The 55,227-nt window shown below is 59.9% G+C and carries 58 protein-coding genes and 2 tRNA genes (1 of these 60 cut by a window edge); 26 read left to right on the forward strand and 34 right to left on the reverse strand.

The window, feature by feature from the left end:
- Positions 1-18: 18 nt before the first annotated feature.
- The 4 genes from NOM67_RS02630 to NOM67_RS02645 all read right to left on the reverse strand — a co-directional run bounded on the left by NOM67_RS02630 (position 19) and on the right by NOM67_RS02645 (position 2,057).
- A tRNA-Val gene (locus NOM67_RS02630) sits at positions 19-95 on the reverse strand.
- Between the two features lie 12 nt (positions 96-107).
- A tRNA-Val gene (locus tag NOM67_RS02635) sits at positions 108-184 on the reverse strand.
- A 138-nt stretch (positions 185-322) separates the two neighbouring features.
- On the reverse strand, positions 323-1,702 hold the full coding sequence (locus NOM67_RS02640) for an MATE family efflux transporter (RefSeq protein WP_255933618.1): 1,380 nt from the start codon (positions 1,700-1,702) through the stop codon (positions 323-325).
- Positions 1,703-1,850: 148 nt separating this feature from the next.
- A complete protein-coding gene (locus NOM67_RS02645) occupies positions 1,851-2,057 on the reverse strand; it encodes a YaeP family protein (RefSeq protein WP_005352334.1) in 207 nt (68 codons plus the stop codon).
- A 130-nt stretch (positions 2,058-2,187) separates the two neighbouring features.
- Between NOM67_RS02645 and NOM67_RS02650 the strand changes: the two genes are divergently transcribed.
- The 3 genes from NOM67_RS02650 to NOM67_RS02660 all read left to right on the forward strand — a co-directional run bounded on the left by NOM67_RS02650 (position 2,188) and on the right by NOM67_RS02660 (position 4,210).
- Positions 2,188-3,090 carry a DMT family transporter gene (locus NOM67_RS02650; RefSeq protein WP_255933620.1) on the forward strand — a complete coding sequence of 301 codons (903 nt, stop codon included), beginning with the start codon at positions 2,188-2,190 and terminating at the stop codon, positions 3,088-3,090.
- A 103-nt stretch (positions 3,091-3,193) separates the two neighbouring features.
- Complete coding sequence (locus tag NOM67_RS02655; protein ID WP_041207881.1) at positions 3,194-3,808, forward strand: riboflavin synthase; 615 nt, start codon at positions 3,194-3,196, stop codon at positions 3,806-3,808.
- Positions 3,809-3,826: 18 nt separating this feature from the next.
- The gene (locus NOM67_RS02660; RefSeq protein WP_124929378.1) at positions 3,827-4,210 is read left to right on the forward strand and encodes a VOC family protein; all 384 of its coding nucleotides are present in this window, start codon (positions 3,827-3,829) and stop codon (positions 4,208-4,210) included.
- 61 nt (positions 4,211-4,271) lie between these two features.
- Here the strand turns inward: NOM67_RS02660 and NOM67_RS02665 are convergent, their stop codons facing one another.
- From NOM67_RS02665 to NOM67_RS02680, 4 genes are all read right to left on the reverse strand, one after another.
- Positions 4,272-4,475, reverse strand: a complete 204-nt coding sequence (locus tag NOM67_RS02665) for a CPXCG motif-containing cysteine-rich protein (protein ID WP_033112514.1) — start codon at positions 4,473-4,475, stop codon at positions 4,272-4,274.
- A 551-nt stretch (positions 4,476-5,026) separates the two neighbouring features.
- Positions 5,027-5,686, reverse strand: coding sequence for a hexitol phosphatase HxpB (hxpB, locus tag NOM67_RS02670; protein WP_041207878.1), 660 nt, complete (start codon positions 5,684-5,686; stop codon positions 5,027-5,029).
- A gap of 129 nt (positions 5,687-5,815) precedes the next feature.
- On the reverse strand, positions 5,816-6,994 hold the full coding sequence (purT, locus tag NOM67_RS02675; protein ID WP_255933621.1) for a formate-dependent phosphoribosylglycinamide formyltransferase: 1,179 nt from the start codon (positions 6,992-6,994) through the stop codon (positions 5,816-5,818).
- An 85-nt stretch (positions 6,995-7,079) separates the two neighbouring features.
- Positions 7,080-7,970 (reverse strand): DMT family transporter, encoded by an 891-nt coding sequence (locus NOM67_RS02680; protein WP_255935109.1) that lies wholly within the window; start codon positions 7,968-7,970, stop codon positions 7,080-7,082.
- 213 nt (positions 7,971-8,183) lie between these two features.
- Between NOM67_RS02680 and NOM67_RS02685 the strand changes: the two genes are divergently transcribed.
- Entirely contained in the window at positions 8,184-8,771 is a 588-nt protein-coding gene (locus NOM67_RS02685) for an FMN-dependent NADH-azoreductase (RefSeq protein ID WP_041207875.1), read from the forward strand.
- Between the two features lie 111 nt (positions 8,772-8,882).
- Here NOM67_RS02685 and NOM67_RS02690 read toward each other — a convergent pair whose 3' ends face one another.
- The 4 genes from NOM67_RS02690 to NOM67_RS02705 all read right to left on the reverse strand — a co-directional run bounded on the left by NOM67_RS02690 (position 8,883) and on the right by NOM67_RS02705 (position 11,251).
- The gene (locus NOM67_RS02690; RefSeq protein WP_164536729.1) at positions 8,883-9,059 is read right to left on the reverse strand and encodes a hypothetical protein; all 177 of its coding nucleotides are present in this window, start codon (positions 9,057-9,059) and stop codon (positions 8,883-8,885) included.
- 152 nt (positions 9,060-9,211) lie between these two features.
- On the reverse strand, positions 9,212-9,400 hold the full coding sequence (locus NOM67_RS02695; protein WP_041207874.1) for a DUF4250 domain-containing protein: 189 nt from the start codon (positions 9,398-9,400) through the stop codon (positions 9,212-9,214).
- Between the two features lies 1 nt (position 9,401).
- Complete coding sequence (locus NOM67_RS02700; protein ID WP_033112507.1) at positions 9,402-9,866, reverse strand: MarR family winged helix-turn-helix transcriptional regulator; 465 nt, start codon at positions 9,864-9,866, stop codon at positions 9,402-9,404.
- Between the two features lie 170 nt (positions 9,867-10,036).
- Complete coding sequence (locus NOM67_RS02705) at positions 10,037-11,251, reverse strand: UPF0149 family protein (RefSeq protein WP_255933623.1); 1,215 nt, start codon at positions 11,249-11,251, stop codon at positions 10,037-10,039.
- Positions 11,252-11,444: 193 nt separating this feature from the next.
- On the opposite strand from NOM67_RS02705, the gene NOM67_RS02710 reads away from it, so the two are divergent.
- Together NOM67_RS02710 and NOM67_RS02715 are read left to right on the forward strand one after the other, a co-directional pair.
- Entirely contained in the window at positions 11,445-12,326 is an 882-nt protein-coding gene (locus NOM67_RS02710) for a S1 RNA-binding domain-containing protein (protein WP_033112505.1), read from the forward strand.
- Positions 12,327-12,638, forward strand: coding sequence for a DUF1289 domain-containing protein (locus NOM67_RS02715; protein ID WP_182927893.1), 312 nt, complete (start codon positions 12,327-12,329; stop codon positions 12,636-12,638).
- A gap of 43 nt (positions 12,639-12,681) precedes the next feature.
- On the opposite strand, the gene NOM67_RS02720 is transcribed toward NOM67_RS02715, so the two are convergent.
- A complete protein-coding gene (locus NOM67_RS02720) occupies positions 12,682-13,005 on the reverse strand; it encodes an HI1450 family dsDNA-mimic protein (protein WP_041207870.1) in 324 nt (107 codons plus the stop codon).
- 146 nt (positions 13,006-13,151) lie between these two features.
- Between NOM67_RS02720 and NOM67_RS02725 the strand changes: the two genes are divergently transcribed.
- Positions 13,152-13,280, forward strand: a complete 129-nt coding sequence (locus NOM67_RS02725; RefSeq protein ID WP_255933624.1) for a hypothetical protein — start codon at positions 13,152-13,154, stop codon at positions 13,278-13,280.
- Between the two features lie 3 nt (positions 13,281-13,283).
- Here the strand turns inward: NOM67_RS02725 and mtgA are convergent, their stop codons facing one another.
- From mtgA to minC, 5 genes are all read right to left on the reverse strand, one after another.
- Positions 13,284-14,081 (reverse strand): monofunctional biosynthetic peptidoglycan transglycosylase, encoded by a 798-nt coding sequence (gene mtgA / locus NOM67_RS02730; protein WP_041207869.1) that lies wholly within the window; start codon positions 14,079-14,081, stop codon positions 13,284-13,286.
- A complete protein-coding gene (locus NOM67_RS02735) occupies positions 14,066-14,392 on the reverse strand; it encodes an HI1450 family dsDNA-mimic protein (protein ID WP_033112501.1) in 327 nt (108 codons plus the stop codon). The genes mtgA and NOM67_RS02735 overlap by 16 nt, the downstream gene beginning before the upstream one ends.
- 191 nt (positions 14,393-14,583) lie before the next feature.
- Positions 14,584-14,853: a cell division topological specificity factor MinE gene (minE, locus tag NOM67_RS02740; RefSeq protein ID WP_033112500.1), complete on the reverse strand. Its 270-nt coding sequence runs from the start codon at positions 14,851-14,853 to the stop codon at positions 14,584-14,586.
- Between the two features lie 2 nt (positions 14,854-14,855).
- The gene (minD, locus tag NOM67_RS02745; protein ID WP_033112499.1) at positions 14,856-15,668 is read right to left on the reverse strand and encodes a septum site-determining protein MinD; all 813 of its coding nucleotides are present in this window, start codon (positions 15,666-15,668) and stop codon (positions 14,856-14,858) included.
- Between the two features lie 18 nt (positions 15,669-15,686).
- Positions 15,687-16,412: a septum site-determining protein MinC gene (minC, locus tag NOM67_RS02750; protein ID WP_033112498.1), complete on the reverse strand. Its 726-nt coding sequence runs from the start codon at positions 16,410-16,412 to the stop codon at positions 15,687-15,689.
- 107 nt (positions 16,413-16,519) lie between these two features.
- Between minC and NOM67_RS02755 the strand changes: the two genes are divergently transcribed.
- Positions 16,520-16,798 carry a YcgL domain-containing protein gene (locus NOM67_RS02755; RefSeq protein WP_041207867.1) on the forward strand — a complete coding sequence of 93 codons (279 nt, stop codon included), beginning with the start codon at positions 16,520-16,522 and terminating at the stop codon, positions 16,796-16,798.
- A gap of 498 nt (positions 16,799-17,296) precedes the next feature.
- On the forward strand, positions 17,297-17,659 hold the full coding sequence (locus tag NOM67_RS02760) for a hypothetical protein (protein ID WP_255933626.1): 363 nt from the start codon (positions 17,297-17,299) through the stop codon (positions 17,657-17,659).
- Between the two features lie 20 nt (positions 17,660-17,679).
- Here NOM67_RS02760 and NOM67_RS02765 read toward each other — a convergent pair whose 3' ends face one another.
- Positions 17,680-18,258, reverse strand: coding sequence for an alkylphosphonate utilization protein (locus NOM67_RS02765; RefSeq protein ID WP_041207866.1), 579 nt, complete (start codon positions 18,256-18,258; stop codon positions 17,680-17,682).
- A 216-nt stretch (positions 18,259-18,474) separates the two neighbouring features.
- Between NOM67_RS02765 and NOM67_RS02770 the strand changes: the two genes are divergently transcribed.
- A complete protein-coding gene (locus NOM67_RS02770) occupies positions 18,475-19,665 on the forward strand; it encodes a methyltransferase (protein ID WP_255933627.1) in 1,191 nt (396 codons plus the stop codon).
- 304 nt (positions 19,666-19,969) lie between these two features.
- A complete protein-coding gene (locus NOM67_RS02775; protein WP_201966528.1) occupies positions 19,970-21,433 on the forward strand; it encodes a chitinase in 1,464 nt (487 codons plus the stop codon).
- Between the two features lie 876 nt (positions 21,434-22,309).
- Here NOM67_RS02775 and NOM67_RS02780 read toward each other — a convergent pair.
- Together NOM67_RS02780 and smrB are read right to left on the reverse strand one after the other, a co-directional pair.
- Entirely contained in the window at positions 22,310-23,605 is a 1,296-nt protein-coding gene (locus tag NOM67_RS02780) for a diguanylate cyclase (protein WP_041207862.1), read from the reverse strand.
- Positions 23,606-23,662: 57 nt separating this feature from the next.
- Positions 23,663-24,187, reverse strand: coding sequence for an endonuclease SmrB (gene smrB / locus NOM67_RS02785; RefSeq protein ID WP_041207861.1), 525 nt, complete (start codon positions 24,185-24,187; stop codon positions 23,663-23,665).
- 65 nt (positions 24,188-24,252) lie between these two features.
- Between smrB and prmB the strand changes: the two genes are divergently transcribed.
- Together prmB and aroC are read left to right on the forward strand one after the other, a co-directional pair.
- Positions 24,253-25,188: a 50S ribosomal protein L3 N(5)-glutamine methyltransferase gene (gene prmB, locus NOM67_RS02790; protein WP_104015044.1), complete on the forward strand. Its 936-nt coding sequence runs from the start codon at positions 24,253-24,255 to the stop codon at positions 25,186-25,188.
- 12 nt (positions 25,189-25,200) lie between these two features.
- Positions 25,201-26,289, forward strand: a complete 1,089-nt coding sequence (gene aroC, locus NOM67_RS02795) for a chorismate synthase (protein WP_041207860.1) — start codon at positions 25,201-25,203, stop codon at positions 26,287-26,289.
- Between the two features lie 90 nt (positions 26,290-26,379).
- Here aroC and NOM67_RS02800 read toward each other — a convergent pair whose 3' ends face one another.
- The gene (locus tag NOM67_RS02800; protein WP_370689123.1) at positions 26,380-27,195 is read right to left on the reverse strand and encodes a substrate-binding periplasmic protein; all 816 of its coding nucleotides are present in this window, start codon (positions 27,193-27,195) and stop codon (positions 26,380-26,382) included.
- Between the two features lie 340 nt (positions 27,196-27,535).
- Between NOM67_RS02800 and NOM67_RS02805 the strand changes: the two genes are divergently transcribed.
- Complete coding sequence (locus NOM67_RS02805) at positions 27,536-28,939, forward strand: DEAD/DEAH box helicase (RefSeq protein ID WP_071910007.1); 1,404 nt, start codon at positions 27,536-27,538, stop codon at positions 28,937-28,939.
- Between the two features lie 113 nt (positions 28,940-29,052).
- Here NOM67_RS02805 and NOM67_RS02810 read toward each other — a convergent pair whose 3' ends face one another.
- The 5 genes from NOM67_RS02810 to cra form a co-directional block, all read right to left on the reverse strand.
- The gene (locus NOM67_RS02810) at positions 29,053-29,439 is read right to left on the reverse strand and encodes an MAPEG family protein (RefSeq protein WP_255933629.1); all 387 of its coding nucleotides are present in this window, start codon (positions 29,437-29,439) and stop codon (positions 29,053-29,055) included.
- A 192-nt stretch (positions 29,440-29,631) separates the two neighbouring features.
- Positions 29,632-30,189, reverse strand: a complete 558-nt coding sequence (locus tag NOM67_RS02815; RefSeq protein ID WP_255933631.1) for a hypothetical protein — start codon at positions 30,187-30,189, stop codon at positions 29,632-29,634.
- 144 nt (positions 30,190-30,333) lie between these two features.
- Positions 30,334-30,999: a hypothetical protein gene (locus NOM67_RS02820; RefSeq protein ID WP_255933633.1), complete on the reverse strand. Its 666-nt coding sequence runs from the start codon at positions 30,997-30,999 to the stop codon at positions 30,334-30,336.
- A 184-nt stretch (positions 31,000-31,183) separates the two neighbouring features.
- Positions 31,184-32,377 carry an aromatic amino acid transport family protein gene (locus tag NOM67_RS02825; protein WP_041207855.1) on the reverse strand — a complete coding sequence of 398 codons (1,194 nt, stop codon included), beginning with the start codon at positions 32,375-32,377 and terminating at the stop codon, positions 31,184-31,186.
- 638 nt (positions 32,378-33,015) lie between these two features.
- Positions 33,016-34,002, reverse strand: a complete 987-nt coding sequence (gene cra, locus NOM67_RS02830) for a catabolite repressor/activator (protein WP_255933637.1) — start codon at positions 34,000-34,002, stop codon at positions 33,016-33,018.
- Between the two features lie 307 nt (positions 34,003-34,309).
- Here cra and fruB point away from each other — a divergent pair, with 307 nt between their 5' ends.
- From fruB to NOM67_RS02850, 4 genes are all read left to right on the forward strand, one after another.
- Positions 34,310-35,425 carry a fused PTS fructose transporter subunit IIA/HPr protein gene (fruB, locus tag NOM67_RS02835; protein WP_255933639.1) on the forward strand — a complete coding sequence of 372 codons (1,116 nt, stop codon included), beginning with the start codon at positions 34,310-34,312 and terminating at the stop codon, positions 35,423-35,425.
- Positions 35,425-36,414 carry a 1-phosphofructokinase gene (gene pfkB, locus NOM67_RS02840; RefSeq protein ID WP_255933642.1) on the forward strand — a complete coding sequence of 330 codons (990 nt, stop codon included), beginning with the start codon at positions 35,425-35,427 and terminating at the stop codon, positions 36,412-36,414. Before fruB ends, pfkB begins: the two co-directional genes overlap by 1 nt.
- Positions 36,411-38,147: a PTS fructose transporter subunit IIBC gene (gene fruA / locus NOM67_RS02845; RefSeq protein WP_255933644.1), complete on the forward strand. Its 1,737-nt coding sequence runs from the start codon at positions 36,411-36,413 to the stop codon at positions 38,145-38,147. The genes pfkB and fruA overlap by 4 nt, the downstream gene beginning before the upstream one ends.
- 176 nt (positions 38,148-38,323) lie before the next feature.
- Positions 38,324-38,893, forward strand: coding sequence for a glucose-6-phosphate isomerase family protein (locus NOM67_RS02850; protein WP_255933646.1), 570 nt, complete (start codon positions 38,324-38,326; stop codon positions 38,891-38,893).
- A 21-nt stretch (positions 38,894-38,914) separates the two neighbouring features.
- On the opposite strand, the gene NOM67_RS02855 is transcribed toward NOM67_RS02850, so the two are convergent.
- On the reverse strand, positions 38,915-39,922 hold the full coding sequence (locus tag NOM67_RS02855; RefSeq protein WP_255933647.1) for a LacI family DNA-binding transcriptional regulator: 1,008 nt from the start codon (positions 39,920-39,922) through the stop codon (positions 38,915-38,917).
- Between the two features lie 211 nt (positions 39,923-40,133).
- Here NOM67_RS02855 and NOM67_RS02860 point away from each other — a divergent pair, with 211 nt between their 5' ends.
- From NOM67_RS02860 to NOM67_RS02885, 6 genes are all read left to right on the forward strand, one after another.
- On the forward strand, positions 40,134-41,900 hold the full coding sequence (locus tag NOM67_RS02860; RefSeq protein ID WP_255933649.1) for a class I mannose-6-phosphate isomerase: 1,767 nt from the start codon (positions 40,134-40,136) through the stop codon (positions 41,898-41,900).
- Positions 41,901-41,905: 5 nt separating this feature from the next.
- Positions 41,906-42,334, forward strand: a complete 429-nt coding sequence (locus NOM67_RS02865; protein ID WP_255933651.1) for a PTS sugar transporter subunit IIA — start codon at positions 41,906-41,908, stop codon at positions 42,332-42,334.
- Positions 42,335-42,343: 9 nt separating this feature from the next.
- Positions 42,344-42,838, forward strand: a complete 495-nt coding sequence (locus tag NOM67_RS02870) for a PTS sugar transporter subunit IIB (RefSeq protein WP_041207847.1) — start codon at positions 42,344-42,346, stop codon at positions 42,836-42,838.
- Between the two features lie 12 nt (positions 42,839-42,850).
- Complete coding sequence (locus NOM67_RS02875) at positions 42,851-43,654, forward strand: PTS sugar transporter subunit IIC (protein ID WP_071910034.1); 804 nt, start codon at positions 42,851-42,853, stop codon at positions 43,652-43,654.
- Positions 43,654-44,502: a PTS system mannose/fructose/sorbose family transporter subunit IID gene (locus NOM67_RS02880; protein WP_255933654.1), complete on the forward strand. Its 849-nt coding sequence runs from the start codon at positions 43,654-43,656 to the stop codon at positions 44,500-44,502. The genes NOM67_RS02875 and NOM67_RS02880 overlap by 1 nt, the downstream gene beginning before the upstream one ends.
- 94 nt (positions 44,503-44,596) lie before the next feature.
- On the forward strand, positions 44,597-45,754 hold the full coding sequence (locus NOM67_RS02885) for an AGE family epimerase/isomerase (protein WP_255933656.1): 1,158 nt from the start codon (positions 44,597-44,599) through the stop codon (positions 45,752-45,754).
- A 24-nt stretch (positions 45,755-45,778) separates the two neighbouring features.
- Here the strand turns inward: NOM67_RS02885 and NOM67_RS02890 are convergent, their stop codons facing one another.
- A complete protein-coding gene (locus NOM67_RS02890) occupies positions 45,779-46,030 on the reverse strand; it encodes a DUF1289 domain-containing protein (protein ID WP_182925441.1) in 252 nt (83 codons plus the stop codon).
- Positions 46,031-46,179: 149 nt separating this feature from the next.
- On the opposite strand from NOM67_RS02890, the gene mltA reads away from it, so the two are divergent.
- Entirely contained in the window at positions 46,180-47,331 is a 1,152-nt protein-coding gene (mltA, locus tag NOM67_RS02895; RefSeq protein ID WP_033112478.1) for a murein transglycosylase A, read from the forward strand.
- 144 nt (positions 47,332-47,475) lie between these two features.
- Here the strand turns inward: mltA and yfaE are convergent, their stop codons facing one another.
- From yfaE to ubiG, 5 genes are all read right to left on the reverse strand, one after another.
- Complete coding sequence (gene yfaE / locus NOM67_RS02900) at positions 47,476-47,796, reverse strand: class I ribonucleotide reductase maintenance protein YfaE (RefSeq protein ID WP_201966507.1); 321 nt, start codon at positions 47,794-47,796, stop codon at positions 47,476-47,478.
- On the reverse strand, positions 47,793-48,926 hold the full coding sequence (nrdB, locus tag NOM67_RS02905) for a class Ia ribonucleoside-diphosphate reductase subunit beta (RefSeq protein ID WP_042031036.1): 1,134 nt from the start codon (positions 48,924-48,926) through the stop codon (positions 47,793-47,795). The genes yfaE and nrdB overlap by 4 nt, the downstream gene beginning before the upstream one ends.
- A gap of 80 nt (positions 48,927-49,006) precedes the next feature.
- Entirely contained in the window at positions 49,007-51,274 is a 2,268-nt protein-coding gene (nrdA, locus tag NOM67_RS02910; protein ID WP_041207840.1) for a class 1a ribonucleoside-diphosphate reductase subunit alpha, read from the reverse strand.
- A gap of 623 nt (positions 51,275-51,897) precedes the next feature.
- Complete coding sequence (locus NOM67_RS02915) at positions 51,898-52,584, reverse strand: HAD family hydrolase (RefSeq protein ID WP_255933662.1); 687 nt, start codon at positions 52,582-52,584, stop codon at positions 51,898-51,900.
- On the reverse strand, positions 52,584-53,300 hold the full coding sequence (gene ubiG / locus NOM67_RS02920) for a bifunctional 2-polyprenyl-6-hydroxyphenol methylase/3-demethylubiquinol 3-O-methyltransferase UbiG (protein WP_041207838.1): 717 nt from the start codon (positions 53,298-53,300) through the stop codon (positions 52,584-52,586). Before ubiG ends, NOM67_RS02915 begins: the two co-directional genes overlap by 1 nt.
- Positions 53,301-53,488: 188 nt before the next feature.
- Between ubiG and gyrA the strand changes: the two genes are divergently transcribed.
- Positions 53,489-55,227, forward strand: the 5' portion of a protein-coding gene (gene gyrA, locus NOM67_RS02925; protein WP_201966501.1) for a DNA topoisomerase (ATP-hydrolyzing) subunit A. The gene runs 1,009 nt beyond the window's last position; the window shows 1,739 of its 2,748 coding nt (coding positions 1-1,739); its start codon is at positions 53,489-53,491; its stop codon lies off the right edge, out of view.

The raw sequence follows: 55,227 nt of genomic DNA on the forward strand, positions 1-55,227 counted from the left end.
CATAACAGCAATCTGTGATGGTGCGTCCTAGTGGATTCGAACCACCGACCCCCACCATGTCAAGGTGGTGCTCTAACCATCTGAGCTAAGGACGCATCACAGAAAAGTGGTGGGTTTAATTGGATTCGAACCAACGACCCCTACCATGTCAAGGTAGTGCTCTAACCAACTGAGCTATAAACCCACTTCACTACGCCAGCATTGCTGGCGTGGTCGGCATACTACCCATGCCCCCCAAGGCTGTCAACAGGCCATATGCACAAAGGAGACTGTTTGCCCAGTTCTTGCGCAGCCTGTTGATTTTGCAGGCGAGTTGCCGCTTTTACTGGGCCCGCGACAGGGTGGTGCACGCCTCCGGCGTCGCGAAGCGGCCATAGATATGGCGCAGGCGAGCCCCCAACATCAGCGCGGCACTGGTAAGGCCGACGATAAAGCCAATCCAGAAGCCCTGCGGCCCCATCCGCGGTACCACCCAGTCGGTGAGTCCCAGGATCATGCCGGTCGGCAGCCCCAGTCCCCAATAGGCGACGATGGTGACGTAGAAGATCGCCTGGGTATCCTTGTAACCGCGCAGTGCAGCCGCCGCGACCACCTGCACCGAGTCGGAGATCTGATAGACAGCGGCAAAGAAGAGCAGCAGGGCGGCCAGTGCAATCACCTGCTGATCATCGGTATAGATGGAAGCAATCTGCTCGCGCAGTAGCACCGTCAGCGCTGCGGTGAGGGCGGCAATGCCCATCCCAAGCAGTAGGCCGGTGCGGGCTGCCACCCGGGCGTGATGAGGCTGACCCTCGCCGATGCTGTGGCCAACCCGGATGGTGACACCCACCCCGATGGAGAGGGGCAGCATAAAGACCAGACTGGAGAAGTTCAGCGCAATCTGGTGGCTCGCCACCGTCTCGGCCCCGAAGGGGGCCAGCATCAGGGCCACCACGGTAAACAGGGTCACCTCGCAGAAGATGGCCATGGCGATGGGAAACCCCAAGCGAAACAGGCGCCAGATCCGGCTGCCGTTGGGGCGCGTCAGTTGAGAGAAGAGACGGATCTCGGTGAAGTGACGGGAGAGCTTCACATAGAGGATCATCGCCAGCAGCATGGCCCACAGCACGATGGCGGTAGCGACGCCACAGCCGACCCCGCCGAGTTTTGGCATGCCGAAGTGACCGTGGATGAAGATGTAGTTGGCGGGAATATTGACCGCCAGCCCGACAAAGCCGATCACCATGGTGGGCATGGTGTGGGAGAGCCCCTCGCTGAAGTTGCGCAGCACCTGGAACATCACGAAGGCGGGCAGGCCCCACAGGATGGCGTGCAGGTAGCCGGTGGTCTTGGCCGCCATCACCGGCTCCACATCCATGAACTGCAGCGCCAGCGGGCTGTAATAGAGCGCAATCATTGCCAGCGGGGTGACGATGAGTGCCAGCCAGAAGCCCTGATGGACGGCCGGGCGGATTTGATCCCGCTTGCGGGCGCCGTTGAGCTGGGAAACGATGGGGGTGAGCGCCATGATGATCCCCTGCACCAGCAAGATCACCGGTAGCCAGAAGCTGGAGGCCACCGACACGGCGGCCAGATCGACCGCACTCACCTGACCCGCCATCACGGTATCGACGAAGTTCATGGCGACCTGGGCGACCTGGGCGACCAGTATGGGGCTGGCTAGACGGACGAGCTGCTTCGCCTCGGACCAATAACGTTGCACTGACACCTCCGAGTGGATCAGATAGATAGAGTAAAGAGCGGAAATCGGGAAGAGCCTTTGCACACCCGGACGGGCATGCAAAGGGTGGGGGAGGCATTTTAGCCTGAAATTCATCCAGGACGAAATAGTTGCCGCCCCGGCAGCGGGATCAGGCGTCTTCGTGATCGCTGATCAGCAGGTTGGCTGCCGCATAGGCGGCCTGTTCACGCAGTTCGGCGGGCACCCGCTCATCGGCGGCGACCGCATTGAGGGCGCGGATAGTGGCGGCGATGGCCTTCGGCACATAGCCCTGCTCGCCGGAGCCAATCTGGTTATAGGCGATACGGATCGCTTCACAGCACTCATAAACCATCATGATTTGCTTCCTTGAAAGTAAAAAGGCGAGCAAATATAGCGGTTTTGCTCCCATTTTGTCAGTCTCGCGGTTGTAATTTGCGGCAAGCCCGTTAGTTTGGTTACCCCCTTTTCCTGTTTCGGCCTCTTTGATGCTGCTCTCTTCGCGCAATTCACTGGCGATCTTCCTGACGCTGTTTGCTCTTCTAGCCCTGACGCTCAAGGATGGCGCGGACAAATATCTGGTACTCCATGGCTACTCCGTGATGGAGATGGTCTGGTTTCGCTTCTTTGTTCCTTTCCTCGGTCTGCTGCTGTTGTTGCCAAGGCGCACCGTGTCGGCGCTGCTGGCGGTGGATCGCTGGCTGTTGCTGCGCTCGCTGCTGTTTCTGGTCTGTGCACTGGTCTCGGTGATTGCGCTGGCCCATGTGCCGCTCAACGTCTACACCATCATCTGCCAGCTCGGTTCGCTGGCCTTTGTGGTGGCCGGTGTCATCTTTTTCAGGGAGCGTCTGACCCGGGCCAAGGTGGCGGCCGTGCTGTTGGGGCTGTTTGGCGTGCTGGTGGTGACCCATCCCGACGGGGGGGACGCGAACCTCTACTACCTGCTGCCACTGGTCATCGTGCTGGCCAACACCGGCTACAACCTCATCACCAAGCTGGTGGATCCACGTCTGACCACCCTCGATATCCTGATCGTCACCTGCTTCATGCTGGGGATGGTGGCAATGGTGACGCTCTGCTGGCAGCCTGCACTGTGGCGCTTCCCTGCGCTTGCCGACTGGCCCTATCTGCTGGCGCTGCCGGTGGTGACCCTGCTCTCCCAATATTGCCTTATCAAGGCGATGCAGTATGCGCAGGCCTCAACTCTGGCGCCCTTCTTCTATTTCCAGATCTTTTTTTCTACCCTCTGCGGCTATTTGATGTTTGGTGAAATGCCGACCCTCAGTAGTATGGCGGGGTGTCTGCTCATCGTGCTGGCTGGCATAGTGGTCATCCATTCCCAGCGCCGGACTCGCGTGCAGGGGCTGTCAGAGGCGCCGGAGCAGGTGTGACAGTGTGTATGAAACGAATTGTGTAAAAAGCGGATTGTGTAAAAGAAGCGGCCACAGGCCGCGATAAAAAACAGAGCGTGTTACCAGAAACAAAGAGGTGATGATGTTTACCGGAATTGTGCAAGGTGTGGCCGAGCTGGTCGCCATCGAAGAGAGTGCTTCATTTCGTACCCACGTGATCCGCATGCCCAGCCGGGAGTGGGGCGAGGGATTGGCTCTTGGGGCCTCGGTGGCTCACAACGGCTGCTGTCTCACCGTGACCCGGATTGCAGGGGATCTGGTCAGCTTCGATCTGATGCAGGAGACCCTGCGCCTGACCAACCTCGGCAAGCTGCAAGTGGGGGACAAGGTCAACGTGGAGCGGGCCGCCCGCTTTGGCGACGAGATCGGCGGTCACGCCATGTCCGGCCACATTATCGGCATGGCGGAAGTGACCTCGGTGATCGACACCCCCAACAACCGTCAGGTGTGGTATCGCCTCGCCCCCGAGCTGATGAAATATGTGCTGACCAAGGGGTATATCGGCATTGACGGCATCAGCCTGACCATCGGCGAGGTGCGCGAGCGGGAGTTCTGCGTTCACCTGATCCCCGAGACGCTGGCTCGCACCAACCTCGGCTGGGTGCGCGCCGGCTGGCCGACCAATATCGAGATCGATCCCCAGACCCAGGCCATCGTCGATACGGTGGAGCGGGTACTGGCCAGCCGAATGGCCTGATATCAGGAAAAAGCGCAGATGAAACCGGGTCTGAACTATACCTTTCACCACTTTGGCATCCCCAGCGCCGTGCCCTTGCCCCATGGCATCCACAGCGAAAAGGTGGGGATGTATACCGAGGATAACCCGGGGCGGTTTCGGGTTCAGTGGCACTACTTTAGCGACGATTCGCCGCTGCACGAGCTGCTGAGAACCGTGCCTCACGTCGCCTTCAAGGTGGATGATCTGGCGGCCGCCATTGAGGGGGAAGAGGTGATCCTGGGGCCCTACGAGCCGATCGACGATTATCGGGTGGCGGTGATCAATGATGCCGGGGTGCCCATCGAGCTGATCCAGACCGATCTCGATGACGAGACGCTCTGGGCCAGAGCGAAATCGCGGCAGGGCAGCATCTACCGCTGACCACGAAACGAAAAGGGGCGTCACTCTCGCGAGTCACGCCCCTTTTGCTATCCGGCCGCTCTTAAAACATCTGCTCGTCGTCAGCATCCACGAAGAGTTGCAGACGGTCGCGCTCTTCATCCCGATGCAGCCGCAGGTGGATCGGATTGCAGCAGGCCATGCAATCTTCGTAGAACTCCTGATCCCCCTGACTGGCATCCAGCTCGACCCGGGTATGGTGGCCGCAGTGGGGGCAGACGATGCGCTTGCTGGTGTACTCGATCATGATAACCTCCTCGGGCCCGCGGGCCGCCTGTCTCCCTTGATTCTAGCTGCGCAGGCGCGGGCTAACCGCGAGCAAGCGCACGTTTATGAAGGAGGTATGACAGGGATCAAACCAGGATCGGAAAAGGGGATCAGCAGGCACTGCCGGGGCAAAAATGGCCCGAAATTTGGTTTCTAATCGGCGATTTGCAGCTGTTATTGCCAACTAATGGTTGGTAATGGAAGGGGCTGAACGGCGGTTTTTACTGGCCAAAAAGGCCATTTGGCCATCCGGGAGGGGGGCTGTGCATCCGGCCGGTTTTCCTCTTGTTGCCGCTAGGTGGGTATCTATCCTTTGGCACCTATTCACCTATAAAAACGGGGCCGCAGGCAGGTATGCCTGCGGCCCCGTGAAGGATGCGAACGGTTTGTCGCTGGCAGATTACTTTGCCCAGCTGGCCAGCATTTCACTATTGAGTTCGGCCAGCGAGCTTAGCTGGTAGTTGGCGATGGGCAGACGCGGGTCACCCACCAATGCCGGGTACATGGGAACGATCAGCGCCAGCTTGTCCTTTACTTGACCCAGCTGGCCAGCATTTCACTATTGAGTTCGGCCAGCGAGCTTAGCTGGTAGTTGGCGATAGCCAGACGCGGGTCTCCCACTAAAGCCGGATCCGGCACGATCAGCGCCTTCATCGAGGCCGCCTTGGCCGCCAGCAGACCGGTGAAGCTGTCTTCGATGGCCAGGCAGTGTACCGGCTCAACCCCCAGCTTCTCGGCGGCGTGGATATAGACATCCGGGTGCGGTTTGCCGAAACGCTCCACCTCGGCGGAGTGAACCGCCATAAAGCGATCGCGAATGCCGAGCTTGCCGAGCACCGCTTCCACCATGGCAAAGGGGGAGGAGGTCGCCAGACCCACTTTCAGGCCGCGCGCTTCGATAAGGTCGAGCGCTTCCAGCACGCCGGCCTTGGCCTGACCTTCGGAGAGGATCAGGGCGTTGACCCGATCCAGAATGCGCTGCACCACCTCGTCCTGGCTCGGGCCGCTCCACGGGCGCAGGCGATACCAGTGGGCGACCAGCTGATCGATGCGCACACCGATGGTCGACTCACAATCCTCGACGGTGTGGGGGTGGCCCAGTTCGGAGAACACGGCGATCTGGGCCCGTTGCCAAAAGGGTTCCGAGTCGATCAGAACACCATCCATATCGAAGATCACGGCAGCTAACATCTTGTACTCCTGACAAATTTGAAGAGGGGATTATAAGCCTGACGAGCAAATGCAAAAGGGGCATTGCCATGCCCCTTGCGCCCGATCACATCGGCAAACGTTTGTTTCGGTGCGGTGAAAAAACAGCGTTTAGAAAATGACCTCGACGCTGGCGGCAACGGCTTTGGCCTGCTCGACCGCCTCGCTGCAATCTTCACCCCGGGCCAGCGCCACACCGAGACGGCGGCGACCGGCGATCTCCGGTTTGCCAAACAGTCGCAGCTGGGCACCCGGCACCTTGGCAAGCGCCTCGCCAATCCCCTGATAGCGGATATCCTGACTGTGCCCTTCGCGGAGCACCACGGCAGAGGCGCTCGGCCCGTACTGGGTGATGGTGCCGACCGGCAGCCCCAGAATGGCGCGCACATGCAGGGCGAACTCGGAGAGATCCTGCGAGATCAGGGTCACCATGCCGGTATCGTGGGGGCGCGGCGAGACTTCGCTGAACCACACCTCGTCGCCCTTGATGAAGAGCTCGACCCCGAACAGGCCGTAACCACCGAGGGCCTCAACCACCTTGGCTGCTACCTCTTTGGAACGGGCCAGCGCAAGTTCGCTCATCACCTGCGGCTGCCAGGATTCGCGGTAGTCGCCATCTTCCTGACGGTGGCCGATAGGCTCGCAGAAGTGAATGCCATCGACGGCCCGTACCGTGAGCAGGGTGATCTCGTACTCGAAGGGAACGAAGCCCTCGACGATCACCTTGCCACGACCGGCGCGGCCACCCTCCTGGGCGTAGGTCCAGCTCTCATCGAGCTTGGCGAGATCGCGCAGCACGCTCTGTCCCTTGCCGGATGAGCTCATCACCGGCTTCACCACGCAGGGCAGGCCGATGGCCTCGACGGCGGCGACAAACTCATCCTTGCTCTGGGCAAAGCGGTAGGGGGAGGTTGGCAGGCCCAGGGTCTCGGCGGCGAGACGGCGGATCCCTTCCCGGTTCATGGTGAGTTGGGTGGCACGGGCGTTGGGCACTACCTTGACTCCCTCCTGCTCAAGGGCTGCCAGCGTATCGGTGGCGATGGCCTCGATCTCGGGGATGATGAGGTCGGGTTTGATCTCGGCGACCAGCTCGCGCAGGGCGGCGCCATCGAGCATATCCAGCACCCGGGCGGCATGGGCCACCTGCATGGCGGGGGCATTGGCATAGCGGTCGGCGGCGATCACTTCGATGCCGAAGCGCTGCAACTCGATGGCCACTTCCTTGCCGAGTTCGCCGGAGCCCAGCAGCAGGGCACGGGTGGCGCCGGGGCGGGTTGCGGTTCCAAACATACGATCTCTCCTGATGTCGTTGGTCATTGTTGATGATCGCTATCGCACGAATAGCGGGCAAAAAAAGAGGCACGCATGGCGTACCTCAGGAAACGGATGGTCGGGCGCGCTGCTCCAGATGGGTCAGCAACGTGATGGCGCCAATGATGATGGCGGCGCCAAGCCACAGTCGGCCGGGCGGCGCCCAGCCAAACACCAGCCAGCCTGCCAGTACGTTCATCGGCAGCTTGGCAAAATCAAAGGGCTGGATGAAGGAGGCCTCCGCCACGCTGTAGGCGCGGGCGATGGACATCTGGGCCAGAGCCGACAACACGCCTGATGCGGCCACCAGCAGCCACTGGCTTTCCGTTGGCCACTGCCACTCCGGCAGCGCCAGCATGGCGTTGAACGGGGTGCTGAAAATAAGCAGGTAGACGACGATGGTGTGGGACGATTCGCTCGCCGCCTGATAGCGTACCAGCAGGGAGTAGCCTGCCCAGAACAGCGCCGCCGCCACCGGCAGCAGAGAGGCCCAGCTGAAATCATCATTCCAGGGGGCGAGGATCAGCATGGCGCCGACAAAGCCGGAGAGAGTAGCCACGATGCGAGCTCGGCTCACCTGCTCTTTGAGAAAGAGAGCTGATCCCAGTGTGGCAAACAGCGGTGACGTCATCAGCAGGGCGATACCTTGCCAGATGGGCACGGGCTCGGCCAGCGCCCAGAGCCAGAACTGGATGCCGATCACCGCCAGAGCGACCCGCAACAGATGCAGGCGCAGCTGGTTGGTCATCAGGGATTGGCGCAAGCCGTGGCGGACCAGCCAGGGCAGCAGGCAGATCAGGGCGATCAGGTACTGGTGAAAGGCAACCTGGGTCGAGGGGAGGCCAAGCTTGAAGCTGGCATACTGGCTCAGGCTGTTGACGGCGGCGAAACAGAGGCCTGCCACCATCATCCAGACTGCACCGGCGAAAGGGGAGTGGCTGCGCGAGTGGGCCATGGGATCCGGGTCACTGAAAAAAGTGCGGCGGATCATAGCGGCAATCGTTTGTTCTGCCAAGGGTTGATGCGCCCGTTGCCGCCCAATCAACCAATATCAAAATTTTTGAATAAGTTGAGCATCTATTTTCGCTATCAGCAAAGAAGCGCAATGTTTAGAGTGACCTCCATCGACAGCGCAGCTGTTCAACCGACAACCAAATGGAGTTTCACCATGGCCAATATCCTCGTTCTCAAATCCAGCATCCTGGGTCAATATTCCCAATCCAACGCCCTGATCGACGGCTTCCTGGCTGACCATCAGGATGATGCCGTCACCGTGCGTGATCTGGCGGCCCTCAACCTGCCGGTGCTGGATGGCGAGCTGGCTTCCGGCCTGCGCGGTGGTGACAACCTGAGTGAACGTCAGCTGGCGGTGATCGCCCAGTCCGACGAGCTGATCGCAGAGCTCAAGGCGAGCGATCTGGTGGTGATTGCCGCCCCCATGTACAACTTCAACATCCCGACCCAGCTGAAGAACTGGATCGATCTGGTTGCCCGTGCCGGTGTCACCTTCCGTTACACCGAAACCGGCCCGGTCGGTCTGGTGGAGAACACCCGTGCGCTGGTGATCAGCCCCCGCGGCGGCATGCACGTCGGCAGCGCCACCGATCTGGTGACCCCCTACATGCGCACCGTGCTGGGCTTCATCGGTATCAAGGAGGTGGATTTCATCTACGCCGAGGGGATGGGCATGGGCCCGGATGCCCAGAGCAAGGGGATTGAAGCCGCCAAGGCGCAGCTCGAGACGCTGGCCATCTAAGCCGTTTGCCAGCAAGGGCAATCAGCCCCGCCATAAACAACAACGCAGCCATCAGGCTGCGTTTGTTTTTTTAAGCTTGCTGTGTGCGGGAACCGCTGGCAGGTGCTGAGGCTACTCCAGCATAAAGCGGCGACAGCCCCGTATCAGCATCAACACCACAGCCGCGAGGGAGCCAACCATCAGCGCAGTGAGCCACTGTTCGACGCTTTGCGGGATCTGCGGGGTGAAGAGGCTGATCATCAGCAGCATGCAGAGCGTGATCAGGAAATGTTCGCGGTTCAACGTCATGGGGTCATCCTTGGGTTTGCTCACTGGCAGCAAGAGTAGTGCCTTCGTATGACAGTGTGATGTATCCATTCATCACACTGCCGAGGTTTGAGTGACCATATCAGGTTTTGGCCCCGGTGCCACTGTGGCTGCTGACGTTGTGATCCCGATCCCTATCTGAACTGTTTTTGCTCTGGCTGGTAGTGAAAATCACCGCTGGCCAGCCGCGCTTCCAGAGCCGCCTGATCGAGATCTTGCGCCTTGCAGAGGTCTTCCAGATCATCGTAACGATCACGCAGCTGCATATTGATCAGGCTCAGCAGCATGTTGACGTCCATGGTGGCAAATTTCTTCAGATCCATCCTATTTCTCCTTGTCGAGGGAGTGCAGCTGCTCGATGGCCGCGCTGACGCTGTGCAAATGCTGGCGGATCGCCTCGCGGGATTCACTGGGCAGGTAGTCGGTCAGGGTATGCTGCCAGCTGCCCGCTTCGCTCTTGAGCTGCTGGAACAGGGCGAGGCCGCTATCGGTCAGGGAGACCAGGCTGATGCGCTTATCCTGCTCGCTGTTTTCGGTGAAGATGATGCCTTTTTCGGCCAGACGGCGGATTTCGCGGGAGATGCGCACCTTGTCCATGCCGCTCGCCTCGACCAGCTCTTTCTGGCTGATGGGGTAGTTGGGGCCGAGCACCATCATCAGACGCCACTGGGGGACGGTCAGCTGGTAACGCTGTTCGTAAAACTGCTCGAAGGTATCCCGTAGCATTTCGGCGGCATGTACCAACTGATAGGGCGGGTAGTGAGCGAGTAACGCTATGATTTTTGACATATTACACCCTGCTGTGACGGCTGCATCAGATGCAGTTTCTTTTGATACTTTGACATTGATGATACGAAACTCAAGCGAGTTTGTCTGACCCAGTTGCGATGAAATGTGCGGTGACGCACGCCATCAGACAAAAACCGGGTCAGTTCGCCGGGATTTTAATCCGGAAGTGGTCAGCCCTTGCGCAGCCAGAGCAGAGCGCTCTGCTTGAGCCAGGCCTCGCGGGTGTGCATGGTGTAGAGGGCTGCCTCATCGCGGCTGCCCGCCTGCCAGCTCATCGGCTCCTGCTTTGGCAACTTGCGCTGACCGAGCAGACAGGCCGGAACGTGCGGGTTGGCATTGATGGCGGCAAGCAGATGGGGTCGGGCGGCATCCGCCCCTTCGCGGGCAAACATCATCAGGGCGCGGTTGTAGAGCAACCAGCTGGAGGCCTCGTCGAAACGCACCAGCAATTCAGCCAGCGCCTGCCAGTCGCCCTGCAGGGCGTAGAGGGAGGAGAGGTTGTAGCGGCAACCCAGCTCGTCGGGGATGCAGATGGCCAGCAGTGCCAGATACTCTTCCCTGGCTTCGTCCAGCTTGCCAAGGCGCAGCAGGCAGTCGGCGCGTCCGGCGCGGGCCGCCAGCAAGGGGCGCACTTCCGGCGCGCTCCAGCCATGGCCACCCAGCTGTTGCCAGAAGCTGGCATCAAACAGCGGGTTGGCATCGGCGATGATCTTCTCGAACCAGCCGAGGCGGGCCTGATGGTCCCGGCAGTTGTCCGCCAGCTCGAACCAGCGTTGCCACTGCTGGGCCTGCTCGCTGTCGAGGGCTACATCGGCGCTCGGCGCGGCCTGATACTGATCGAGCTGAAGCAGCTGGTTGAGGGCGGTCTTCATATTCTGGCGCTGGCGTTTGCAGAACTCGACAAAGGGGAGTTCGCTGGCGGCGGCGCTATAGAGCATCTGCGCCATCTGTTTGTCGCGAAACAGGCTCAGCTCGGCGGCCAGGCTGAAACGGTACTGGGTTGTCGGGTCGTTCAAATCCTTCGGCTTGGGCCAGGTGGCAAAGCCCTGACTGAAGCCGTAGCACCACTGCCCGAGCGGGTGGCTCTGTTCAAAGACCTGCTGCGGGTTGTCGGTGGGGAGGCGGCATTGGCTCGGCAGGGCCAGCTGGGCTTCATCTGCCTGCGCTTCCAGTTCGGCGATCAGATGGGTGAGGGCCTCGCCACTCTTTTCATCCAGCTCGGCGTCATGGGGCAACAGACCGGCCAGCGGGGCCTGCCAGTCAGGGGCATCCGGCCCGACCAGACGGGCACACAAAAAGCCGTGCAGAGCGGGATAAGTCATCGCCTGCTGGCTGTGGGTCTGGATCCATTGATTGAGATGACGGGTACGAGTGGATGGGTTCATCGACAGTTCCTCTGGATTTGAGCAGCCGCGAAGTCTACCTAAATGTGGGGGTATTTGCAGCAAAGGGACGGTTGAATGGCGATTATATCGCCATCGGCCGGTCAGAGTGAGGCGAGGGGACTAGGCCGGATCACCCCTCTTGGGGTAACATGCGCGGCCATAGGGGCCGTGATCCAGCCGGCCCGTCCGGGTAATGAAAAAAGAGAGCACCATGATACAGATTGGCAAGATGAACACCCTCACCGTCGTTGAACTCGAAGATCGCGGCGCCTGGCTGGCAGCCGACGAATACGGCGAGCTGCTGCTGCCCAAGCGCCAGCTTCCCGAGGGGATCAAGGAGGGGGAGAGCGTACAGGTATTCCTCTATCTGGATGCCGACTGCGAGCCGGTCATCACCACCGACAAGCCCTTCGCCATGGTGGACGAGTTTGCCGGACTGAAGGTGGTTAACGCCAACAAGATCGGTGCCTTCCTCGACTGGGGCATGAAAAAGGATCTGTTCGTGCCAAGCCGCGAGCAGAACAAGCCGATGCAGGTGGGTCACGTCTATCTGGTGCGTCTGATGCTGGACAACGAGGGGCGCATGGTGGGTACCAGCCGCCTCGAGCGCTTCCTGAGCACCGCCAAGCCCCCCTTCAAGGCGGGAGACGAGGTGACCGCTCTGCCCGGTGAACACTCTCCCCTCGGTATCAAGGTGATCGTCAACGGCCAGTATCCCGGCATGCTGTTTCGCAACGAAGTGTTTGGCCGGGTGATGACGGGCCGTCCGCAGACCGCTTGGGTCAAGCAGGTGCGCGACGATGGCAAGCTGGATCTGACCCTGCAAAAGCCGGGTATGGCCAAGGTGGACGATGCCGGCGAGCGCATTCTGGCCCGGATGAAAAAGCAGGGTGGCAGTCTGGCAGTGGGTGACAAGAGCGAACCCGAGCTCATTTACAAGCTTTTTGCCATGAGCAAGGGGACCTTCAAGAAGGCGATCGGTGGCCTCTACAAGCAGGGCAAGATCGTCATTGAAGACAATGCCATCACCCTGACCGAGGCGGGAGCGGCTGCCCAGAGCGGGGAGCAGGAGTAAGTGCCGAGTCCCTGCATCGGGCTGTGCAAGGCAAAGGATGGCCTCTGCCTTGGTTGCGGTCGCACCCTGACCGAGATCGGTCACTGGTCAGCGATGGAGAGCGATGCCCAGTTGGCAGTGATGGCCGAGCTGGATGGCACCAGGAGCACCCACTGTTGTCCGGGCTGTGGTGAACCGGCCTATTGCGCCGTCTCTGCCGGGATGACCATCGAGCAGTGCTGGTGCAGTCAGTTGCCGACTTTGCCGATGACGGCGGCCAGTGCCTGCTGGTGCCGTCGCTGCCTGGCCAAGGCCATCGCAGCGCAGCCCTGAGCATGGGAAGCCAGAAAAAAGAAAGGCGCCAATGGCGCCTTTTTTATGCTTGTTGCTGGCGGTGCCAGCGCACATAAACCTGATTTTCCGTGATCAGGCGGGGCAGAAGGAAGGTTGCGAAGATCACCTCGAACTCCTCCTGATGATCCAGCAGACCCACCCACACTTCGACCCAGCGCTCCATATCGACCGGCTCACCCAGCTCTGCCGACCAGTCGGCATTGGGCAGGGTCGCCTCCACGGCGCCACGCTGTTCAAACTCCAGGGTGATATCGACGATTTGTTCGGGGGCAAGCATGTCGGCGGCCTGCTCAAGAAACTGATCATAGGCCCATTCGACCAGCTGATCCGGGGTACGCTGTTCCATGAAATCACTCCAGATACATCGAGGCCGCTACTGTAACAAGTATTGGCCGTGGCGGCCAGACCAGTACGCCGCGGGGGACGACCTGTCCAACAGGTCATATCGGGGGTATGGTTAAGTGGCGGGTGAATAGTCGTGGGGGCGACGCGATGCGGTTACGGACAAGACGACAGCAGATCAAGCGACGACGGGAGAGCTGGTGGTGGCACTCTCTGCCCCTCAATCAGGAGCCGGCAGAGGCGGGGCAGGAGCCACCGGTAAAATCCGGTGGCGCCTGATGATCAATTGGCCTGATAGACCCGGTTGAGGGTCACCTGACCCAGTTGCCCCATCTGGCGGCGGATCCAGACCGCCCGCTTTTGCACATAGGGCGAAGGGGGCTTGACCCGATAGCGCCAGGGATTGGGCAGGGCAGCTGCCAGCAGGGAGGCCTCGTAGCGGGTCAGCCGGCTGGCCGGTTTGCCGAAGTAGTAGTTGGCTGCGGCTTCAGCGCCATAGATACCCGGGCCAAACTCCACGATGTTCAGATACATCTCGAGGATGCGGGATTTGTCCCAGCCCAGCTCCATCAGCAGGGTAAACCAGGCCTCCAGCCCTTTGCGCAGGAAGCTGCGATCACTCCACATAAAGAGATTCTTGGCGGTCTGCTGGCTCAGCGTGCTGGCACCCCGTACCCGCTCGCTGTGCTGGTTGTGCTTGAGCGCCGCATTGATGGCGTCCATGTCAAAACCGTTGTGCTCGGCAAAGCGCTGATCTTCGGCGGCAATCACCGCCAGTTGCAGCTCTTTGGAGATGGACTCCAGATCCACCCACTCATGGCGCACCTGTGCCACTTTGGCAGGCGGAAAGAGGGCGCGCTCGATGCGCCAGCTCCACATGGGGGGATCGATAAAGCGCAGCAGCAAGACGGAGACGACCGAGCAGACAAGCCCGGCCAGCAAGGCCTTGCCAACCCACTTCAACACCCGGCGACCCAATGAGGGGGCCGGGGTTTCAGGCGCCATCTGCCGGGCGTCAGAGTCAGACTCCCAGACATACTGGCTCGGATCATCGGGATCCGGAATTATTGGGGCAGCCATTCGATGTGGCAGAACTTCTCGTCAACACGTCGGGAGAGCAGCATGCGGGCAAACAGGTGCTCGTACTCTTCTTGCTCGTTGCCAAGGCCAACCCAGATCTCGGCGTACTCGGCATCACTCACGGCAAAACCCACATCCGCTTCCCAGTCGTCGGCCGGATCGGTCTCTGCCAGCAGGCCGCGATCGTTGAACTCCTGATTGAAGCGGATGATCTCCTGTTCCGGCAGGTTGTCGGAGGCCAGCTCCATAAAGAGTTCAAGGGCGGTGTCGAGCAGCTCTTCGACGCTGTGCATTTCGTCATTCAAGGACATAAGTTCTGTTCCAGAAAAAAGAGAAGAAACCTCGCTGGCCGATGCAAGCGAAGGCGGCGCTATTCTAGCTGTCGCCAGACCCCTTGGCGAGCCGGTTGCAGGCGCTTCGCCAGGTTGAGGCAATAAAAAACCGGATCCAGCCAGGGGATCCGGTCTTCATTGAGGGAAGGGGTCACGCATATGGCGTCAGCTCATCCCTTCTTGTTGTCATCGGCGAAGGTGATGTTGAGCTCGAGAACGGAGAGCTCGTCACTCTTCTGATCCATCTGGACGGTGATCTTGTCCGGATCGATGTTGACGTATTTACGGATCACGTCGAGGATATCCTGCTTGAGCTGGGGCAGGTAATCCGGCCCCCCTCTGGATGAACGCTCGTGAGCAACGATGATCTGCAACCGCTCCTTGGCCAGTTGTGCGGTGTTCTGTTTCTTGTTGGAACGAAAATAATCCAATAATGACATGTTTAACTCCCGAACAGTCGGCTAAAGAAGCCCTTCTTTTCTTCTTCCAGAAAACGAAATTCCTTGGTATCACCGAGCAGACGGGAAACCGCATCATCATAGGCCTGACCGGCATCGGACTCCTTGTCCAGAATGACCGGCTCGCCCGAGTTGGAGGCACGCAGCACGGCCTGTGACTCCGGGATCACCCCGAGCAGCGGGATGGCCAGGATCTCCTGCACGTCCTGCACGCTCAGCATGTCGCCGCGATTGACGCGGGTCGGGCAGTAGCGAGTCAGCAACAGGTGCTCCTTGATAGGGTCTTCACCACGCTCGGCACGGCGGGATTTGGAGGAGAGGATGCCGAGGATCCGGTCGGAGTCACGCACGGAAGAGACTTCCGGGTTGGTGGTGACGATCGCCTCGTCGGCAAAGTAGAGGGCCATCAGGGCGCCCGCTTCGATCCCCGCCGGAGAGTCGCAGACGATGTAGTCAAACTTCATCTCGGCCAGTTGCTCCAGCACCTTCTCGACACCCTCTTTGGTCAGGGCATCTTTGTCACGGGTCTGGGACGCCGGCAGGATATAGAGATTCTCGCTGCGCTTGTCCTTGATGAGGGCCTGATTGAGGTTGGCCTCACCGTTGATGACGTTGACGAAGTCATACACCACGCGGCGCTCGCAGCCCATGATGAGGTCCAGGTTTCGCAGACCGATGTCAAAATCGATGACCACAGTTTTGTGGCCACGCTGGGCTAAACCGGTACTAAGGGCCGCGCTGGTTGTGGTCTTGCCAACGCCACCTTTACCCGATGTAACGACTATGATTCGCGCCATTCTCGCTTCCTTGTAACTCTATTTGATACGGTCTATACGGAGTTGTTCATTATCCAGCCGGATATGGACCGGTTGCTGGATGAGGCCTGCCGGCAATGCATCGCTGAGCTGGAATGTGCCAGCGATGGAGAGCAGCTCGGCCTGTAATTGCTGGCAATAGATCCGGGCCCGGGTATTGCCGCGGGCTCCGGCTATGGCTCTGCCACGCAGGGTGCCATATATATGAATGCTGTCATCGGCGAGCACTTCGGCCCCCGGACTGACGGAACCCAGCACCACAAGCGAGGTGCCGGCAGCATAAATCTGCTGGCCGGAGCGCACCGGGCCCACATGCACCCGGGTCGGGATGAGGGGGGCCGGCTCCGGCTCAGGGGGCGTAACGGGGGCGGCAGGTGCCACCACCGGCTCTGGCTCAGGTTGGGGATCGCTCTTGCGACTCTTGCCCGAGGCCATTACGGCAAGGCCCACCGCTTTGGCCGCCGTCTTCATCTCTTCACTTCGCGCGCCAGTGATGCCGACCAGCACAAACTCTTCCGATTCCACCAGCTCCTTGAGCTGTTCGAAGTCGGGGATCTGTTCCAGTCGGGAAACATTGATCACCAGCGGTGCGCAATTAAAGAAGTAGGGCGCCTGGGCCACTTTTTCCGCCAACAACTGACGGATCCGCTCTGGCTCGCCATCGCTGATATGCAACACAGAAATAGTGAAGGTGGTCCCTTTCAATTCGTTATCGCGCTCAACCATGAATCTTCCCCGAGGCAGAGATGCTAATCCGTTATTGTTATTCAATTCCTGATGTTATAGTTTGCCCCCATCAGAGGCAATAAACTCGTCGGATTATATCAATTTCCATGTTGTGTGCAGTCTATAAAAGTCGCAAAAAAGCCGAGACCTACCTTTTTGTTGAAAGAAGAGAGGACTTTTCCCGCGTACCGGCCCCCTTGATGGCGGTTTTTGGTCGTCCCGAGCTGGTGCTGATGACCAAACTGGACCCGGCCAAACCCCTCGGGCTGGCCGATGTCGGCAAGGTGATGGAGGCGTTGACCATGCAGGGATTCTACCTGCAGGTGCCGCCCCCGCCGGAGAACCTGCTGGAAGAGCACAAGGCCCGCCAGAAAAAGGGCGCGTGACCTCTCCCGCCTAAAACCATCAAGACGGCCCCGTCGCAACAGTGCGTGTGACGGGGCTGTTTTTTACCCGGTTATCGCCATTTTCTACCTTGCGATTCATCGCTTATGTTCAGTGCCTGAACAACTGATGACAAATTAACGGGGTGCTTAACCGGACAATATTGGTCATCTGCCCGATATATTGCCGGTTCGTCCACGGAGTTACTTTTGGCGAGCACAACACTTGTGCCAATTTTTTCCGAGCTGTTCTATCGATTGGGGGAGGGGTTATTTACACCGTTATTTTCTTATCGCCTTACCTCGTATCCCCTTCTTTTTTAAAATATAAAGTCAAGTATCCATGACCTGCTTTTAGTCAATTTTTGTCCTTGCTCACAAAATAGCCCAGCTGTTTCTAGCCAATTTCCCGCGCGAGCAGCCTTGCGAGACGAGCTTGCCAGCCATCGAGGAAAAAGAACTTGGCCACCAATATATTGCCGCTATCTGATAAGAGTCCTGTTGGATGAGAGCGTTCCGCTTGTGAGCCTATACGGGCAGGCGAGCAAAGCCTTGTTGTTATCAGCCAATAGTGGTCAAGGCAAGCGTGACAATAAGTGTGCATACGTTGGCGTAATCAAACCGGCGCAGCAGGGGCTCTGGGGAGGTGTGCTGCAGGATAAAAGGGGAGAGAGCCACATAGTTGCACATCACAACCTACAAATATGGGTCAGGTGTATGGCTGGTTTGCAACATGTGGTATTGGCGAAAGTATGTGGCTTGGCGGTGGCTGAAAATTACTTCTGTACAGCTGATAACAGCGCGGCCCATAAAGTGGCGGCAAATAAAAAAGGATGGCGGCTGGCCATCCTTTTATTGTCGTAGGCACAAGTTGCCGAGCGTTATTACGCCTTTTTCAGGTAGGCGGCGACCAGCACGATCTGCACACCGTTGACCTTGCCTTCGATATGAAGCGGGTTGTTGGTCAGGCGGATGCCCTTGACCAGGGTGCCGCGCTTGGCGGTAAAGCCGGCGCCCTTGACGTCCAGATCCTTGATCAGGGTGACGGAGTCGCCCTCTTGCAGCACGGCGCCGTTGGAGTCTACGGTCGGCACGCTGTCGTCATCTTCGGAAGCCATGCCCGCTTCGGCCCAGGCCTTGGTCTCTTCTTCCATGTACATCATGTCCAGCATGTCCTGAGCCCAGACTTCGCCTTGGGCGGAGAGGGCTTTCAGCTGGCGCCATGCCATGACCTGAACGGCCGGCACCTGGCTCCACATGCTGTCGCCCAGGCAGCGCCAGTGGTTGACAACCACAGTCTCTGGCTGCTCCAGCTGGCCGCGGCAGGTATCGCAGATGGCCACGCTGTGATCATCGTCGCTGGCGGGGGAGTGGGGTACCACGAAAGCGGTCAGTGCCTGCTCGGCGCCGCACAGTTCACACTTGGCGCCTGCACGCGCTTGCAGGATGGCGTTGATGGTCATGTTATTGATCCCCTGGTTGGTAGTAAAACGACCCGCATCGGGCGGGGCGCATCAAAGAGGGGGCGGAATATAGCATAAAACCCCGCATTTTGTCAGGTTGGGTAGCTAGCTGGGTCAGGCTACTCCCTTGAACGGCACTTTACTGCGCAGCAAGAGTGCAATTTAAAGCGGGATCGCTAGAATGAGCCTCCTTTTGACTGCCGGATAGAGGCTCCTGTGCTGGCGCTACGCTTTCAACAACTGGATCAGCTGCTGATCCGCCATCGGCGCTGGTGGCAATATCAGCCCTATCACCACCTGACCATGCCCTTTGCCAACGAGGCACCGGAGCTGGTGGCACAGCTCGCTGCTCTCACGCTGGAGCAACTGGCTGAACTTGATGGCGACATGGCGGCCCTTGGCTCGTTGCTCTCCCCCTGGATTTCCGATGGCGAGGTGTTGCTGCAACTCAGTCAGCTTGAGCCTTTTACCCCCGAGCCAATCAATTGCAGCAAGGAGATGGCGCTGCATATGCCGGGGCGCAAGCAGGCTCAAATCGAGGCCTTCACTGCCTGCTTGCCTGTGCATCAGGGGCCCTATCTGGAGTGGTGTGCCGGCAAGGGGCATCTTGGGCGACTGGTATCACGTCATCGTCACGCGTCGGTCTTGAGCCTCGAATTGCAAGAGCAGCTCTGTGAAGAGGGTCGTCAGCTGGCTGAGCGGGATGGCGCCACCATGACCTTCTGCTGCGCCGATGCCTTTGCTCCCGAGTCTGCCGAGCTTATTGCGCCCGAGCACCACGCCATGGCGCTGCACGCCTGTGGCGAGTTGCATACTCATCTGTTGGCGCAAGTGGCCGAGCGCAGTGCCCGTGGGGTGACCATCTCCCCCTGCTGTTACCATCTGATCCGCACCCCGGATTACCGTCCTCTCTCTCAAGCCGCTCAGGGTAGTGCGTTGCGTCTGGCCAAGGCCGATCTCAAACTGCCGTTGCAGGAGACGGTGACCGGCGGCGCGCGGATCACCCGCTTGCGTGAGCAGGAGGTGGTGTGGCGGCTCGCCTTTGATTGTCTGCAACGGGAAGTGCGCGGGATCGATGAGTATCTGCCGGTGCCCAATATGCAAAAGAGCCTGCTGACCGGCAGTTTCGCGGCATTTTGCGACTGGGCTGCCGAGCGCAAGGGGATCGCGTTGCCGAGCGGACTGGACTACGACGCCTTTGTGGCCAAAGGGGAGGCGCGTTTTGGCGCTGTCGCCCGGATGGAGCTGGTGCGTCACCTGTTTCGTCGTCCCCTCGAGATCTGGCTTGCCCTCGATAGAGCCTTGTTCCTGCAAGAGCAGGGTTATCGGGTCGAGGTGGGGGAGTTCTGCGCCAAACCGATGACGCCGCGCAACATTCTGATCCGCGCGGTGAAAGCAGAATCCTGAGTCGCTAGCCTCCCTGCTGCTTGATGGTTTCAAATGGCTGACAAGCTCCTCTTGTCAGCCATTTTTTGTGTCTAAAAAAATGTACGGGTGGTAGCCACTCCATCCACTCGCGCGGTTCCAGTTTTACTGGTGCCACCTTGTCAAAAATTGTTTCGTATGAGTTCTTTATGTCGGTTCGTTGTTAATTTTTCTGACAAGGTGAAATGGCTCACAAATCTGTTTTATTTCTTAATTCTCATCGTGAATTTAGTTAATAAAACACCTACTCTTGTAGCGCCCTATATTCAAACAAGGACTGTGATTTATGTTCAAACCCAAGCGTTGTGCCTGGTTGATTGCGGCTGCCTGCGCATTGCCAAGTTATAGTGCAATGAGCGCAACCATGAATATTCAACCCGATCCGCAGAACCCCGGTGGATATGTTATTGCTGCCTCTGATGTGGCTGCCGTGGAAAAAGCCAAGACAGCCAATCCCATGTATGCAATTTGGGCCAAGGCGTTGGCGACCCGATCCAATAAAATAGTCGATGCTATTGAACCCGGGTTGGCAAGCAACCCTGACAACGTAAAACGGGTTGAACGGGTATTTCCCCAGTCGGAATGGGATTATTTAACCCAGATGGCAGCGCCGGAATACACCTATGTCCGGTTCTTGCGTGCTATCGGTAAATTTCCGGCATTTTGCGGGGAATATACTGACGGGCGTGATTCAGATGCGATCTGTAAAAAATCCATCGTGACCGCCTTTGCCCACTTCTCTCAGGAGACGGGTGGCCATATCTCCAAGGACAATGTCTCCGACAACCCGCTGGGGCTGGAGGAGTGGCAGCAGGCGCTGGTGCATGTGCGCGAGATGGGCTGGTCAGAGGGACAGACCGGCTATACCACCGGCTGCGGTCAGAACGACTGGCAAAACAAGAAGTGGCCCTGCAGTACCGGACAAGGCTACTTCGGACGCGGTGCCAAGCAGCTCTCCTACCATTTCAACTACGGCGCTTTCTCCGAGGCGATGTTCGATGGCGATGCCTCCGTGCTGCTCAACAACCCGGGGCTGGTGGCGGACTCCTGGCTCAACCTTGCCTCGGCCATCTGGTTTTTCCTGACGCCACAGGCGCCCAAGCCGGCCATGCTGCACGTGATTGACCGCACCTGGGTACCCTCCAAACGGGAAGTGGATGCCGGTATCGGCTACGGCTTTGGTACCACCATCAACGTCATCAATGGCGGCATCGAGTGTGGCGAACAGAACAAGGACAAGGGGCAGCCGGTCAACCGCATTCGCTACTGGGAAGGGCTGGCCAATCACTACCAGATCCCGGTCAAGGCCGATGAGAAGAATACCTGCTGGCAGCAGACGCCCTATGGCAGCCTCAACCTCAACGGAGCCACCGACGTGCTCTACACCAACTGGGATGGCAACTGGAAATACTACCCGGATCGCCCGGGCGGCTACTCCTTCGAATGTGAGCTGGTTGGCTTCCAGACCGCCTACTCGGCGCTGGTACCGGGCGATTACCAGAAGTGCGTGACCAACTTCTACGGCTCCCACGCCAACTGGCCGAAAGTGCGGGTCGTAGACAAATTGACTCCGCCGCCGGTCGATCCGAGCGAACCGCCCATCGGTGGCAACCCGGCCTGGGAAGCGACCAAGGTCTATACCGCTGGCAGCAAGGTGAGCTACAAAGGCGTTGTCTATCAGGCCAAATGGTGGACGCAGGGTGATGATCCCGCCAAAGGTGGCCCCTGGGTTGTGGTGCCCGCCAAATAAGGTGGCGTGATATTGACAATCAAAGAGGAGAGAGGGGGGACTCCCTCTCCTCGTTAATTAAAAAATTACATCACCGAATATTATCTTGTATTTTCAATGGTGCTTTAGTCTTGGTTTACAGAACGGTTTTTATCTTAAAATTGAAATAAAATAGTGTTGGGGGAAGGGAGAGGTAGCCGTTTTACATGTCGATTGGTTAGCACCATAAATTGGCGTCTTCTGATAATTTTCGCACACTGCGGGCTAATTCATTTTTCATCATTAAATGAATCCTCTCATTGCACGTGAGGGGAGTACCCCCCCCTATTGGTAAACTGTCATTTATCACCAAAATGGTGAGGTCTTGCTATATCGCGCAGTTTTATCTCGGCACTTTTTCGCTTATTCCCTTGAAGAAATTGATGTGAACGATCGGTTTATATTGGCAAGCTCTTTGGCTTATGAAAAATTGGGTACCTTTGACACCGGATACACCTCTGCCATTTTGCCGACCACCCTCAACCGGTGGACTATGAGTGAACCGACCTTTGTGACTCCCGATCATCCTTAATCCTGTTGTGCTCACTTTGCATCGTGTTTGCTGGTCATTCGGAGTCTGCTTGACCGCTATCTGAGGGTGATCGGAGGGGGGCATTGTCGCGGCAAAGCGCTATCGCAAAAAGAGACCTGCCGCGGTAGCAGTGTTCCATTATTTCACCTGTGCAAAAGCGATGGTTAACTCTGTCACGCCAGTGAAACAATCTATGTATGGGGGTGGGTAAAAAGCACCACGCCACTCAAGGTGGCGTGGCTCCGAACTGGTTGAAATAACTAATGAATGGTTCTTTGCGGTTGGTCGAGGGGCAAGCCGTCCTGACCGAAGGAGGGGCCGAGCCATCAGGTCGGCTCCGGCTCCTCCTTGCGACAGCAGTTGCGCCCCTGTTTCTTGGCCATATAGAGGGCGGTGTCGGCCCGTCTGACCATCTTCTCCACGCTGTCGAGGGGGCCTTTGCTGGCGCTTATCCCGATGCTGATGGTGAGTGAGACCTCAAGCGCCCCGGATAGCGCATGGCGGGCCGACTCCACCGCCAGTCTGATCCGCTCGGCGCTGGCCCAGGCCAATTCCAGCGAGGTCTCCGGCAGCAGCACGATAAACTCCTCGCCGCCCCAGCGTCCCAGCATGTCCACCTCGCGCAGCTGTTTGCCGATCCGGTTGACCAGACTCAGGATCGCCTGATCCCCCTGCTGGTGGCCAAAGTTGTCGTTGACCTCCTTGAAGTGATCGATGTCGATCAGCAGCAGGCTCATGGTGTGACCAAAGCGCTGGCAGCGTTGCATCTCGGCGTTGACCAGCTCATCGAAACGGCGCCGGTTGGCAATACCGGTCAGGGGATCCGTGGTGGCGGCGACTTTCAGCTCTTCCACCAGCCGCGCCCGTTCGGAGATGTCGCGCAGGATGGCGGTCATCTCGGTGGTCTGGCCCATATTGATCTTGGCGATGGTCACCTCCAGCGGAAATTCGCTGCCATCGCGGCGCAGCCCTACCACGGAGGCGCGGGCATGCATGGGGCGTGAATTGATGGGGGAGTTGCTGAATGCCTTGAAGTAGCTGTCGTGGTTGGCGCGAAACCGTTGCGGCAGCAGGGTCTCCAGCCGCTTGCCAAGATAGCTCTCGTCGATGCCGAACATCTCGCAGGCGGCGGTATTGATAAGTTCGATCCGCGATTCGCTGCTGACGCTGATGATGCCGTCATAGGCGGAGTTGACCACAGCTTCAAAACGGCGGCGGCTGGTGGTGAGCGCATCTTCCAGCTGCTTCTTGGCGGTGATGTCGATGGCGGTGACGATGATCCGGTTGATCCGTGCCTGTTCGGGAATGATGGGGGAGAGGACAAAGCGCCACCAGCTGGTGCGCGACAGGCTATCGATGGGCAGTTCGCTCTCCACCCCGGTCTGCTGGCTCACGCACTCGTGCATCGGCTGCTCGATGCTGCTGGTGATGTAGCGGGGAAACATTTCGTTGAGCCGTTTGCCAATGCAGCCAAGCACCTCGATCTCGAAGGCCTTGGCGAAGGTGTCGTTGGCTGATACCAGAACAAAGTGGTCATCCTTGTCGAGGCTGAATACCGCCACGGCGGCACCGATGGCGTCGAGGGATGACTTGATGTCGGCATGGGAGCCTCGTGTAAACATGCAACCTCCACTGTCAATAACGTATTGATATTCAGTATAGGTTGCCGATTTTACGAGCTACTCCTCGATATCCAGCAAGACCAGAATGGCGCTGTCGCCGCCCCATTCGCGCGGAGCTTGATGGAAGGCACGCACGTTGGGGTGCTGGGCCAGCCAGCTCGGAATGCGCTGTTTGAGGATATGTTTGCCGATGCCGTGCATCACCGAGGCGACGTGAATGTTCTCTTTTTGGCAGAGGGTGAGCAGGGCCGCCAGCTCCTGTTTGGCCTGATGCTGGTTCATGCCGTGCAGATCGAGATAGATCTCCGGCGGATAACTGCCCCGCTTGAGCTTTTTCAGCTCGAATTTCGACACGTCTTCGCGTACGTAACGGGTCGGGCCATCGTCCTCGAGATGGGGCTGATACTCATCGCTGAAATAGTGGTCAACCCCAAGGGATTCGCGGCTTTCGCGCATTTCGCGTTTCTGCTTGACCGGGCGTAACTCGGCCCTTATGGTATCTTGCTTGATTTTCCGGGTACCTTTTATCGCATCGCGGAACAGCTGGGTTTCCTCGTCTGTCGGTGAGGGCGTTTTTTTCATCAGGTACTCGTCTTGCTCGCTGTATAAAATTCTCGGGCCGGATATTACTCGACTTGGAGGTGGATTTGGACAAGATATTTATCGATGAGGTGGTTGCCGAGATGCACACCATCCAGGACATGTTGCGCTGGGCCATGAGTCGTTTCAACGACGCCGGTATCTTCTACGGACATGGTACCGACAACGCCTGGGATGAGGCTGTGCAGCTGGTACTGCCCGCGTTGCATCTGCCGCCGGACGTGGATCCGGCGATGCGCCACTCCCGTCTCACCAGCAGCGAGCGTCACCGGATTGCCGAACTGATCGTGCGCCGCGTGCAGGAGCGTGTTCCCGCGCCCTATCTCACCAACAAGGCCTGGTATGCCGGTTGGGAGTTCTACGTTGACGAGCGGGTGCTTATCCCCCGTTCTCCCATCGCCGAGATGGTGGCCAACCGCTTCGCGCCGTTCCTCAAACAGGAGCCGACCCGGATCATGGATCTCTGCACCGGCTCCGGTTGCATCGCCATCATCATGGCTCACGAGTTCCCGGACGCCGAGGTTGACGCCATCGACATCAGCGTCGATGCCCTGAATGTGGCCGAGCGCAACATCAATGATCACGGGCTGGAGCAGCAGGTTATCCCGATCCGCTCCGATCTGTTCCGCGATCTGCCGGCGGGCGACAAGTACGATCTCATCGTCTCCAACCCGCCTTACGTGGATTCCGAAGACATGTCGGATCTGCCGGACGAGTTCCGTCACGAGCCGGAGCTGGCGCTCGCCTCCGGCAGCGATGGTCTCAAGCTCACCAAGCGCCTGCTGGCCAATGCGGCCGACTTCCTCAAGGATGACGGCGTGCTGGTGGTCGAGGTGGGCAACAGCATGATCCATCTGGAGTCCCAGTTCCCCGAAATCCCCTTTACCTGGGTAGAGTTCGAGAACGGCGGCCACGGTGTGTTCGTGATGACGCGCGACGAGCTGGTGCAGTATCAGGATCATTTTGCCATCTACAAGAACTAAGCAGGAGCGCCTATGGCAGGGAACAGTTTTGGCCAACTCTTTCGGGTAACCACCTTTGGCGAGAGCCACGGTCTGGCGCTGGGCGCCGTGGTCGATGGCTGCCCGCCGGGGCTGGAGATCAGCGAAGCGGATCTGCAGGGGGATCTCGATCGGCGCAAGCCCGGCACCTCCCGTTACACCACGCCGCGCCGCGAGCCGGACGAGGTGAAGATCCTCTCCGGGGTGTTTGAGGGGAGAACCACCGGTACTTCCATCGGGCTCTTGATCGAGAATACCGATCAGCGCTCCAAGGATTACTCCGACATCAAGGATCTGTTCCGCCCGGGCCATGCTGACTACACCTACCACCAGAAGTATGGTCAGCGCGACTATCGTGGCGGCGGTCGCTCCTCCGCCCGCGAAACCGCGATGCGGGTAGCGGCGGGAGCCATTGCCAAGAAGTACCTCAAACAGGTGCATGGCATCGAGATCACCGGTTTTCTCTCCCAGCTTGGCCCCATCAAGGCCGAGGCGTTTGATGCCGCGCAGATCGAGCAGAATCCCTTCTTCTTCCCCGATGCGGGCAAGCTGGAAGCGCTCGATCAATACATGCGTGACCTGAAGAAAGAGGGCAACAGCATTGGCGCCAAGGTGCAGGTCATCGCGCGCAATGTGCCGGTGGGCCTCGGTGAGCCGGTGTTTGACCGCCTCGATGCCGACATCGCCCACGCCATGATGGGCATCAATGCGGTAAAAGGGGTGGAGATCGGTGACGGCTTTGCGGTAGTGGAGCAAAAAGGCTCCGAGCACCGTGACGAGATGACCCCGGCCGGGTTTGCCAGCAATCATGCGGGCGGCATTCTGGGCGGCATCTCATCCGGTCAGGATATCGTGGTGAGCTTAGGCTTAAAGCCTACCTCCAGCATCACGGTACCGGGCAAGACCATCACCACCGAGGGTGAGGCTACCGAGATGATCACCAAGGGGCGCCACGATCCGTGCGTCGGCATCCGTGCCGTGCCCATCGCCGAGGCGATGCTGGCGCTGGTGCTGATGGATCATCTGCTGCGTCACCGCGCCCAGAATCAGGGCGTATTGACCCAGACGCCGCAACTGCGCTGATCGGCATAACGACCAACTGGCTGATCGACTGTTGATTGGCCAGCATGAAAAGGCGACCTTTGGGTCGCCTTTTTGTTTTGTCTGTTCGGGTTAATGCAGCGGGGGTTCATCGCCAGCGGGGGCGGCGCTCAGGCGACATGTGGGGGGCGGAAAGTTGCGATCGGTTTTGGGCAGGGTGGCGATCGCCTTGTCGATGCTGGCGAGCTGCTCATCGTTGATGCTCTCTTTGGCAAACATCAGGCTGACCGGCTGGTGGTGGAGCAGCAACTGGCAGCTGATAAAGCCGGTGGCGCCGAGCTGGTCGAGGCGATAACGGGCGTATTGCCACTCCATGATGATGCCGTCGAGGCGGCGGGCGAGCAGCAGATCGATCAGCCGGTCGTCGGCGTTGTACTCGGTTACCTCCTTGAGTGCCGGGCAGTTTTCCAACTGCTGCATCGGGCGGGTGCCGCGTAGCTTGCCGATCTTGAGCCCCTTGGCGTTGCACAGCGCAGAGAGGGTCGGGTAACCGGCCCAGCGATCCTGCTGGCCGGGAATGGGATCGTTGCTGAGCAGCACGTAGGCACTGTGGCGATAGGGGGCCGAGAAGCGGGCATATTGCTCGCGCTCCGGCAGCGCCAGCGCACCCATCGCTATATCAAGTTGGCCATGCTCCACCAGATGAAGTGCCCGGGCCCAGGGAATTTCACGAAATTTGGGGGTGAAACCCGCCTTGGTGAGGATTTGGCGGGTCAGGCTGATATCGAGCCCTGCCAGTTCCCCTTTATTATTGAGCTGACTGAAGGGGGGCCAGTGGCTCCAGGCCACGGTGAGAACCTGCTTGTCGGCTTGTGCCGGCATCGCCCATAACAGCAGCAGGGCAAGCCAGAGTGGCCATCTGATGGGAAAGCCTGATTGCCTCTTCATATAAACCTCATCATCCCTGATCTTTTTGATCTCCGTGCCTTGCTGACAACAGAGTGTTTTTATTGTGTCTGATGTTAATAGGGCAGTAGTAAAAGATCGGATAAACGGGAGCAATTGGGGCAGGGAAGGCGGGATTTTCTCCTCGTGCTGGGAGGAACATCACATTTTTCTCGTTTCTCCTCAATAACTCCGCTAGACTGCGCCCCTATTCTTTCCCCTTTGCTCTGCTCCCCGGGGAAATCGTTGTGTTCTCAACAGGCCCGAGTCTGGCGAGATGGCATCGGCTCAGCAGAGGAGCCCCATCCCGGATTGTCGGCGCCCCTATCCCTAGCAGGTAACTATGAGTTTTACTTCCCTCGGTCTGGCCGAACCCTTGTTGCGTGCCGTTGCCGAACAAGGCTACGACACCCCGTCTCCCATTCAGCAGCAAGCGATCCCCGCCGTTCTGGCTGGCCGCGATCTGATGGCGGCGGCCCAAACAGGGACCGGCAAGACCGCAGGCTTTACCCTGCCGATGCTGCAACGTCTGATGGAGAGCAAGCGCAAGGTCTCTCCTAACCGCGTCCGTGCGCTGGTACTGACCCCGACGCGCGAGCTGGCCGCCCAGGTGGGCGAGAGCGTGCGCAACTACGGCAAGCATCTGCCCCTGCGCAGCCACGTGGTATTTGGTGGCGTGAGCATCAACCCGCAGATGATGGCGACTCGCCGTGGTCTGGATGTGCTGGTGGCCTGTCCGGGCCGTCTGATCGATCTCTACAACCAGAATGCCGTCAAGTTTGACGAGGTGGAGATCCTGGTGCTGGACGAAGCGGATCGCATGCTCGACATGGGCTTTATCCGCGACATCCGCCGCATCCTGACCCTGCTGCCGAAAAAGCGCCAGAACCTGCTCTTCTCCGCCACCTTCGCCGATGAAATTCGCGAGCTGGCCACTGGCCTGCTGGACAACCCGGCTGTCATTGAAGTCGCCCCGCGCAACAGCACCGCCGAGCGTATCGAGCAGCTGGTGCACCCGTGCGACAAAGCCAACAAGATTGCCCTGCTGAGCCACCTCATCTCCAGCAACAACTGGCAGCAGGTTCTGGTCTTTACCCGTACCAAACACATCGCCAACCGGGTTGCCGAGAAGCTTGAAAAAGACGGCATCAGTGCCGCCGCCATTCACGGCAACAAGAGCCAGGGTGCCCGTACCCGCGCACTGGCCGGCTTCAAGGATGGCAGCGTGCGCGTGATGGTGGCGACCGACATCGCGGCCCGTGGCCTCGATATCGACAAGCTGCCGCAGGTAGTGAACTTCGAGCTGCCGAACGTGGCGGAAGATTACGTGCACCGTATCGGTCGTACCGGTCGTGCCGGTGCTGCCGGTCACGCCATCTCCCTGGTTGCGGCCGATGAAGGGAAGCTGATCAAGGCCATCGAGCGTCTGACCAAGCAGAACATCCCCTGCGAGCAGGTGCCCGGCTTCGAAGCGTCCCGCGAGACCCTCGACAACATCGCCCGTGGTATCGGCGCGCCGCTGCGCAAAGAGCCCCGTGATCCGAGCGAGCAGCGCCGTGCGCCGCGTCCGCAAGGTCAAGGCCAGCGTCAGGGTGCCGCTCGCTCCGGCAACAATGGTGGCAACGCAGGCGCTAACCGCTCCGGCAACGGCGGCAAGCCCAAGCCCCAGGGGGGTCAGCGTCCGGCTGATGGCGCCGCCAAGCCGGCTCAGGCCCGTCGCCCCCGTCGCGCCAGCCATAACCAGTAAGGGCAAGGAGAGCCACTCTCCCGCTCTGATCGGTTAAACGAAAAGCCCTGCCATATCGGCAGGGCTTTTCTATTTCTGCTTCTGCGGCTCCGCGTTTGGCTGACCTGCTCTGGTCAGGAGAGCAGGGCGGTGATCAGGAGACAGGCCGCACTCAGCAAAATGACGGTGAAAGTCAGCCCCATTCCCACTATTCGATAGCGGAAATTCTCCGGTGTGCGACTCATGCCGAAGGCGTGACAGAGGCGACCAAGCAGCAAGGCACTCCCCAGCAGATGAACCAGCCAGGGGGCATGGCTGCCGGTTTCGACGAAATAGATGAGCAGCAGGGCGAAGGGGACATACTCGGCAAAGTTGGCGTGTACCCGCATGGCCCGCAGCATGGCGGGATCATCGCCATGGCCGAGCGCCACTTTCTGGCGGTGACGGGTGCGAATGGTGCGCACGCTGAACAGGACAAAGAGCAGGGCAAGCAGGGCCGCATAGATGGGCAGTATGGTCATGGCATAGGGCTCCCGAGGTGATGGATAAGCATGGATCTGTTGTGTGCTCAATGGCTTGCCCTTGAGGGTAGCAGTAAAGAGGGCTCGGCCATGGCGTCCTGATCGCCCTTGCCGGATAAAAAAGCCCCGCCAGTCTGGCAGGGCTTGTTGTCTGGTTTTAGGTTGCGTGCTCTGTCAGCTGCACTTAGCCAGTCAGGCGCCGTAGGGGAGAGAGGAGTGGTGCAGCACGATGCGCACCTTGCCATCATCCCCCTTCTTGAAACCCCAGCTCTTGTCGACCGTGGTCTCCTTGTTGTCGCGATCCACCAGATGCACCTTGCCCATGGTCAGCGCCATGTTGCCGTTGATATAGACGGCGGCATTGTCATAGCGGTAGCTCTGCCAGTTTTTCAGAGCAAAGCCGGTGTCTGCCGGATAGGCGCTGTTGTTGCCGACAAAATAGGCCAGCGCCCCCTCGCGGGTGGTGCGAAAGGTCTGCTCGCCACCGGCTAGGGTGGGTTTGAACAGCACCGGCCCCTGCTGGTAGCCATAAGCGCTGTCGAGTACCGCCTCGGCGGTGGCCTTGGCGCGCTCGATGCCGCCGGCCCGATAGTCATCGCTGATCTTGATGAGCGCCGCGCCCCAGGCATCCTGCGCCGCCTTGATGTCGGCCTCGGTGATATTGTTGTTGGTGATTTCAGCCGCGCTGAGGGCGCCGCTGGCTGCCAGCAGAACAAGGGCAAGGGAACTCTTCGTGAGATGCAACATCATTGTTTTCAAACTCCTGAAAGCGATAAACGAGGGGGCAGTGTAGCGAGCGGGCATGAACGGGTTTTGAACTGTTCGTTCAGGTTTTGGTGGCAAAAAAGATTGTATAAAACACGGTTCTTGGCGGTTTGTTCGGTGGTGCCCTGATCAGCGGACGGGGGTCAGCAGGGCCGAGAAGTAGCGCTCCTGCATTTGCTGCCAGCGGCCGCTCGCTATCAGCTGCTGCTGGGATTGGACAAGGGCTGCGATATCGGCCTGGCGGCTCTTGTTGAGGTAGAGATAGACCTCGATATCGGAGACCCGTTTCCATGGCGCGGCAAGGGGGGATTGATTGGTGGGCAGCAGCCGGATCACCCAGTCGGTTCTGCCGCGCTGGAGCAGGGCGAGACCCTGCTTCTCATCGTTGAACCAGACGATACGCCGACTGTCGAGATAGCGGCTGCACCACTGAATGCCGCGCAGGCAGCCAACCCGCTCCTGACTGGCGGGGGGCCAGCTGGCGTCCTGCTTGCTCTGGGCATAGATGGTGATTTCGCCAATTGCCGTACCGACCGGGAGCATCTGCGGGTGGGTCTGCTCAAAGCCCTTGATCCGGGCGATATCGCCATCGATGGTGCTATCGGAGTCAACCAGTTTGCGGCAGCGGGCGAGGGTGCAGGGGATAAAGGTGAAATCGACTTTGGCCTTGCCAAACCACTCCTCATAGAAGGGGCGCAGCAGGGGGATATATTCCACGGGCGCCGCCAGCGACAGGGTCGCGCCCTGGGCAATCGGGTTCAGACAGCACAGCAGAAACCAGCCAGCCCACTTCATACCTTGCTCCCCACTCCATTGTGTATGGAAAAAGCGTAGCTGAAAGGTCCTTTATCCCTCGGTGCGAGAGAGGGGATGGGCAGAGCAGAGCAGAGCAGCGTTATGTGCCGTGGTGATAAAACAAAGCCCCGCCAATCAGATTGGCGGGGCTTTGCTATTTGGGGCATCCGGTACCGGCGAGGGCTTAGAGGGCGGGCAGCAGTCCCATGCTGACGCTGATCTGGACGCCGACAATCAGCACCCCCATGGCACCGGCCACTCCCAGCGCCACTACGCCACCCGGGGCGCGGTAGTGGTGGGCGGGCGCCTGTTTGCGGCTCTGCCACACCAGCGCCACCGGCAGCAGTACCGCGAGGATGGCCAGCGCAATGGCGGCGTAGCCGAGGGCCATGATAAAGCCCTGCGGGAAGTAGAGGGCAAACAGCAGCGGCGGCACGAAGGTGATAAGGCCGGTCTGGCTGCGGCCCTGCCAGTTGTCCTTGCGGCGGGTCACCTTGGCCATAAAGTCGAACAGTCCCAGCGTCACCCCGAGGAAGGAGGTAGCGAGCGCCAGATCGGCAAACAGGTGCATCGCCTGATTAAACGCAGGCCAGCTCACCAGCTTGCCGACGCTGGCGAGCAGGCTGTCGAGCGCGCCGCCATTGGCCAGCAGGGAGGATTGGCCGAGCAGCCCCAGAATGGCCACCTGCCACAGCACGTAGAGGATCAGCGGCAGGGCGGAGCCCCAGACAAAGACCCGACGCAGCTGCTTGGGGCAATCGCCGAGGTAGAGCATCACGCTCGGGATCGAACCGTGAAAGCCGAACGAGGTGAAGATCACCGGCAGGCCCGCCAGCAGCAGCCCTTCCCCGAGCGGCATGGCGAGCAGGTGTTCGCCCTGGGCGCGCGGCAGCAGCAGCGCCAGCACGCCCACCATGATCACCAGCTTGACGGTGAACATCAGCCGGTTGAGGTAATCCACCGAGCGGGTGCCGACACAGACCATGCCGCCAAACAGCAGGGTAAAGGCCCAGGCAGCCTGCTCCTGGCTCAGGGTGATGCCGGCATCGGCCAGCGCCTGTGCCAGCAGGCTGCTGCCACCGCTGATGTAGGCGGAGGCGAGGGCGTAGAACAGCATCAGGATGCAGAAGGAGGCGATGCGCTTGCCCCAGGGGCCGAGCAGGTGATCCGCCAGCTGGTGCAGGTACCACTTGCCGGTATTGAGGCTGGCCTCCACCTGCAGCATGGCGGTAAAGGCCATCAGGGCCCACAGGCCAATCATCAGCAGCAGGGTGGCGGGGCCGCCGAGGGACGAGGAGGCCAGCGGCAGGGCAAGCATACCGGCGCCTATGGTGGTGCCGGCAATCAACAGGGTACAACCCAGAGTCTTGGTGTTCATGTTATCCATCCGAAAGTGAGCGGAGATGTTGCAAACAAGAGAGAGCCAGTTGGCTGTATCGGGAGGCGCCTCCGGGGGAAAAGCCGGAGGCTAGCAATATCGGCGTGGAAACATCTGTACCTGAAACCTGTCGGTTGTAAAAGATGGTTGCCACGTTAACGGATCGAAATTGCGGAGACAACCCCTAAAAAGCGGATCTTGTGCTGTGGAAGGCATTTAAGTGGAAATAAAAAATGACACTTGATGCTAAGCGCCGAAAAATTGTGCGTCTTGAGGGGGCGATGCCAGTCCGCTTCAACCGGCCCTCGGGATCGGAGGGAGTTGCTACAGGCGCCTGGAAGGGGCGACAGAGGGCAAAAGGGGGCGCTAGCGGCCCGGATGGTTCGGTATAAGTAAAAATAGGGTCATATGGTCAAAAGCCATAAATTCAATTTATAGCGAGCCGATGGGCCGATAAACGGGCCTTGAGTAGGGGTTGCAAGCCCTGTCGGCCGGTTGGCCGATCTTCCGGTGTTCAAACAGGCGCGTGCCAACGTAGGCGTTGAGAAGAGCAGCCGCACAGGCTGTCAGTTTTGGCTGCCCATTCCGGCAGTTTTTGCCGGCAGCCTGTGTGGTTGTGGGCAATTGCCATAGGCGACTTAGCGACGGCGCTTGAGGGTGCGGCTTACATAGTGCAGCCCGCTCTGGTAGTCGCCATTGACCGCCTTGAGCGCCAGCTCCAGCGCTTGGCTCGCCAGCGCGTCGTGCTGCTGGGGCAGGGAGTTGATGCCAAAGGGGAGGAAGTCGAGCAGCCGATCGTCGCCGAAGGTGGCCATGGCAAGCTGGCTCATATCGGTCTCTTGTTCCAGCAGATAGTCCAGTACCCCCTCCATCAGGATGTAGGAGGTGGTGATCAGCGCCTCGGGCAGCTGGCCCAGCTGCTGGTGCAGATGTTTGATCAGGCGATACCCCTCGGTGCGCGAGAAGTGGGCCCCTTCACAGAGGTGGCAGGTCGCACTGTGGCTGGCGATGGCCTGCTCGAAGCCTGCTTTTCGCTCCTGACTGATCGTGAGTGCAGGCAGTGCGGTGATCAAGGCGATATGGCGAATGGCCGGGGTGAGCAGGGAGGCGGTGAGGTCATGGCTCGCCTTCTCATTTTCACTGGCGACGGTGACGAAGCGATCGGCCGCCATGCTCCGGTCGATGGCGAGGAGCTGCACCCCTTGTGCTTGCTGGTTGCCATAGAAGGGATCATCCGGCGGCAGGCAGCTGGCCACCAGCAGGGCATCCACATGGCGGCTCACCAGCATCTGGGCCAGCTCTTTTTCGGTGGCGGGATCATCTTCCGAGCAGACGATGAGCAGCTGATAGCCCTGCGCCCGCGCCCCCTGTTCCAGCCGTTTGGCCAGCTTGGCGTAACTGGCGTTCTCAAGGTCGGGCAGGATAAAGCCGAGGGTTTTGGTCTGGCCGCCGCGCAGGGAGGCGGCGCGGCTGTCCGGCTGGTAGTTGTGGGCGGTGACGACGGCCATCACCTTGTCGCGGGTGGCCTGACTGATGCGGTATTGGTCGGCCTTGCCGTTGATCACATAGCTGGCCGTGGTGCGCGAGACACCGGCGAGGGCGGCGATTTCATCCAGTTTCATCATATTGGCTCTGTTTGAGTTGCTAGGCCCACGGGCACTGCCTGGTAAGGGCACCGAAAAGTGTGCGCGGGATCATATCATTGAAAACCGCTCTTTGTGGGTACTTGATCAATTCGCTGAAACGATTCAGTCTGAGTGTAAGTGAAACGATTCAGCTTGTCAGCAGCACCGCTTCGCAGAGATGCAGAGCAGGGTGATAAAACCCGGTCAGGATCACATTTCGAGGTATCCCGACTATCGTCAGCTGGCAGGCAAACCGAATGTTCAATTGTGTTGACCCGGCGATGCCGGGATCTGATGGAGAGTGGCTATGTTGAAGTTGGTGCGAGAGCAGATCTTGCTGGGGCAGTCGGTGGCGACCAAGGCCGAGGCGATTGCCCTGTTGGCAGGCAAACTGACCGAGGCCGGTCTGGTGGAGGCGGGCTATGTCGATGGCATGCTGGCCCGTGAAGCGCAGCATGCCACCTACCTTGGCAGCGGCATCGCCATTCCCCACGGCACCACCGACACCCGGCATCTGGTGAAGAGCACCGGCGTCATGGTGGCCCAGTTCCCCAACGGCATCGAGTGGGACGAGGGGCAGATCGCCTACGTCGCCATCGGTATCGCCGCCAAGTCGGACGAGCATCTGGGCATTTTGCGCCAGCTCACCCATGTGCTGGGTGACGAACAGGCGGCAGCGCAATTGAAAGAGGCCACCGACGCCGACACCATCATCAATATCCTGACCGGCGCCACTGCCGCCAAAGAGGTGCAATACCTGACCCTGGCCGACTTTCCGGCCGATGATCGCGACCAGCTGTTGCTGGGCGCCGCTGCCCGCGCCAAGTCCGCCGGTTGGGGCGATGCCGCCATGGTAAGCGCACTGCTGGCAAGCGAACCGGCCTATCTGGGCGAGGGCATCTGGCTGGCCCGTGCCCATGTTCAGCAAACAGCATCGGCCCAGACTGGCTGGGTACTGGCCACCCCGAGCAGCGAACTTCGCGCAGGGGAGCTGCCGGTCAGCGCCATGCTGCTGCTGTGCGCCGCAGATAGCGGCCATCTGCCGCAACTGGAGAATCTGGCCAAACTGGCGGCCGCCGGTCAGCTGGCGACGCTGGCGGGCAGCGAGGGGCTGGCCATGTTGCAAGCGGGCCCCGCGAGCGGTCTTTCCGAAACCTTCACCATCATCAACCCCCACGGCCTGCATGCCCGTCCGGGCGCCATGCTGGTCAAGGTGGCCAAAGAGTTTGCATCCGACATCCGGGTTGCCAATCTGGATGGCAGCGGCGAGGCAGTCTCCGCCAAGAGCCTGATGAAGGTGATCGGCCTTGGCGTCAAGTGCGGGCACCGTCTGGCATTTCGCGCCGAAGGGGCAGATGCCGAAGCGGCTCTCAAGGGGATCGGTGAGGCGATCGCCGCTGGTCTGGGCGAGGGGGCGCATTGATGAAGATTGTCACCATTACCCCCAACCCCGCCCTGGATCTCACCACCCGTCTCGAGGCGATGAGCCTTGGCGAGGTCAATCTGGTGAGCGAGGCCAACCTGCGCGCGGCAGGCAAGGGGATCAACGTCGCCATGGTGCTCAAGGATTTGGGCCGTGAGGTGGGCGTGACCGGTTGGCTTGGCGCGGACAATGAGCAGAGCTTTGTCTCCCTGTTTGCAGAGCGGACGCTGGATGATCACTTTGTCCGTGTCGCGGGCAGCACCCGCATCAACGTCAAGATCTCCGAGCAATCCGGTCGGGTCACCGATCTCAACCTGCCGGGGCTCACCATCCAGCACGGGGAGGTGAGTGCGCTGGAGCAGGCCATCGACCAATTGGCTGCGCATGCTGAGTGGTTCGTGTTGGCGGGCAGCCTGCCCAAAGGGGTGGCTCCCGATTACTGCGCCCATCTGATCCGCCTGCTCAAGGCCAAGGGCAAGCAGGTGATCTTCGATTGCAGCGGTGCGGCCTTAAGCGAAGGGATCAAGGCGGCGCCGACCCTGGTCAAACCCAATCTGGAGGAGCTGAGCCAGTGGGCGGGCCGCCCCGTCAAGACCCTGAGCGAGCAGGCCGAGTGTGCCCGCGTGCTGCAGGCAAGCGGGATCCCCAACGTGGTGATCTCCAACGGCGCCGATGGCCTGATCTGGTTTGCCCCGGATGCCGTCTGGCAGGCCATTCCGCCGCGGATGCAGGTGGTCAGCACTGTGGGTGCCGGCGATTCGCTGGTGGCCGGTCTCGCCCATGGTCTCAGCCTTGGCTGGGCGCCGGAGCAGACCCTGCGGCTGGCCACCGCCGTCTCGGCCTTGGCGGTCAGTCAGGTCGCGGTCGGCTTTGACGATATCAGTGTGCTCAACCCTTTACTTGAACAGGTGCGTGTAGAGCGTCTGGAAGCGCTGGCACCGGTTCAGTGCCATACCCCCTCAATGGAAAACTCAGGAGATGCCCAATGAAAGCAATCTTGGTTACGGCTTGCCCGGCGGGCATTGCCACCAGCTTTCTCGCTGCAAAACGGATAGAACAGCAGGCCAAACTGGCTGGCTGGGAACTCACCCTCGACGTCGGCTCCAGCGTGCAACCGCGCCAGATCCCCTCAAAAGAGCAGATTACCGCCGCCGAGCTGGTGCTGGTCGTCGCCAGCGCTCCGGTGGATCTCGCTGCCTATGATGGCAAGCAGGTCTATCAGGGCAGCATGGATCTCGCCCTGCAGGATCCGGCCGCCTTGCTGGAGGCAGCAACCAGCGGCGCCAGTGTCTATCGCCATCAAGCCGCCTCCGCCGTTGCCAATGCTGCCGCCAAACCGGCTGCCGCAGGCAAGCGCATCGTGGCGGTGACCGCCTGCCCGACCGGGGTGGCCCACACCTTTATGTCGGCAGAAGCGCTGGAGACCATGGCCAAACAGCTGGGTTATCAGATCCGCGTCGAGACTCAAGGCTCGGTCGGTGCCCAGAACGCCCTGACTGCCGAGGAGATTGCATCCGCCGATCTGGTATTCCTCGCCACCGACATCGAGGTGGACATGGCCCGTTTCGACGGCAAGCCGGTCTATCGCACCAGTACCGGTGCGGCGCTGAAGAAAACCCGCGCCGAGCTCGACAAGGCGTGGAACGAGGCGAAAACCTATCGTCACAGCGGTGCCAGCCAGCCCAAGAAAGAGGAAAAAGCTGGCCCCTACAAGCATCTGCTGACCGGTGTCTCCTTTATGCTGCCGATGGTGGTGGCGGGTGGCCTTATCATCGCGCTCTCGTTCGTATTCGGGATCGAGGCGTTCAAGGTGGAAGGCACCCTGGCCGCGGCCCTGATGAAGATCGGTGGCGGCTCCGCCTTCGCCCTGATGATCCCGGTGCTGGCCGGCTACATTGCCTACTCCATCGCTGATCGCCCGGGCCTCGCCCCCGGCATGATTGGCGGCATGCTGGCAAGCTCGCTGGGCGCCGGTTTCCTTGGCGGCATCGTGGCCGGTTTCCTGGCCGGTTACAGCGCCAAGTACCTGAGCGACAAGGTGCGCCTGCCGGTGACCCTGGAAGCGCTCAAGCCCATCCTGATCATTCCGCTCTTTGCCAGCCTCTTTACCGGTCTGGTGATGATCTACGTGGTGGGTGGCCCAGTGGCCGGCATCATGAATGCCATGACCACCTTCCTCAACAACATGGGCTCTGCCAACGCGGTGCTGCTGGGTGTCATCATCGGTGCCATGATGTGCTTCGACATGGGCGGCCCGGTCAACAAGGCCGCCTACGCCTTCGGGGTTGGCCTGCTGGCCTCCAAAACCTACGCCCCGATGGCTGCCGTGATGGCCGCTGGTATGGTGCCGGCACTGGGTATGGGGATCGCCACCTTCCTGGCCCGCACCAAGTTCATCAAGGCGGAGCAGGAAGCGGGCAAAGCCTCCTTCGTGCTGGGTCTGTGCTTTATCTCCGAGGGGGCCATCCCGTTTGCCGCCAAGGATCCGATGCGGGTCATCCCGGCCTGTATGGTGGGCGGCGCCCTGACCGGTGCGCTCTCCATGCTGTTCGGCTGCGAGCTGATGGCCCCCCACGGCGGTCTGTTCGTGCTGTTCATCCCGCATGCTATCAGCAACGTCATGATGTATATCGTGGCGATTGCAGCAGGCTCGCTGCTGACCGGTGTCTCCTACGCCATGCTCAAGCGCGGCGAAGAGCAGGCCAAGCTGGCCACGGCATAAGCCTCGCCACCCGGCAACACGTCATAACCAAGAGCGGCCTGCGGGCCGCTTTTTTATTGACGGATACAGGAAAAATGCAGGCGTTGTTTTGCTTGTGGTTAATGGATTAACCCTCTAGCGTGAGGTGCTTGGGGCGCACCTGCGCCCGCCGATAACCCGATACCCAGGAGCAGATGATGACACCCATGATCCCCCCCATTCTCAATTTTGCGACCGGCAAGCTCGGTGGCGCCGAACTGGTTGAGAAGTGCACCACCCTGGCTGACTTGCAGGGGCTTTTTGCCGACCCGCACGCCGAGGCCGCGCTCTCGCCCGATACCCCGCTCTATCGGGTTGCCATGCTGCCCGGTAATGGTGGCGAGGGGGATCTCAACATGGGGGTGACCTATATTGAGGCGGGCCGGGTCGGGCAGGAGTTTTTCATGACCCGCGGTCATATCCATGCTCGCGCCGAGCAGGCCGAATATTACTTCGGGTTGTGCGGAAGGGGACTATTGCTGTTGCAGGACATGGCCGGTGTCTGCCGGTTGGAGCAGGTTTTTCCCGGCAGTGTTCACCATATTCCGGGCCATGTGGCCCATCGACTCGTCAACACCGATGAAACGCAGCTCTCGGCGCTGGCGGTCTGGCCTGCTGTCGCAGGTCACGACTACAAAGCGATGGGCACGCGCGGCTTTGCCGTTCGGGTGCTGGCCGGAGGAGATGGCACGCCCCGCCTCGTGACCGGCAATCAGCAAGGGATATAAATCGGAGCTGGCGGCGGCCCGCTAGGGGCTGCCGCAGGATTGGCGCACCACCAGAGTAGGGGGCAGAATGATGCTCTTGGCCGGCTCGTCGTTGCCGGCCATCCGCTCAAGCAGCAGCTCGCCCGCCTTGCGGCCAATCTCCCGCGCCGCCACCGAGACGGTGGTGAGCGCCGGTTCGACCAGCGCGGTTTCCGGCAGATCGTCAAAGCCCACCAGAGCAAAGTTCTGGCCGATGATCAGTCCCTGCTTACGTAGCGCCAGCATGGCGCCGAGCGCCACCACATCCTGATAGCAGACCGCCGCCGTCACCTCGGGGTGCTGCTCCAGCAGCGCCGTCATGGCGCGGGTGCCTTCTACCCGGCTGGCGCCGCAACCGATGATCCACTCCGGTTTGGGGGAGATGCCGTGTTCGAGCAATTTGCTCATGTAGCCACCGAGGCGCTGGGAGCGGCTGATGGAGGTGGGGGAGCCCCCGACAAAGGCGATATGACGGTGGCCGAGTTTCAGCAGGTGCTCGGTCGCCAGTTGGCAACCGAGAAAGTTGTCGGTGCCGACAAAGTCGATCGCCACATCCGGCACCGGTCGCACCACCAGAATGGTAGGCATATGGCGCCGTTGCAGGCTCTCGAAAAAGCTGTGGGGCGTAGGTTGGGCAGCGCAGATCACCATGCCGGCGGCGCTGTTGCGTTGCAGCGAATCCATAAACTGCTGCTGCCTTGCCGCCGACTCCTCGCTGTTGGCAAGAAACAGCATCAGATCGTGGTGTTCCATCTCCCGACTCAGGCCCGCCGTCATCTCTGCATAGAAGGGGTTGGTAATGTCGTGCAGCAACAAACCGACCTGATTGCTGCTCTTGTTGCGCAGGTTGGCGGCAGTCTGGTTGTAGACATAGCCGAGCTCGTCGATGGCTTTGAGTACCCGCTGGCGGGTGTGGTCGGAGATGCGTCCCTTGTTGCGCAGGGTCATGGAGACGGTGGCGGTGGAAACGCCCAGATGGCGGGCAATATCGGCAACAGTCACATTGCTCATGGTGTCGGTCCAGTCATGTTCATGCCATCAAGATATATCGATTAACCTTTATTTCGGATGAGAGAAGGTTGCAAGTGAGCGGTTGATCACGAATTTCACCGCTAATACCGATGATATATCCCAATGTTTGAGGTTAATCGTGTTTATCAGGTTGTGGTTAACAGGTTAATCGATTTATCTCTGTCGTAGGTGTCAACGAGAGAGCAAGCCAATGATTCATTCGAGTTACGTCTCCAACTACGACAAATATCCAGAAGTAACCGTTGTCGGATATGAACAGGCCGCCTGCGCGGGATGGGACGCGATTGCCCATCAGCTGCTGGCCAAAGTGAACGAGCAGGAGAGAGCGAAAGTGGTGCTGGTGATCGACTGCTATCACGGCGTGGATCAGGGTGAGCTACGCACCCAGCTGCTGACCAGATTCGGGCCTCACACGCTCATCGATGTGGAACAGGCCCGCTTGCCCGAACCCAAAGTGCTGGCGATGCTGGATCGCTTCATCACCGATGACAGGGTGTTTGGTGTGCTGGCACCCCACAAGATGGTGGAGTTTTTTGACCCGGTCGCCTTGGCGCGCCTGCAACAGCAGGTCGCCGAGATGGCCGAAGGTCTGGTGGTGGTGATGGGGAGCGGCGCTTCGCTGGTGGCGCAAGGGGATGTGCGGGTCTATGCCGATCTTGCCCGCTGGGAGATCCAGCAGCGTATGCGCCGAAAAGAGATTGGCAACTGGGGCGCTGATAACACCGAAGAGGACATATTGCGCCGCTACAAGCGCGCCTTCTTCATCGAATGGCGGGTGTTTGACCGTCATAAATTGGCCCAGCTGCCGACTATCGATTTCCTGCTCGACACCAACACCAGGGGCAAGCCGACCATGGTAACGGGGGCGGCACTGCAACAAGGGTTGCATCAGGCGGCGCGCCAGCCGTTCCGGGTGGTGCCCTTCTTCGACCCGGGGGTCTGGGGCGGGCAGTGGATGAAGCAGGTGTGTGATCTGGACCCGGCCCAACCCAACTACGCCTGGTGCTTTGACTGCGTACCCGAGGAGAACAGCCTCTATCTGCGCTTTGGCGAGGTGAGGGTGGAGATCCCGTCGCAAAACCTGGTGCTGTGCCAGCCCAGCGCCTTGCTTGGGGAGCGGGTGCACGCCCGCTTTGGCGCCGAGTTCCCGATCCGGTTCGATTTTCTCGATACGGTGGGGGGGCAGCCGCTCAGTCTGCAGGTGCATCCGCTGACCGAATACATACAGCAGGAGTTCGGCATGCACTACACCCAGGACGAGAGCTACTACCTGCTTGATGCCAAGCCGGACTCCTGCGTCTACCTCTGCACCCGCAACGGTATCGACCCCCAGGAGATGCTGGTTGATCTGGCCGCCGCCCAGCGTGGTGAGAAGCCTTTCGATGACGAGCGTTTCATCAACCGCTTCCCGGCCCGCAAGCACGATCACTTCCTGATCCCGGCCGGAACCGTCCACTGCTCGGGAGAGGGGGCCATGGTGCTCGAGATCAGCGCCACCCCCTACATCTTCACCTTCAAGCTGTGGGACTGGGGCCGGGTCGGGCTCGACGGCATCCCGCGCCCCATCCATCTGGAGCATGGCAGCAAGGTGATCCAGTGGGAGCGCGACACCGACTGGACCCTTGAACATCTGGTCAATCGCATCGAGCTCATCGCCGAAGGGCCGGGCTGGCGCGAGGAGCGTACCGGACTGCATGAGCGGGAATTTATTGAGACCCGTCGCCACTGGTTCAGTGTGCCGGTGGAGCACGACACCGGCGGCACGGTGCAAGTGCTCAATCTGATTGAGGGACGAGAGGCGACGGTGGAGAGTCCCGACCATGCGTTCGCGCCGTTTGTGGTGCACTACGCCGAGACCTTTATCGTACCGGCGTCGGTAGGGCGCTATCGCATCCGTCCGAGTGGCGAGAGTGAAGGGGCGACCATCGCCACCATCAAGGCCTATGTGAGGGGGTAACCAAGATGCTGAGGATCCTTATCGCAACCCATGGTTCACTGGCGCCGGCCCTGCTGGCCAGCGCCAGCATGGTCTACGGCGAGCTGCCCGCCGTAGCCACCGTCTCTCTTACCGAAGAGGGGGGAATCGAGGCGTTTCGCACCGAGTTTGAACAGACCCTGCGCCGTCATGGTGCGGGGTCTGACGGGGTGCTGGTGCTGTGCGACATGGAGTGCGGCACCCCCTACAACGTGGCATGCCGCTTTGCATTTGACCCCGACTGGCCGCAGCCGGTAGCCGTGGTGACCGGGGTGAATTTTCCCATGCTGCTGATGAGTGCCGACTGGCTTGCGGCGACCGATGTGCACGAGGCGGCCCGCCAGTTGCTGGCCCAGGCACTGGAATCCATGGTGATCGCGGCCCCGGCGGCGCACCAGCAAGATGACAACTTCTAGGAGAGCGAGATGGCGATTTCATTTGTACGCATTGACGATCGGGTGATCCATGGCCAGCTGGTGACGCGCTGGGCCAGAGAGCTGCCCTGCGACGGCATCGTCGCGATTGATGACGAGGTGGCGGCCGATCCGCTGCTCTCCCAGGTAATGATCGGCGCTGTGCCGGACACCAAGGTGTGGCTGTTCGACGTGGCGACGGCCATTGCCAAGCTGCCCAAGGTGATCGCCAGTGACAAACGCTACTTCGTGATTGGCAAGTCGCCGGTCACCCTGCAGCGGCTCTGCGCCGCCGGTATCTCTCTTGAGAACCACAACGGCAAGATCAACGTGGGGCCCATGAGTGCCCGCGAGCAGACCACCACCATAGGCCCCAACCAGTCGGTGACGGCGCAGGAGATCGCCGCTTTTGACTATCTGGCCAGCCTTGGCCACGAGATTGACTTTCGGCTGGTGCCGGATGCCAGCCACTACAGCTGGGCGGATGCCCAGAAAAAGCTGAAATAGGGAGCAGACATCATGTTTCTGGAAGCAACACTCATCGGGATACTCTGTTATCTCGGTGCCCTCAGCAGCCCCTGGCTGCTGGGATTGACCGGGGGCTGGTACACCATCACCCGCCCGCTGGTTTCGGGCATGCTTGTGGGGGCGATCCTCGGTGATATCCAGACCGGGATCCTTATCGGGGTGGCGGTGCAGGCGGTCTATATCGCCATGGTGACGCCGGGCGGTTCCATGCCGGCAGATCTCAACTTCGTCGCCTTTCCGGCCATCGCCCTCGGCGTCATGTCGGGCAAAGAGCCGTCAGTTGCCGTGGCCATTGCCGCCACTATCGGCATTGCCGGTACCATCCTCTTCAACTTCATGATGGTCTTCAACTCCTACTGGAACCACAGAGCCGACGTGGCGCTGGAGCAGGGGGATGAAAAGGGGGTTTATCTCAACAGCGCCATCTTCCCGCAGGTCAGCAACTTCGTACTGCGTTTCGTGCCCACCTTTATCGCCGTCTATTTTGGCAACCAGTACATCGAAGGCTTCATGAACAGCCTGCCGGAGCTGGTGATCCGCACCATGACGGTGGTGGGCGGCATTCTGCCGGCGGTCGGCATTGCCATCCTGCTCAAGCAGATCATCAAGCAGAGCAGCATGCTGATCTATTTTCTGGTGGGCTTTGTCGGCATCGTTTTTCTCAAGCTCAACATGGTAGGGCTGGTGATGATCGGCGCCCTGCTTGCGCTCATCCACTACAACTACAAGCCGGAATCTCGCCCTGCAGTAGCTGCCCGTGCTGCCACCCAAACCGATGATGAGGATGAATTCTGATGGACGCAAAGCTGCAAGCGGGCCAGCCGGTGAACAATGCGCCGGTGGCTCTCACTCCCAAGGATCTGCGTGCCTGCTGGCGTTCGTGGATGATGTACAACCTATCCTCCATGAGCTTCGAGCGCCTCGAATCGTTCGGTTTCTGCCTTGGTATGATGCCGGCACTCAAGAAGCTCTATCCCGGCAAGGCGGAGAGGATGGAGGCGATGAAACGCCATGCCTCCTTCTACAACACTGAGCCCCAGATTGGCGCCATCATCAACGGGCTGGCGGTGGGGTTGGAGGAGAAGCGGGCCAACGGCGAGCGGATCGATGGCGAGACCATCAACACCCTGAAAGTGGGGTTGATGGGGCCCATCGCCGGGATCGGGGATTCCATGATCCCGGGCATGCTGGTGCCCATTCTGCTCAGCATCGGCATGGCGCTGGCCGCCGGCGGCAGCGTGCTGGGGCCGCTCTTTTACATCATCAGCTTCAACGCCATCGTCATCACCGGCTCCTACATGCTGTTCATGAAGGGCTACCGGATGGGGACTGGCTCGGTGGAGGCGCTGGTGAGCACGGAGTCGGTCAAGCTGCGCGAGGCACTCTCCCTGCTCGGGGTCTTTGTGATGGGCGGGGTGGCCGCCAGTTATGTCAACCTCTCCACCGGGCTCGATTTTGTTACCTCGGACGGGGTCAATATTCAGGTACAGACCATGTTGGATGGCATCTTCCCCAAACTGATGCCGCTGCTGGTGGTGCTGGGCACCTGGTATCTGATGGCCAGACGCAATGTCTCGCCGGTCAAGGCGATGCTGGGGCTGCTGGTCGTGGCTTTTGTCGGGGTCGCCATCGGTCTCTTCTAGGCCGATTCGGGAGAGTGTAAGCAACTGATGGGAGAGCGAGGCTCTCCCTTTTTCATGGACTGGGTCCTGGGTCGGGTGGAGGCGAGGTGATGAAATGCATGACGAGATAAGAGAGGCTGCGCGGCGTTGCCGCAGCTGGTTGGTGGAAGAGGCGCTGCCCCGTTGGGGATCTCGGGGATTTGATGTGGAAAGGGGGATGTTTGCCGAAGGTCTGGATGGTGCTGGCAAGCCCCTCTGGCAACCCACCCGATTTCGGGTGCAGAGCCGGCAGATCTATGTGTTCAGCCACGCAGCCCTGCTCGGCTGGTATGAGGGAGGCGAGTTGGCAGAGCGCTGCGCCAGGTTCGGCATGAGGCATTTTGATGATGGTGCCGGCAACCAGCTGTTTTCCCTTAATGCCGATGGTTCTCCTGCCGACAGTGCGGTGTGCTGCTACGAATACGCTTTTGCCCTGCTGGCCGAATGCTGGCTCTACCGTTTGAGCGGCGAGCCGTGCTGGCAGCAACAGGCCGAGTCGCGCTACCAGGCCATCGCGCAGCTTTTTGCCGATCCTGTGTATGGCGGGTTTCACTCCAGCTGGCCAGCCGGTTCGCTGCGCAGCCAAAACCCCCATATGCATCTTTTCGAAGCACTGCTGGTGGCGGCCGAGAGCTTTGATGAGCCGAGCTGGCAAGGACGTGCCCATCAGCTCTATCAGTTGTTTCGCCAGCGCTTTCTTGAGCCCGCCTTGCTGCGGGAGTTCTTCGATGAGCGGCTTCTCCCGGTTCATCCCGATTCGCACCTGATCGATCCGGGTCATCACTACGAGTGGTGCTGGCTGCTGGCCCGTTACCGGGCATTGGCACAAGGATGGGCGTGTGGGCCGAGTGAGCGCGAGATAGATGAGGGGATCGCCATCCTGAACCGCTTTGCCACCGCTCACGGCCACGGGCCGACCGGGCTGGTGATGGATGAGCTTACCGATGACGGACTGCCCCATCGGGTAACCAGTCGGCTTTGGTGCCAGACCGAACATCTCAAGTCGCTGCTGGCGGCCTATGAGCGGCGAGGGGACGCAGAGATAGCCCGTCAGATTGGCGAGGTGGTGAGGCGGATCTTCCACTACTACCTGACGCCAGCCTTGCCCGGCCAATGGATCGATCAGGTCGATGTCACCGGTCAGCCGCTGACAACCCATGCCCCAGCCAGCACCTTCTACCACCTGTTTGTGGCGTTCAGCGAGCTGGCAAGGGTGGCGCAAAGGGAGGGATAAAGAGAGATATGAAAGGGACAGGGTTTAAAAATCCCAGCCCGGTTGTTCTGGCTGCTCGGGTTGGGTTCCCTCCTGTGCCTTGCGGCGGGCGGCTTCGACTCGCGCCTTGCGGGCGCGGCACAGACGCATTACATCCTGCTGCTGGGCGGGGGTCATGGCGAGCCAGTTGAAACGCTCTTCACGGCTGCGCAAACACCCTTTGCAGTAGCCCTTGTTGTTCACTTCGCAGACCCCGATGCAGGGGCTCTGCAGCGGGAAGATCTCGAGCTGTTCCATCCATCACCTCGCACATCCTGTCACCTTGTTATAACCCAGCTGTCACCTTTGGCGAAATCCCTCTTCAAGTGATTGATGTCGTTTGCTTTCCCCCTGCAAATTTGGCATCTTCCCCGCCGAGCATGGCTATTGGCGTTATATGAGGACATATGAATAAACACGCGTACTGGCTGACCGCCGTGGTGCTGGGTCTGGCCGGGTGTGCAGGCAACTCTGAGCAAAATCAGGTGCCCAAAAAACAGACCGACAACAGATGTTTCCTGAACTGCGAGGTGCCGGTAAATCTGGGCAAGCAGTATCTGGACGGCACCTTGCCGGGGGAGCTGGTCAGGGTTGAGCGGGTCAATAGCCGTGCGCGAGCCGATTACAGCAAGTTTGGCCCGCAGAGCAGGCTGGTACTGGAGCGCTCCGGCAAGATGAATCGCCGTTATGGCGAGCTCTACCACAAGCTCTCCCGCTGGGTGGCCAACGGCGGCAACCCTGCCGACATCACCCGTTACGGTATCAGCCTGGCCCAGCTGGGCGGGGCGGATCGGATGGGTAACGTGCTCTTCACCGGCTACTACTCGCCGGTGCTGGAGGTGCGTCGTCGCCCCGATGCCAAGTACAAATATCCCATCTATGCCATGCCCAACTGTGGCAGCCGTTGTCCGACCCGTGCCCAGATCCATCAGGGGGCGCTGGCCAACCGCGGGCTCGAACTGGGTTACAGCAAATCCCTTATCGACAACTTCCTGATGGATGTGCAGGGTTCCGGCTTTGTGCACTATGGCGACGAGGATCGGCTGCAATATCTGGGCTACAGCGGCAAGAACGGCCACGGTTACGTGAGTATCGGCCGGGTGCTGATCGACCGCGGTGAAGTGCCCAAGGAGCAGATGTCGATGAAAGCCATCAAGGATTGGGCGAGCCGCCAGCCGGAGGAGAGCGTCAAGGAGCTGGTGGAGCAGAACCCCTCCTATGTTTTCTTTGAGCGCCGCCCGACCAACGATGTGATCGGTGCTGCCGGTATTCCGCTGCTGCCGATGGCGGCCGTTGCTGCCGACAAGACCTTGTTGCCGATGGGTACCCCGATCCTCGCCGAAGTGCCGTTGCTCGACAAAGAGGGCAACTGGACCGGCAAACATCAGCTGCGGCTGTTGATTGCGCTGGATGTGGGCGGCGCGGTGAAGAAGGGCCACCTCGACCTCTACCACGGCATGGGCGAGAAGGCCGGTGTCGCGGCGGGTCACTACAAGCACTTCGGCCGGGTCTGGAAGCTGGGTCTGCACCACGGGCCGACAGCTGCGCCCTGGTTGTAATGTCAGTGCTGGCAGGTTGATCAGCCAGCAGCCCACTTAGGTATCGAGTAGGCATCGAGATGGATCTAAAAAAGCCGTCGGAGCAATCCGGCGGCTTTTTATTTTGCTCTCTTTGGCTGCGTGCACGAGGTGCTACAAGCGGGATCAGCGTTTCTGGATATCCAGTTTGATGGCGCCTACCGGCTTGCAGCAGCAGGGGAGACACTCCCCCTGGGAGACAAAGGCGAGCGGCACATTGGGGTAGTGCACCTTGCCCGCGATGAGCGGGGTGCGGCAGGCACCGCAATAGCCGCTGCGGCACTGGAACTCGACCCGATGGCCGTGGCGCTCCAGGGTTTCCAGCACGCTTTCGCCGGGATGAGCGTGCAGCACGCCATCCCGGGTGTGTACCCGTGGTGCCTGCACCGCCTGCTGTTCGGCAGGCGAGTGCGGGGCAGGGGTCAGCGTGTTGGTGGCGTCACTCACAGCTCGAAATCACCCAGGTCCTCAGCATTCACTTCGCTGTCGATCTGACCCACCAGATAGGAGCTTACCTCTACCTCTTGCGGGGCGACCTGCACGTTGTCGGAGGAAAGCCAGGTATTGATCCAGGGGATCGGGTTCTGCTTGGTGCCGGCAAAGGCTGGCTGCAGACCGACGGCGGCCATCCGCAGGTTGGTGATGTACTCGACGTACTGGCAGAGGATGTCCTTGTTCAGGCCGATCATGGAGCCGCCCTGGAACAGGTACTCGGCCCACTCTTTCTCCTGAATGGCGGCTTCTTTGAACAGCTCGAAGCAGGCCTGTTCGCACTCGGCGGCGATCTCGGCCATCTCGGGGTCGTCCTGACCGCTGCGCATCAGGTTCAGCATGTGCTGGGTACCGGTCAGGTGCAGTGCCTCATCGCGGGCGATCATTTTGATGATCTTGGCGTTGCCCTCCATCAGCTCGCGCTCGGCGAAGGCAAAGGAGCAGGCGAAGCTGACGTAGAAGCGGATCGCTTCCAGCGCGTTGACGCTCATCAGGCAGAGATAGAGCTTCTTCTTGAGCTCACGCAAGGTGATGGTCACTTCGCGGCCAGCGACAGTATGGGTCCCTTCACCGTGCAGGTTGTAGAGGGCGGTCGCTTCGATCAGGTCGTCGTAGAAGTGGCTGATGGAGCCGGCGCGCTTGAGGATCTGCTCGTTGGTCACGATGTCGTCGAACACCTGGGCGGGGGTGTTGACGATATTGCGGATGATATGGGTGTAGGAGCGAGAGTGGATGGTCTCGGAGAATGCCCAGGTCTCGATCCAGGTTTCCAGCTCCGGAATGGAGACCAGCGGCAGCAGCGCTACGTTGGGGCTGCGACCCTGAATGGAGTCCAGCAGGGTCTGGTACTTCAGGTTGGAGATGAAGATGTGCTGCTCGTGGGGCGGCAGGGCCTGATAGTCGATGCGATCACGGGAGACATCCACCTCTTCCGGGCGCCAGAAGAAGGAGAGTTGTTTTTCGATCAGCCGCTCGAACACTTCGTGCTTTTGCTGGTCATAACGGGCTACGTTGACCGATTGGCCAAAAAACATCGGCTCTTTGAGCTGGTCGTTTTGGGTTTGGCAGAAAGTTGAATAGGCCATGGTTACCAGAATGTCTGTATGGAGAAAACAGGAGAGCGGGAGCTTGTCGCTCCCGCCCGGTTATCAGATCTTGCCGTGACTTAGATTTTGCAAGCCCCGCCAGCGCAACCGTCATCTTGCAGATCGGTCTGGGCATCGTCCGCACCATCACGGGTGTTGTGATAGTAGAGGGTCTTGAGGCCGTATTTGTAGGCGGTCAGCAAGTCTTTGAGCAGCTGCTTCATCGGTACCTTGTTGCCTTCGAAACGGGCCGGGTCGTAGTTGGTGTTGGCGGAGATTGCCTGATCCACAAACTTCTGCATGATACCGACCAGCTGCAGGTAGCCGTCAACGCTCGGTTGCTTCCAGAGCAGCTCGTATTGATCTTTCAGGCGATCATACTCGGGCACCACCTGTTTGAGAATGCCGTCCTTGGAGGCCTTGACCGACACCAGACCGCGCGGCGGCTCGATGCCGTTGGTGGCGTTGGAGATCTGGCTGGAGGTTTCGCTCGGCATCAGGGCGGTCAGGGTGGAGTTGCGCAGTCCCACGGATTTGATCTCTTCGCGCAGGCTTTCCCAATCCAGATGCAGTGGCTCGTTGCACAGCGCATCCAGATCCTTCTTGTAGGTGTCGATCGGCAGGATGCCCTGGGCATAGGTGGTCTCGCCAAACAGCGGGCAGGGGCCGAATTCGCGGGCCAGCTGCACAGAGGCTTTCAGCAGGTAGTACTGGATCGCCTCGAAGGTGCGGTGAGTCAGCGCCAGACCGGAGCCGTCAGAGTAGCGGGCACCGTTCTTGGCCAGGTAGTAGGCGTAGTTGATGACGCCGATCCCCAGAGTACGGCGACCCATGCTGCCACGCTTGGCGGCGGCAATCGGGTAGTCCTGATAGTCGAGCAGGGCATCGAGGGCACGCACGGCCAGATCGGCCATCTCTTCCAGATCTTCCAGCTTGTCGATGGCACCCAGATTGAAGGCGGAGAGGGTGCACAGGGCGATCTCGCCGTTCTCGTCGTCGATGTTGTTGAGCGGCTTGGTCGGCAGCGCAATCTCGAGGCAGAGGTTGGACTGGCGTACCGGCGCTACGCTCGGATCAAACGGGCTGTGGGTGTTGCAGTGATCGACGTTCTGGATGTAGATGCGACCGGTACCGGCACGCTCCTGCATCATCAGGGAGAAGAGATCGACTGCCTTGAGGGTCTTCTTGCGAATGGCCGGATCCTGCTCGTACTTGACGTAGAGCTCTTCAAACTTGTCCTGATCGGCAAAGAAGGCATCGTACAGGCCCGGCGCATCGGACGGGGAGAACAGGGTGATGTCACCGCCCTTGATGAGGCGCTGGTACATCAGCTTGTTGATCTGCACGCCGTAGTCCATGTGACGGACACGGTTCTCTTCCACGCCGCGGTTGTTCTTCAGCACCAGCAGGCTTTCCACTTCGGTGTGCCACAGCGGGTAGAACAGGGTGGCCGCACCGCCGCGCACACCGCCCTGGGAGCAGCACTTCACGGCAGTCTGGAAGTATTTGTAGAAGGGGATGCAACCAGTGTGGAACGCTTCGCCGCCACGGATGGGGCTGCCCAGACCGCGGATGCGACCAGCGTTGATGCCGATACCGGCGCGCTGGGAAACGTAACGCACGATGGAGCTGGCGGTGGCGTTGATGGAATCCAGGCTGTCGTCGCACTCGATCAGTACGCAGGAGCTGAACTGACGGGTCGGGGTGCGCACGCCGCTCATGATCGGGGTCGGCAGGGAGATCTTGAAGGTCGAGACCGCATCATAGAAGCGCTTGATGTAGTCCAGACGGGTATCTTTCGGGTACTTGGAGAAGAGGCAGGCTGCCACCAGGATGTAGAGGAACTGCGGGCTTTCGTAGATCTCGCCGGTGACGCGGTTTTGTACCAGATACTTGCCTTCCAGCTGCTTGACCGCTGCGTAGGAGAAGTTCATGTCGCGCCAGTGATCCATGTGCGCGTTCAGCTCTTCGAATTCGGCCTGGGTGTAGTCTTCCAGCAGGTGTTTGTCGTACTTGCCCATGTCGACCAGACGAGCCACGTGCTGGTAGAGGTGGGGCGGTTCGAACTGGCCGTAGGCCTTCTTGCGCAGGTGGAAGATGGCCAGACGGGCAGCCATGTACTGGTAGTCCGGGGTCTGCTCGGAGATGAGGTCAGCCGTTGCCTTGATGATGGTTTCGTGAATGTCGGCGGTACGGATACCGTCATAGAACTGGATGTGGGACTTGAGCTCTACCTGGGAGACCGACACGTTGTCGAGACCCTCGGCGGCCCAATCCAGCACGCGGTGAATTTTATCCAGATCGATGGGTTCTTTGTGTCCGTTACGCTTCGTCACAAACAAGTTCATTGGCTGATGACCTTTAGTTGATTCCCGAAAAACCATCGCACGCCACCCGGCTGCTGGCGGTCACAGGAGGACTGGCCGGTGCAGTTGTTGGGTAACTATTGTGCGATGAATCACAAGATATAGTGTTATTTTGATGTCGAGCTACAAGATAGTGAGGTCGACTGCGCATTGCAACGTGTGGATAACTGGCTTGCTGTGGATAAATTGTGGGTGTTGTTGTCTCTGTTAGTGGTTGCTCACAGTGAGCGGGTTTTCATTCGTCCGCTTCGTCAAATGCAAGCCTCCCGATCGAAGATGGAAAATTTAAATAACTTTTTTTGCTTGCGAAAAGGGGGCCTTTTTACTAGCGAACCGCTGCTGATTATCCCTTGCCCAACAAGGGACAAAAGCTGTCCAGCTCTCGGTTGTCACTGCAAAATGTGAAGCGCACTTTCTCGGTCTGCTTGCTGACAGTTGCCTCAGTGAAACGGGAGCAAGGTTGTCATATGGGCTCTTTGTGACAGTTAAAGTTGCCTTGGCTATCCACCTACGCTCTCTTCTTGTTAGCTGTTGGGGACAGGAGAAGGCCGTAAAAAAGGGCATCAACCGATGCCCCAACTCTTGCAACGTCACGACCGGCAGCTTCAGCCCAGCTCGTAGCGCAGCCAGTGGTGCAGTGCCTGCACGGTATCAAAGTGCAGATCGGCGCCCCATTGGGCAGGATCTTCCTCATCATTGAGATAGCCCCAGCCAGCGACTGCAGTGCGCATGCCGGCGTTGCGGCCCGCTTCGATGTCGCGCACATGATCCCCCACATAGAGGCAGTGAGCTGCTTCGACCCCCAGCTTCTCGCAGGCAAAATACATGGGGGCAGGGTCGGGTTTGCGTACCGGCAGGGTATCGGCACTGACGGTGACGCCGCAGCTTGCGAGCGCTGGCAGCGCCGCCAGCAGCGGCTCGGTGAGAAAGGCCGGCTTGTTGGTGACTATGCCCCAGGGCAGCTGCTTCTCGTCGAGCCACTCGATGAGATCCACCATACCGTCATAGGGGCGGGTACCGACGCAAAGATTGGCTGCGTAGTAGTCGAGCAGGGCATTGCGCAGGCGGGTGGCCCCCAGCTCTTCCAGCAGATCGTCGCCGAGCCCCGCCCTGAGCAGCCCGAGGGCGCCGTGGGAGGTGGTCTGGCGAATGATGTCGTCAGAAAGCGGCGCAAATCCTTCGCTTATCAGCACGTGATTGACGGCTGCGCCCAGATCCGGCGCCGTGTCGAGCAGGGTGCCGTCCAGATCGAACAGCACACAGCCAAGGGGCTGCGGGTGAGAGGCGCGCATCAGCCGTGCTCCGGGCGGATGAATTCCACCATATAGTTGACGTCGACGTTGCGACCGAGCCGGAAGCTGTTGGAGAGTGGCGCATAGTGGACGCCGCTCATGTCGCGCACCAACAGGCCCGCGGCTTCACCCATGCGACAGAGTTCGGCGGGCATGATGAACTTTTTATGGTCGTGAGTCCCCTTGGGCACCATCTTCATCAGGTACTCGGCGCCGAGGATCATCATCAGATAGGATTTGGGATTGCGATTGATGGTGGAGACAAACACGCGGCCACCCGGGCGCACCAGGGTTGCGATGGCTCGCAGCACTGAAGCCGGGTCAGGCACGTGCTCCAGCATCTCCATGCAGGTGACCACGTCATACTGGCCGGGTGCTTCTTCAGCGTGTGCTTCGGCAGTGATCTGGCGGTACTCGAGCTCGACCCCCTGCTCCAGGGCGTGCAGGCGGGCGACGCCAAGGGGCTCCTTGCCCATGTCGATACCGGTGACCTGTGCCCCGCGGCGCGCCATGCTCTCGGCGAGGATGCCGCCGCCACAGCCGATGTCGAGCACGCGCTTGCCAAACAGGCCGCCGCTCTTGTTGGTTATCCAGTCAAGGCGCACCGGATTGATCTGGTGCAGGGGCTTGAACTCGCCCTCCATGTCCCACCAGCGAGAGGCGATGGCTTCAAATTTGGCGATTTCGGTCAGGTCGACATTTGCGTCACTGTTCATTTATCGAAGATCCTGTGGCAGGGCGCGCAGAGCGGGTGACTCGCGCGCAATCTATTGTCCTGGCGGGCATTATAACGGACGGACTTTGTCAAACCAGCCCGATTTGTGGCTTAAGGAATCCGCCTTGGTGTGTTACCATGTCGCGCTGTTTAAGCCAAAGAACAACTAATTAGGGATTAAGGCTTTCTATGAGCGATCTGGCCAGAGAGATCACGCCGGTCAACATCGAAGAAGAGCTCAAGAGTTCCTATCTTGATTACGCCATGAGCGTGATCGTAGGACGAGCTCTGCCGGATGTGCGTGATGGCTTGAAACCGGTTCACCGCCGCGTTCTGTATGCAATGAACGAGCTGGGGAACGACTGGAACAAGCCCTATAAAAAATCGGCCCGTGTGGTCGGTGACGTAATCGGTAAATATCACCCGCACGGCGATAGCGCTGTGTATGACACCATCGTCCGGATGGCGCAGGATTTCTCCATGCGCTACATGCTGGTCGACGGTCAGGGCAACTTCGGTTCGGTCGATGGCGACAGCGCCGCGGCCATGCGTTACACCGAAGTGCGGATGGCACGCATCTCCCACGAGCTGCTGGCCGATCTGGACAAAGAGACCGTGGACTGGGTGCCGAACTATGACGGCACCGAGATGATCCCGGCTGTCATGCCCACCAAGGTTCCCAATCTGCTGGTCAACGGCTCCTCCGGTATTGCGGTGGGCATGGCGACCAACATTCCGCCTCACAACCTCACCGAGATTGTCAACGGCTGCCTGGCGCTGATCGAAAACGGCGACCTCACCATTGACGAGCTGATGACCTACATCACCGGCCCGGATTTCCCCACTGGTGGCATTATCAACGGTCGTTCCGGCATCGTGCAGGCGTACCGTACCGGTCGTGGCTCCATCTATGTGCGGGCCAAGGCTGAAGTGGAAGTGGACGAGAAGACCAGTCGCGAGACCATCATCGTTCACGAAATTCCCTACCAGGTGAACAAGGCTCGTCTGATCGAGAAGATCGCCGAGCTGGTCAAAGACAAAAAGATCGAGGGCATCAGTGCCCTGCGCGACGAGTCCGACAAGGACGGTATGCGCATCGTTATCGAGATCAAGCGCGGCGAGTCCGGCGAGATTGTGCTGAACAATCTCTACAAGCACACCCAGATGCAGACCACGTTCGGCATCAACATGGTGGCGCTCGATAACAACCAGCCCAAGGTGATGAACCTTAAAGAGATCCTGGATGCGTTCCTGCTGCACCGCCGCGAAGTGGTGACCCGCCGGACCGTGTTCGAACTGCGCAAGGCGCGGGATCGGGCGCACATCCTTGAAGGTCTGGCGGTTGCGCTGGCCAACATCGATCCGGTTATCGAACTGATCCGTCACAGTGCCACCCCGGCTGATGCGAAAGCGGGCCTGGTTGCCAAGGGCTGGGAGCTCGGCAACGTGGCTGCCATGCTGGAAAAAGCCGGTGACGACGCGGCTCGCCCCGAGTGGCTGGAGCCCGAGTTCGGCATTCGCGACGGTTACTACTACCTGACCGAGCAGCAGGCACAGGCCATCCTTGACCTGCGTCTGCACAAGCTGACCGGCCTTGAGCACGAGAAGATCCTGGAAGAGTATCAGGAGCTGCTGGATCTCATCGCCGAGCTGCTGCACATCCTGGCGAGCCCGGTTCGTCTGATGGAAGTGATCCGCGATGAGCTGCTGGCCGTGCGCGACCAGTATGGCGACGAGCGTCGTACCGAAATCAGCATGTCCAGTGCCGAGATCAACATCGAAGACCTGATCACTCCGGAAGACGTGGTGGTGACTCTGTCCCACCAGGGTTACGTGAAGTATCAGCCGCTCTCCGATTACGAAGCCCAGCGCCGTGGCGGCAAGGGCAAGTCCGCGACCCGGATCAAGGAAGAGGACTTCGTCGAGCG

Source organism: Aeromonas sp. SG16, from assembly GCF_024436135.1.
Taxonomy (GTDB): Bacteria; Pseudomonadota; Gammaproteobacteria; order Enterobacterales; family Aeromonadaceae; genus Aeromonas; species Aeromonas jandaei.

Excerpts from the sequence above, each read along its gene's own strand:
- NOM67_RS02645 (WP_005352334.1), bottom strand. The coding sequence starts at position 2,057 with ATGATGGTTTATGAGTGCTGTGAAGCGATCCGTATCGCCTATAACCAG.
- NOM67_RS02650 (WP_255933620.1), top strand. The coding sequence starts at position 2,188 with ATGCTGCTCTCTTCGCGCAATTCACTGGCGATCTTCCTGACGCTGTTT.
- NOM67_RS02655 (WP_041207881.1), top strand. The coding sequence starts at position 3,194 with ATGTTTACCGGAATTGTGCAAGGTGTGGCCGAGCTGGTCGCCATCGAA.
- NOM67_RS02660 (WP_124929378.1), top strand. The coding sequence starts at position 3,827 with ATGAAACCGGGTCTGAACTATACCTTTCACCACTTTGGCATCCCCAGC.
- NOM67_RS02665 (WP_033112514.1), bottom strand. The coding sequence starts at position 4,475 with ATGATCGAGTACACCAGCAAGCGCATCGTCTGCCCCCACTGCGGCCAC.
- hxpB (WP_041207878.1), bottom strand. The coding sequence starts at position 5,686 with ATGTTAGCTGCCGTGATCTTCGATATGGATGGTGTTCTGATCGACTCG.
- purT (WP_255933621.1), bottom strand. The coding sequence starts at position 6,994 with ATGTTTGGAACCGCAACCCGCCCCGGCGCCACCCGTGCCCTGCTGCTG.
- NOM67_RS02680 (WP_255935109.1), bottom strand. The coding sequence starts at position 7,970 with ATGGCCCACTCGCGCAGCCACTCCCCTTTCGCCGGTGCAGTCTGGATG.
- NOM67_RS02685 (WP_041207875.1), top strand. The coding sequence starts at position 8,184 with ATGGCCAATATCCTCGTTCTCAAATCCAGCATCCTGGGTCAATATTCC.
- NOM67_RS02690 (WP_164536729.1), bottom strand. The coding sequence starts at position 9,059 with ATGACGTTGAACCGCGAACATTTCCTGATCACGCTCTGCATGCTGCTG.
- NOM67_RS02695 (WP_041207874.1), bottom strand. The coding sequence starts at position 9,400 with ATGGATCTGAAGAAATTTGCCACCATGGACGTCAACATGCTGCTGAGC.
- NOM67_RS02700 (WP_033112507.1), bottom strand. The coding sequence starts at position 9,866 with ATGTCAAAAATCATAGCGTTACTCGCTCACTACCCGCCCTATCAGTTG.
- NOM67_RS02705 (WP_255933623.1), bottom strand. The coding sequence starts at position 11,251 with ATGAACCCATCCACTCGTACCCGTCATCTCAATCAATGGATCCAGACC.
- NOM67_RS02710 (WP_033112505.1), top strand. The coding sequence starts at position 11,445 with ATGAAAAAAGAGAGCACCATGATACAGATTGGCAAGATGAACACCCTC.
- NOM67_RS02720 (WP_041207870.1), bottom strand. The coding sequence starts at position 13,005 with ATGGAACAGCGTACCCCGGATCAGCTGGTCGAATGGGCCTATGATCAG.
- NOM67_RS02725 (WP_255933624.1), top strand. The coding sequence starts at position 13,152 with ATGCGGTTACGGACAAGACGACAGCAGATCAAGCGACGACGGGAGAGC.
- mtgA (WP_041207869.1), bottom strand. The coding sequence starts at position 14,081 with ATGGCTGCCCCAATAATTCCGGATCCCGATGATCCGAGCCAGTATGTC.
- NOM67_RS02735 (WP_033112501.1), bottom strand. The coding sequence starts at position 14,392 with ATGTCCTTGAATGACGAAATGCACAGCGTCGAAGAGCTGCTCGACACC.
- minE (WP_033112500.1), bottom strand. The coding sequence starts at position 14,853 with ATGTCATTATTGGATTATTTTCGTTCCAACAAGAAACAGAACACCGCA.
- minD (WP_033112499.1), bottom strand. The coding sequence starts at position 15,668 with ATGGCGCGAATCATAGTCGTTACATCGGGTAAAGGTGGCGTTGGCAAG.
- minC (WP_033112498.1), bottom strand. The coding sequence starts at position 16,412 with ATGGTTGAGCGCGATAACGAATTGAAAGGGACCACCTTCACTATTTCT.
- NOM67_RS02755 (WP_041207867.1), top strand. The coding sequence starts at position 16,520 with ATGTTGTGTGCAGTCTATAAAAGTCGCAAAAAAGCCGAGACCTACCTT.
- NOM67_RS02765 (WP_041207866.1), bottom strand. The coding sequence starts at position 18,258 with ATGACCATCAACGCCATCCTGCAAGCGCGTGCAGGCGCCAAGTGTGAA.
- NOM67_RS02775 (WP_201966528.1), top strand. The coding sequence starts at position 19,970 with ATGTTCAAACCCAAGCGTTGTGCCTGGTTGATTGCGGCTGCCTGCGCA.
- NOM67_RS02780 (WP_041207862.1), bottom strand. The coding sequence starts at position 23,605 with ATGTTTACACGAGGCTCCCATGCCGACATCAAGTCATCCCTCGACGCC.
- smrB (WP_041207861.1), bottom strand. The coding sequence starts at position 24,187 with ATGAAAAAAACGCCCTCACCGACAGACGAGGAAACCCAGCTGTTCCGC.
- aroC (WP_041207860.1), top strand. The coding sequence starts at position 25,201 with ATGGCAGGGAACAGTTTTGGCCAACTCTTTCGGGTAACCACCTTTGGC.
- NOM67_RS02800 (WP_370689123.1), bottom strand. The coding sequence starts at position 27,195 with ATGAAGAGGCAATCAGGCTTTCCCATCAGATGGCCACTCTGGCTTGCC.
- NOM67_RS02805 (WP_071910007.1), top strand. The coding sequence starts at position 27,536 with ATGAGTTTTACTTCCCTCGGTCTGGCCGAACCCTTGTTGCGTGCCGTT.
- NOM67_RS02810 (WP_255933629.1), bottom strand. The coding sequence starts at position 29,439 with ATGACCATACTGCCCATCTATGCGGCCCTGCTTGCCCTGCTCTTTGTC.
- NOM67_RS02815 (WP_255933631.1), bottom strand. The coding sequence starts at position 30,189 with ATGATGTTGCATCTCACGAAGAGTTCCCTTGCCCTTGTTCTGCTGGCA.
- NOM67_RS02820 (WP_255933633.1), bottom strand. The coding sequence starts at position 30,999 with ATGAAGTGGGCTGGCTGGTTTCTGCTGTGCTGTCTGAACCCGATTGCC.
- NOM67_RS02825 (WP_041207855.1), bottom strand. The coding sequence starts at position 32,377 with ATGAACACCAAGACTCTGGGTTGTACCCTGTTGATTGCCGGCACCACC.
- cra (WP_255933637.1), bottom strand. The coding sequence starts at position 34,002 with ATGATGAAACTGGATGAAATCGCCGCCCTCGCCGGTGTCTCGCGCACC.
- fruB (WP_255933639.1), top strand. The coding sequence starts at position 34,310 with ATGTTGAAGTTGGTGCGAGAGCAGATCTTGCTGGGGCAGTCGGTGGCG.
- pfkB (WP_255933642.1), top strand. The coding sequence starts at position 35,425 with ATGAAGATTGTCACCATTACCCCCAACCCCGCCCTGGATCTCACCACC.
- fruA (WP_255933644.1), top strand. The coding sequence starts at position 36,411 with ATGAAAGCAATCTTGGTTACGGCTTGCCCGGCGGGCATTGCCACCAGC.
- NOM67_RS02850 (WP_255933646.1), top strand. The coding sequence starts at position 38,324 with ATGACACCCATGATCCCCCCCATTCTCAATTTTGCGACCGGCAAGCTC.
- NOM67_RS02855 (WP_255933647.1), bottom strand. The coding sequence starts at position 39,922 with ATGAGCAATGTGACTGTTGCCGATATTGCCCGCCATCTGGGCGTTTCC.
- NOM67_RS02860 (WP_255933649.1), top strand. The coding sequence starts at position 40,134 with ATGATTCATTCGAGTTACGTCTCCAACTACGACAAATATCCAGAAGTA.
- NOM67_RS02865 (WP_255933651.1), top strand. The coding sequence starts at position 41,906 with ATGCTGAGGATCCTTATCGCAACCCATGGTTCACTGGCGCCGGCCCTG.
- NOM67_RS02870 (WP_041207847.1), top strand. The coding sequence starts at position 42,344 with ATGGCGATTTCATTTGTACGCATTGACGATCGGGTGATCCATGGCCAG.
- NOM67_RS02875 (WP_071910034.1), top strand. The coding sequence starts at position 42,851 with ATGTTTCTGGAAGCAACACTCATCGGGATACTCTGTTATCTCGGTGCC.
- NOM67_RS02880 (WP_255933654.1), top strand. The coding sequence starts at position 43,654 with ATGGACGCAAAGCTGCAAGCGGGCCAGCCGGTGAACAATGCGCCGGTG.
- NOM67_RS02885 (WP_255933656.1), top strand. The coding sequence starts at position 44,597 with ATGCATGACGAGATAAGAGAGGCTGCGCGGCGTTGCCGCAGCTGGTTG.
- NOM67_RS02890 (WP_182925441.1), bottom strand. The coding sequence starts at position 46,030 with ATGGAACAGCTCGAGATCTTCCCGCTGCAGAGCCCCTGCATCGGGGTC.
- mltA (WP_033112478.1), top strand. The coding sequence starts at position 46,180 with ATGAATAAACACGCGTACTGGCTGACCGCCGTGGTGCTGGGTCTGGCC.
- nrdB (WP_042031036.1), bottom strand. The coding sequence starts at position 48,926 with ATGGCCTATTCAACTTTCTGCCAAACCCAAAACGACCAGCTCAAAGAG.
- nrdA (WP_041207840.1), bottom strand. The coding sequence starts at position 51,274 with ATGAACTTGTTTGTGACGAAGCGTAACGGACACAAAGAACCCATCGAT.
- NOM67_RS02915 (WP_255933662.1), bottom strand. The coding sequence starts at position 52,584 with ATGCGCGCCTCTCACCCGCAGCCCCTTGGCTGTGTGCTGTTCGATCTG.
- ubiG (WP_041207838.1), bottom strand. The coding sequence starts at position 53,300 with ATGAACAGTGACGCAAATGTCGACCTGACCGAAATCGCCAAATTTGAA.